Genomic DNA, 57,671 nt, shown 5'->3' with positions numbered 1-57,671 from the left:
TAATAAAGTAAGGCGCCTCGATAGACCGGGTCGATGGCAAATTTCTTCTCACATGCGTCAGCCAGGCCTTCAATGTATTTTATGTATTCTTTGATCCTACCAATTTTCTGTCTAATACGTTCCATTTCAGATTCCCATAGCCAAACGACGTTGATGGCGGAAGTCAATGCCATTGTGAATAGCTTTTAACTCATAAGCAGCTCTCTGCTCTGGTTCAGAATCGTATAACAGGATGCCATCGCGGGCAATGGATTCTGATAATATCAGATTTTGGAGATCATTTAGAATAACGATATCGATGTCATTTCGTTTTAAAGCCCGAGAACATTCTGCATACAGAGTCAGCTTGAAGTCATAATTCGCTGCATCAGGATGGACATAAAACGCCAGATCCACATCGCTATTTTTCGAATATGTATTGGTGACTAACGATCCAAAGCAATAACAGAAGAGGATCTGATCACGATATCTGGCAAAGATCGGCTGGAGCGCTTTTTTTATTTTGGAAACGGTAGAATTCATTGTTAAACCCAATGTTCGCTTGCTTCGCCCGCTTAAGCGATTTTGAATCATTTCATCAGCTTCTGGACAACTGACATCACATGTTCAGGGCAAGTTTCTTTGGATATTGTGATTTTCGCCTTTCTGCCCAGATGTTGATGAAGAAAGAAGCGATTCATTTCCCAATTGTTCTGTCAAAATAATATAAGAAAAATATTTTAAAAATCAAGTGTTATATTTTAAACGCAATGCCACAAAGATCCTGGCTATTTGGGATCTGCGATTTGGCGCATCATGTTTATTGCTTTGCGCCTGGCTGTTGGTTTCTGCCTTGTCATGATTGGAGACGCTTTCCTGGGCTTCAGTTGCCGCTCGCCAGCCACTGATTACTGATTACTGATTACTGATTACTGTTTACTGCTGACTGACGACTGACGACTAAGTGCTGTTGCGTTTTCTCAATTATCAGTGCTGCTATAAACATGTTGTTCTCAACGGCACTGAGCTCTGGATGAGTGAAAATCGGCAACAATCATGGAGTGACAATGATGCAGATATGATATGGCCGCGAACAAAAAGGCCTTGGAAAAAATTTAAGTTCCCTCACTTTTTCGATGGATAGAAGTGATGATGAATAGATTGTTGCTCCTAACGTAAGACTTATGATTATTGATCAAGAGATTCAATAGCATCCACTTGGATTCCAAGCTTGTTATCTTTGATACGCTTTATTTTATTGCAATTGCTTTTTTGGCACTGATGCTGGTTATGAAGCCCCACGCCCAGTGAGAACTGCTGGGATTGTCTTGAACAAAATTTTGAAATCGAGCCAGAGCGACCATTGGTCGATGTATTGCAGATCCATCCTGACCCAATCATCGAAGTCTTTGATCTGATTGCGGCCGCTGCATTGCCACAGGCACGTGATCCCAGGCTTGACGGAAAGTTTGCGCCGGTGCCAGCTTTTGAACTCAGGGACTTCGGTGACCAAGGGTGGACGTGGGCCAACAAGGCTCATATCACCTTTCAGGACACTGAAAAGCTGCGGAAGTTCATCCAGACTGAACTTTCTGAGAATGCGCCCAATTTTTGTGACGCGGGGGTCGTTTTTCATTTTGAAAACGACTCCATTCATCTCGTTCTGAGCTAACAATTGCTTTTTTATTTCGTCGGCATTGACCACCATGGTGCGAAATTTATAGCTGGTAAATCGGCGTTTGTTCAGTCCAACGACATTCCAACGGTAAAAAACTGGTCCAGGAGAGGTAAACTTAATGGCAAGGGCGATGATCAAAAACAATGGGGAGAGAATAATCAACCCGACGCCAGCAATCAACACATCGATCACGCGCTTTACGAATAGCTCCCATTCCTTTCGAGGGGTTGTGGTATAGGTAATTATGGGTAGACCGTGAACGGTCTCCACTTCAGTATGGGCTTTAATGCCGTTGTAGAAATCGGAGATGATCCGCGCCTGAACTCCTTCGGTTTCACAAAGCTGGAGCAGATCCTTGGACGCTTCAAGCTTTCCGAGCGGTAGAGCGAAAATCACCTCTTCGATGAAGTAATTATGAAGCACTTCAGGTAGATCGGATAATCTTCCGATAATTTTAGAGCCAAGGAACTCGCTGCCCACTTCGTGGCCATTGGCATCCAAAAATCCGACGATGTCCAGCCCCCAATCGCTATATTTCTGAATATAATCCACCAATCGCTTGGAGCTATCGCCATCGCTGATGATCAATACCTTGCGCCTGTTAATACCCTTCTTTCGGTAGTGCTCCAGTACCAAGAGCAGGACATACTTTTCGATCAACAGGAAAATGATATTGACAAAACCAAAAAGATAGATGAAGCTTCGAGCGATATGGTCGATATGAAAACTGTAAAGCAAAAGAATCAGCAAACCGATCCCCCAACCCACGGTTTTGAGCACGCGCTGTAGCTCATTAAGAAAAGATGTGTAGCGGAGGGTTAAGGTACTTTGCTGGAATTGAAGAACGATGGTCCAAACCACGAGGATTGGGATCAAGAGCGGGAGATATTGACGGAATTGGATCTCTGCTCCGAAGGAATAAATGCGGATCAAGATAGATCGCAATGGGAAGGTGAGCAGAAATGAGACAATGGTCGTCATTAAATCGCCGAACAATATCACTCCCGGTGTCAAGCGAAGATGTCTTCTCAACATACGTTGCAGCCCCGAGTTGTTTAATCAAATGTTGATGTGATGGCGAAATTATGAGAAATTTAACATGTTCTAAGAACAAAGATCTGGCTCTATTAAGCAGCCGATTTAGAAGATGTAGGTTTGGTTCTGATTCAACTCCTCTTTCAATTAAATTAGAAACGAATAACTGAGCATAACTTGGGGTAAAAAACGTTCATAATCATCAGCGAATATCATCGAGAAAACTGCTGCAAATATCAGGCAGAGAACATGAGATGCTTCGCTTATTTAAATTTTAAGTGATGCTGCAACAGAAAGTGGTAAAATTTCGAAGCGGTAATATAGTCCATTGGAGTGTTGTTATTAGGATCAAGGCCCAAATTTTGATTTTCTGGCCATTGAAGATTTAACTAAATTTTTTGGGCATTCCCGAAAGCATCGAATCTATTACTCCTTTTTAGATTCATGAGACTGATTCCATCGCTTGGGGCGATTGAAGCAATTTGGAAAATCAGGTCCAATAATATTCGCCGTGCTGGCGATAGTACTCGATGGTGCGTTTCAAACCCTCTCTGAGCAACACTGTGGGTTTCCAACCGAGGTCGTTGGCGATTTTTTTATAATCGGTATAAAAATCGCCGATGTCAATCTTTTTCCGTTCATCTGGGAACGGGACGAGCTCGTACTTGCCGCCGCCGTTAATTTCGATCATTAATTCGACCAGCTTTTTTAGCGAGATCGGCTCAGCGCCGCCGATGTTATAGATTTTGCCATTGGCGTTATTGGAACAAGCAGCGCGGAGCAGCGCATCCACCACATCATCAACAAAAACCAAGTCGCGTTTCTGTTCCCCAGTCCCAAAGATCTTGATTCTTTCCCCACGGACGATCTGACGGATGAACCAGCCAATGAAGCCTTGGCGGTCATGTTTCATGAGCTGTCGGGGGCCATACACATTCGTCAATCTCAGAACTGAGCAGTGAAGACCGTAAACTTTACTATAAAGGGTATGGTATCGTTCGCCCGCTAATTTATTAATTCCATTGACATCTGGTGGATCGAGCGGGTGATTTTCGTCCACTGGAAGGTATTTGGCACGGCCGTAGATCTGCCGAGTGCTGGCAAAAACAATTCGGATCTCAGGGTTAAAATGACGGCAGGCTTCGAGAATCGAGAGCTGGCTTTTAGCATTGATTTCCAGATCGGCGAACGGATCTCTCATGCTGTCGATATGGCTCACCTGACCAGCCAGATTAAACAGATAATCCTGACCTTTGATAAGATATTGCATGCCATAACGATCGCGAACGTCTGAGAAATTGATGGCGACTTTATCAAGAATACCCTCTAAATTATGGAGATTGCCGCCATAATCTGGGATCATGGAATCAATGATGGTCACTTTCGCCTGGCATTTGACTAAATAATGGGCAAGATTACTGCCGATGAACCCAGCGCCACCAGTGATTAGAACTCTCTTATTCTTAAATTGGTCAAAGAAATTCATTGCTCAACCATTAGATCTTGAATCGCTATTTGGAAAGCGAAGGCTTTCTCATCAAAAATTAGCTAAAATAAACACTCGATCGAGGTTCATTCAATTACTCTTACATCACGCAGATCGATATCGACGGAAATCGCTTGCATGATGCTATCAATGCGAATGACAAGGCGCTGACGGTTTTTTATTTCCGCTAAAATTCCAGTGCTGCCCCGAAGCGGTCCTTGAATGATCTCAATTCTCTGACCTGGTGTTAAATAATCAACTCTTTCAATAGGGATGTGGTTTTCCATGATCCCTCTGATAGCATTGATCTGACTTTCAGGGATTGTAGCGGGAATGCCATTGAACGACACGAGTCGAACGGCGCCATCGGTCTGCAAAGCTTGCAATCGGTCCTTCAATGCGATTTTTACGAATACATAGCAGCTAAAAAGAGGCTCTTCGACCTTTTTATAGCGATCGCTCCATTTGCGATGAAACGTTTGGAGTGGGAGAAAACTGGTAATTCCCTTTTGTACCAATTGAGAATGAACTTTTTTTTCATGTCTCGCCCGCGTTGAAAGCGCGTACCAATTGGGAATTACGTTTAGTTCCCCATAAATCGATTGTATTGGTTCAATCATACGATATTTTCTGCTCTTAGTCTAGGCAAAGCTCCGCCGTGTCAGTCCCATTTCGATGAAACTCACCACGGCACAAAGATAATAAACAACAACACCATTAATATACTCTAAGTCCACTGAATTTTAGCGTATCAGCGGAATATTCATTTTATTTAATCCGCGCAAATTTACTGGCAAAAAATTCTCTTTGAATCTAATTAGTTTCTGTTGCAAAAATGGAAATCAAATGAAACGATGTCATTCCTGCGCATGCAGGAATCTCTTTAAAGCCATTATTTGGGTCAATTGTAGATGGAGATGCCTGCCTGCGCAGGCATGACAATTTATCCTGTTTTGATAATTTTGCAACAAGAACTAATTAGCCGATCGCTCTTCTGTGGATTAAAATTTCTCATACTCAGCAACGGCTTTCACAAATGAGGGGGTCTCATCTGCATAAATTGTGCCAAAAGTTGCTAAATACATGACAACATGAATTTATTAAATGCATTAGATATGCACAATACGGCATGGATGTCACAATTTTGCCATCACCGCAAGGAATATTTTCTGAATTTTAAAATAAAATATAAATCAGATGATGATTACTTTCGAATCTGCTATGCCCTGTCTCTCCTTCAAAGGGAGAATATGAAAACTTTCTCCTCAAAAAGGAGATGAAAAAGCATATTAAACTGAAATCTGACTAAGGCAAATATGGATTATTGATTAAATTCCCGCAATGTAAGCGAAATCTCAATATCCTTAGGCGAGCACTGGATTGAACATATCAACTGGTTCGTAATGTCATCAGATCGAATGATCAATTATCGTTCATGCTGTGAACGCATTGCGGGCAAGCTTCATATTTCGCTTTTACTTAAAGCACTCATTCACCCCCAAACAACGAGTCTATAATATATAATTTCTAATCTAATAGTCAATCATTATGGCTAGATTGTAACAATGTGCTTCTTATTAATTTTAAAGCATTTGCATGTGCAATAATTTTAATTTTATTTATAGTTTTTTTTCACATTAAAAGGTAAATGAGAATTGCATTTCCTATTGTGATATACATCAATTTTTATTATAATTATTTCTATATATCGTTTTTATTCTATAATATTAAAAGCTTTGTATTTAACAATTTATTGCTCAAAGACAGAACATTAACATTTTGCTATTTGAGAAAAATCGCATGAACAAATACCGCGACGAATCACAAAGTTTATCAAGACAGACTGAGTGAAATATGCCAATTTTGTTTGGTCCAAAGCCTTTTCGAAAAATATTGCATTTTATCCTTCTGAAAATTAATAAACTTAACGAAAAACGGCCAAGACCATGATGCACCAAAAAAAAATAGAAATTCAAACGCTCGCTTTAACTTTTGCATGTTGATTTTCAAAAGCAAAAAGTGGCCGTTCGATATTTTAGGCTTGTCTTGTCGAGCTAATTGTTCATGTCACGTGATTCGCAATTTGTTCAGATGATTCGATAAAGGAAATCTGCAGAACTATGATTAAATCACCGCATCCCATAACGCCCTAAGCCCTAATCATCGTTTATGGTCGGAAGGCGGGAAGGTATTTTTGTATTGGGTGATAAATTTGATTTTTAGAAATTTTCCCCTGTATTATTCAGCCCGTGATTTCACACGTTGGCGAGTGATTTTGCCGCCAAATTTTTCAATTTTAGTTGAGTTATCCCCAAAAGTTGCCTTAGCAGCGTTTCTGATCCGCTTCGTTAAGTCCCAAACATCCTTCAGGCTTTCGTTACGGACTTTCACGGCTTTGCTGCGCTCTTGCTTAAGTTTCTCGGCCAATTCGACCTTTTCCGCAGCAAATTTGATTTTCTGTTCGAATGCTTCAATTGTTAGATTCGGCACATTTAGCTGATCGATTAATTCTTTCCATCCTTTCAGCGCAAGTTCTGCTTGTCTTAGCGTATTCCTTGGAAAACTTTCTAATGTCTCTTTCATTGTTTCGTTCCTTTTTGTATCTAATTCAAGTCGGTTAATTGTTGAGAAGATGATCAAATATCAATCGAATTATCCCTAATAAACTCAATTGAAAATGGCAAAATCGAATTTAGCCACAAGATAGACTAAACGGATCTAGACATCATTATTGACTTGCGAATTACCAAATTAGAAGATCTTTGCATTCGAATTCAAGATACGAATATTTCAAACAATTAAATTTAGCAGAGCAATATTAGAATGAACAATAAGCACCGCTAATTGAACGAATCAAAAATTGAAAATTATGATTGCTCATGATTCATAAAATTATTTTGTGAAAATTTTAGCAAGCTCAAAAATATCTGAATAAGCAACGATAGCCCAAATAATTCAGACTCTATATTTATTTGAAAAGAAAAAACTGGTTTTTTCGTTTTAGCTCCGGCTTTTTGAACGCCGGTGGTGCTTAATTCCGTCTTTGCCGTAATAATAATAGTGATAATAGTAATAATAATATGAGCCGTAGACGCCATCCACGCTGACCACATTGAGCAATGCACCCAAGATCCGATTGGGAATACTCCGTAGGATTTCGAAGCTTCGCTGGACTGCGTTTCGGTCGGTTTGGCCGGCTTTGACGACCAAGATAACTCCATCCACTTCGGAGCTGATCACGGCCGCATCTGTGACGGCCATAATCGGCGGGCTATCGAATAATACGACATCGAATCGTTTTTTCAATTCGCTGATGCATTGCTTCATAGAAACGGAGCCCAATAATTCTGACGGATTTGGAGGCAGAGTCCCGCTGGGAATGACAAATAAATTATCAATTTCTGTTTTAAAAATTACCTCATCGAGATCGGCTTTGCCAATTAAATAATTCGAGATGCCCTTGGAGCGATTGATATTAAAAATGGAATGCAAGATGGGCCGACGAAGATCGGTATCGACCAGCAATGTTTTTGTTCCCATTTGCGCAATGGTGATGGCGAGATTAGCTACCGTTGTTGACTTTCCCTCCTGGGGGCCAGGACTGGTAATGACGATCGTTTTCAGAGGGCTGTCGGCGCGAGCGTATTGAATGCTCGTCCTTAAGCTTCGATACGCCTCCGAGATCGGCGACTTTGGGGCAAAATGAGTAATTAAACGACTAACCATTGCCTTGGCTTCTCCGGCGTTGGCATGGTCCGAGAGGCGGTGTTTACCATTATTTCCGAGCTTTGAATTTGTATCTTCGATTCTGATTACTGGAATTGCTCCCAAAATCGGGATACCGAGTCGTTCGATATCGGCAGCGGATCGGACCGAATTGTCAAAATACTCTAAAATAAAGGTCATTGCAATCCCCAATCCCAAACCCATCACGATGCCCAGAAGGATATTCATCTGCTTTTTCGGCTTGATAGGGACGTAATCTGGTTTGGCGGGATCGATGATGCGGACGTTGCCAAGCTGCCCCACCTCGGTGATGCGCGTCTCTTCGTACTTTTCTTTCATCATCAAAGTGATTTTTTCATCCAGCCGGGCGGCCCGTTCTAATCGTGCGAGTTTCAGGCTACGTTCTGGAATTTTCTCCAATTCTTGATTATACTCCGCCACAATTTTTTTCAAAGCTTCTACCTTTGGCAATAATGCCTGGATGGTAGCCTCAACTTCAATTTTCCTCTGAAATAGCTCTTCTGATAATGTAATGGGGTCTCCGGTTTCAGCAGCGGCTAGTTGGGTTATTCCAGCTCGCAATTTCTCTTCCAGTAGCTTAGCTTGTTCATTGAACTTTAAAATATTTGGATCGTTGGGATCATAAACGCCGTGGTTGATAACTGATGCAATATAACGCGTTTTTTGGGTCTCCAACTCAACCATTTTTTGGTTCAACTCATTCAAGAATGGCGCGGTTAAAATGTTTTGCATGTTCAAATTCTTCTTGCTTGCGCCCAATTGCTCGTCAATATAACTCAGCCGCTCCCGATTGGAATTCAACTCAACTTCAGCTTCCCGATACAGTTTTTCGACCTCAGCCAGCTTGGTGACCAACTCATCAACTTCTCGGGGCAGAGCCACAAATTTTTCCCGTTCTTTGTATTCTTTCAGCGCTTGTTCGGACTCACGCAATTGTTCCTGAAAAACGCTGAGTTGTTCGCCTAAAAAATCTTTTACCTTTCTGACTTCCTCTTGACTGGCCAATTGATTTTGTTCTTTATAGACCTGGGCTATCGTGTTGGCAATATATGCAGCTTCGGTTGGCGATGGTGCTGTGACGCTGATCCGAATCATGTCGGTATTTCGAATCGGCTCCACGCTCATATTGCTCTGCAGTTGTCTGATGATTTCATGGAGCTTCTGTTCATATTCCCGTGGCAATAGCGGTTGTGGTGATGCCTCGTCTTGCGAAGATCGAGCATTATTTGATCCTTCGTCGAAGAGTTGCTGAAACGCCTTTTTTACGCTAAAGCCCGAGAGGCGATTCTCAGGATCGTAACCCAAAATGTACAAGCGATCAGCTTCTTCGCTGCTCATTAGTCGCTTGATGACGCTCTCCGCTAGGGTACTGCTATTCAAAATTTCTACCTGATTGTTGATCTTCTTCTCTTTCTCCATGAAGTCAACAACATTAAACAGCGCCTGCTGAACGCCACTATTGTCCTTTATCATCACCTTAACAGTGGAACGGTAAATTGGGGTCATGGTGAAGGTGTAGTAGGTCACAAAGCCCACTACGGTGAGGAAGGATATCAAAATGATCCATCTACCGCGATAGAGGATTCTCAAATAGTCTTGAAAAGTCACTTGACGATCTTGCTGCTGATCCATTGATGCATACTCCTCGATTATGTTCGCCCCCCAAATCTCGAACGTCCAAAAATAAAGATATTTTCCACATTAGTCAAGTGATTTCATGAAATTTAATAAATTTTAATAACAGCCTCCTTCATAAAATTAAAACCAAGTCAATTTTTAAATGGAAAGTTATTTTCTTGCAGTTTATCTCATATCAATGATTTCAACCGAATCGGGAATGGCATAATGAAACAGCTTGTCTAATAGGGGCTTATTGAGATCCACATTGAGTAAACGATATGTGTTGAGATTATCGTTAATATCGGTTTGCTCAATTTTGATCGGTACTGAGATCTTGGTATTGATCCAAATTTTCATCGTTTTGATGAAAATGTCATCTGATTTCGCCTTTAACTCGACCACAGCGCAGTCTTGTTGATCGATAATTTCATTGGCGACAAATCGTGGGCTGTAGTTTTCAGAATATTTCAGGAACAGATCCTTTGGCAATCGAATTTCGTCGGAGGAATTTTCAATCCTATCGATGATCACCTGATTGTTGTATAACGAATGGGTCCAGACCGTTTTGCCGTCTGATACAATGATCTGGTCTTGCGTTTCAATGCGGAACTTATCTTTGCCTTTCAGCCAAAGTCGTCCTTTCTGTTGCTGCACATTATCCGCTAATTTCCAATAGGATGTCTGTTCAAAGTCAGCCTGAAAACTGGTCAGTGCATCGTACTTCGCCTTGACTTTATTGATGATTTCTACTGCTCTTGGATCTTGAGCCAATGTGTTCGCTGTTTGAAGACAAAAAAGGTTTATGACAAGCATCATTCCTGTTAAAATCAGAATCGGTTTCATAATTTCCTCGTGTATTAGATGATATTTTGAATTACCATTTTAATAAAGCTAAAATCTTTTTTGAATGTTCTGAATTACGCCATCGCATCGGGCATTTCTTGCACTGTTTTGGCCGCTAGTTTCAGCAAGCCATGGTTGATATTCGAGGCGAGTTGTATTAATAAATTCCCATCTCTTTCAATTGTTCTTCATCGGCCAATACCTCACGGGCCTTGCTACCGTCGAATGGACCGACAAAGCCAGCCTCTTCTAATTGATCGATCAGGCGGGCAGCTCGGGCGTAACCGATTTTCAGACGCCGCTGGAGCAATGAAACGGATCCCTGTTGGTGGCGCACTACGAGTTTCAACGCTTCATTGAACAACTCATCGCGTTCGTCCCGAAATCGTCGGTTATAGTTTGCTGTCGCTTCATCTTCCCCAGTGGGCAGCAAAAATTTTGGCTCTTGAGGAGGCTGTTGATGGATGTGCTCGACAATTCGTTTTACTTCCTCGTGTGAAATATAGGCGCCATGGATGCGAATGGGCTCAGGGCTTCCTGGCGGCAAAAATAGCATATCCCCCCGGCCTAACAATTTTTCCGCTCCATTCATATCGAGAATGGTGCGGGAGTCGGTCTTTGAAGCAACCTGAAACGCGATCCGCGCTGGAAAGTTAGCCTTGATCACACCAGTGATCACATCGACCGAAGGCCGCTGGGTAGCGACGATCAAATGGATGCCAACCGCACGAGACATCTGGGTGAGCCGCGCAATCGGTTCTTCGACCTCACGAGCGGCGACCAACATCAGATCCGCGAGTTCATCGATGATCAAGACCACGTATTCCAAGGGCCGCTGATGAATGGACTCAGCGCGTTGCTCCGGGCTCAAGGCTTTGATCCAATTGTTATAATCCTCGATGTTGCGCACCCCGGCTTTGGCTAATAACTCATAGCGTCGCTCCATCTCCATTTCCAGGCTACGCAAAACCGCGACAGCATTATTGGGATTCGTCACCACTTCTTCTTCGAGATCTGGCCGATAGGCGAGATGATGATTTTTCAGCGCCGCATAAACGCTCAATTCCAATCGTTTTGGATCGATCAGGACCAATTGCACCTGAGAGGGATGAGCCTTAAACAGGATGCTGGCGATAATGGTATTGAGGCAGACGCTTTTCCCAGACCCAGTAGCGCCAGCGATCAATAGATGCGGCATCCGGGCCAGATCATCTACATATATCTCCCCAGCGATCGTTTTGCCCAGCGCCATGGTCAACGGCGATTCCGCCGAGCGAAATTGCGGAGAATCGATGACTGACTTGATATAAACAGTGGATGGCTTTCGGTTGGGGATTTCGACCCCGATGGCCGCCTTGCCAGGAATTGGGGCAACCACGCGGATCCTTTTGGCCCGCATCACCAGCGCCAGATCATCAGCCAAGCTGGTGAAGCGATTGATCTTCACGCCCAATCCTGGCTCCAATTCGAACCGCGTAATGACTGGACCAGGGTTGATCTCGACAACTTTGCCTTGAATTCCAAAGTCTGCGAGTTTTTCTTCGAGTGTTTTGGCGCTGTTCATTAATTCGTCCCAGGTAACCTCGTCATCCTGGCCGACAGGTTCATCCAATATTTGCGCCGATGGGAAGTAGTATTTTCTAGGAGGTTGTGGCTTTGGCCGCGGCTCCGCTGCGATCCTCTCTGAAGCGGCTGGTTCTCCTAATTGCTGTTGTTCACTGATCGGGCCAGCCGGTGCAGCAAATTTTGCTTCTGGCTCGGCTTCGAGAGCTGGTTCTGGCTCTTCTGGTTCAAATATCGCAGGGGTTGGCTCTTTAGGTTTGCGGCCAAGCTCCAGAATATCTCGGATATCGGGTATAGGTTTCTTGGGTTTAAACTTGCGCGGATCGTAACGTCCAGTGACCTTCGCAATAAACTTTGTCAATCGAGGGACTAATCGGGATTTGATCTTTTCAAATTTTATGTCAAACACATATAAAATTGTGATCGCAACAATGGTTGGGAATAGGATCGCGCTGCCAATCGTCCCGAACAGGCCATGGAACGCCTCGCTCATCATTTCGCCAAGCTGACCCCACCAGTGGAGATGTTCATTGCGAAAGGCGAGTCCGATCGTCTCATCGACCTCGAGATTGGCTCTGATCATTCCGTAAAATGCCAATGTCATCGAGATATAAATGCTAAACAACAGGGCGTAGATCGTAATTTTCTTGATCGGCTTAATCTTCTTACCGATCATTTGATGAATGCCCCAAAGCATGATCAATATCGGGAATACGATACTTGCTCGACCGATGGTCCGGATGATCAATAGCCGAGATATTTCATCGCCGACGACACCCATCAAGTTTTTGATCTCACTTTTAGCACGGAAGCTATCCTCCACTGAAAAGAACATTAGGCTGAGGAAAGTAAAAGCTCCCAATGAAGTGAGCAAAATTCCAACAATCTTTTGCTTTTTTTTGATATCCATCTTTAAAGCCCGATCGCTAACAACATCACTCCTCGTCCGATAAAATAAGCTCGCCGTTTCTCATTTTTGGGACAATTGGAATGGCATCCACTGCGAGAGAAGCCAATAGATCGTTCCTTTGTCCCAACTCCATCAATCTCCTACCATGAGAGGCGTGATGGATCATTTGAGAAAGGTCATTGGCGTAATACTTATATAATATCAGCGCTGCCCGCGCACCATCATTGAGTTCGAGTTGTTCTTGATCGACGGAATGTTGTTGAATTTTTCGAATGATCATGCCCGCGCAAACTGCATCCTCAAGGCCGAATTGTGCATTTTTTCCGGCACAGAGCATGGCAACATCGAGTCGGTTTTCTAAAATATATTCGCTGATCCGTGAGCTATTTAAAAAGCCAGCCACCACTATGCTCCGAGCCGTTCGCGCAACATCAAACAATTGCGCACCATTGGAACTGGTAAAGATGATCCGTTTCCCTTTGATTTGATCACTGCGGTATTCCAATGGTGAATTAGAAAGATCAAACCCGGGGATTGGCAGCTCATTCCGTTCACCAGCCAGCAATGTCGAACCCGGGGGATAGCGTTGCAACAATTGTCTGGCAGTAGCCACCTCGGCTACCGGGATGATCGAGCGACTCCCGTTAGCCAGGGCCGTAATCATGCTACTACTGGCGCGCCAGACATCAATAATAAGAGCCAAACGATCCTTCAATCTCTCAGCTTGAATCTCTGAGCGACTGAGAAACACATCGATCTTCAAACAGAATCCCTTTGTTATCTATCTATTACCACAACAGCTTATAGTCACGATTTATAGATTAATCTAATGGCAGTTTCATCAAGATCATCCAAATGAAACTTTTGCGCAATTTTCTCTTCTTCCAATCGCATAGGTTTGGAACTGATTCCATCACTTTAAGCGATGGAATCAGTTCCAAATCGGATGGTCGAACCACCTGAAAAGTTCACAATCCAATCGCTGCGAATGTTCGAAGCTTCGCAACGATGATCTAATAGGGCCGTTTATAGAACGGCGTTTTCACCACTTTAGCTGGGAATTGTTTCCCGCGAATATCGATTTGTAAAGGCGAATCAATGGCGGCGTGAGCGACGGCCACATAACCCAGGCCAATTGGCTTTTGCAACATCGGAGAGAACATGCCGCTGGTGACGGTCCCGATGTTTTCTGAATTCGCATAAATCGGATAGCCATGGCGCGGGATAGCTCGGCCGTCCATTTCAAACCCGATGAGCTTCCGTTTTAAGCCATCATTTTTCGCTTTCAGAATGGCATCGCGGCCGATAAAATCTCCTTTATCCAATTTTGTGATCCATCCTAGGCCTGCCTCCAGCGGGTTGGTGGTCTGATCGATGTCATTGCCATAAAGGCAATACTTCATCTCCAAACGCAACGTGTCCCTGGCGCCCAAGCCGATCGGCTCGATATCAAATTCCTTGCCAGCTTGCATCACAGCTTCCCAAACGCGCTCAGAATGCTCCGCGGCGAACATGAGTTCGAAGCCATCCTCGCCCGTGTAGCCAGTGCGAGCAATCATCATCTTTACTCCAGCCAGCTCACCTTCTGTGAACCAATAGGTCTTAACTTCGGCCAGATTGACTCGAGTCAATTTCTGGAGGGTGGCGGCAGCTTTTGGGCCTTGGACGGCTAAAAGGGAATAGTCATCACTGCGATTCTTCATGATCACGCCATCGATGAGATGCTTGAGCAGCCAGGCAAAATCTTTTTCAATATTGGCAGCATTCACTACCATGATATATTTTTCAGGAAAACGATAGATCAAGAGATCATCCACAATCCCGCCATCATCATAGCACATAGCAGAATACTGAGCCTGATAGAGGTTTAAGCTTTTTACATCATTAATAGTCATCAATTGCAAGAAATCCGTGGCTCGTGGGCCGACAAACTCAAATTCTCCCATGTGAGAAACGTCGAACATCCCGACAGCATGTCGCACTCGGAGGTGCTCCTCGGTGATCCCTTTGTATTGAATCGGCATGTAGAACCCAGCGAACTCGACGATTTTCGCCCCCAGTCTTTGATGGATTTCGTATAGCGCAGTCTTTTTGATCATTGGTGTTATTTCCCTTTCCTCGTCTTTAAATCAGATATAAAATAATCTGGAATCTCGCGCATGTGGTTTAAACCAGCTTATGCTTTGATGGATTTCACTGCTTGTTCAATTCGATCGAGTGCTTTTTCGATATTGGGAATGGAATTGGCATAAGAGAGTCTGAGGTACCCGTTGCCGTATTTGCCAAATGCGGTTCCAGACAAAACCGCGACGCCAAATTTTTCCAATAATAGATCTGCAAATTTTTTCCCATCGATCCCCAATTGTTTGATATTTGGGAACACATAGAAGGCACCATGGGGCCGTAAGCAACTCAAGCCGGGAATAGCGTTCAGACCGTCAACGATGACATCTCGACGTTTTTTGAATTCTGCTACCATTTGATAAACTGCATCCTGGGGACCGCGAATTGCTTCAATGCCGGCATATTGCGAGAAAGTGGCGGTGCAGGAGTTGCTGTTGATCTGCAATTGGACGACTTTGTCCGCCAAATCTTTGGGCATGGCCCCGTATCCCAATCGCCAGCCAGTCATAGCATAGGTCTTTGAAAATCCATCCAGAATAATGGTCCGCTCTTGCATCCCGGGAAGAGAAGCGATGCTATGATGCACGCCTTCATAGATTATGTTCATATAAACTTCATCGGATAGCACGTAGATATCTTTTTCTTGAGCCACCTGGGCTACTGCTTTTAGATCGCTTTCGGTCAAAATGCCGCCAGTCGGATTTTGCGGCGTGTTCAAAATAATCAGCTTGGTTCGATCTGAGATCAGGGACATGAACTCGTCGATATCGAACCGAAATTCTTTCTCCTCTCGAAGTGGATAAGGAACTGATTTTGCTCCGACGAAGTCGATGATCGATTCATAAATCGGGAAACCGGGATTGGGATACATCACCTCATCTCCTTCATCAACCAGGGCAAGAATCGTAAAAAACATGATCGGCTTTGCCCCTGGAGTGACCACTACTTGATCGGGCTGGATTTTAATGTTCCGACGTTTTCCAATGTCTTCGGCCAGCACCTCGCGGAGTTCTGAGATCCCTGCTGCGGGGCTATAATGGGTTTTGCCTTCATTCAGCGCTTTGATCGCAGCATCAATGATATTGCGCGGAGTATCAAAATCTGGCTCCCCAATCTCGAGATGAATGACTTGCTGACCTCGGGCCTCCAGTGCCTTTGCCTTTGCTAGCACCTCAAAAGCAGTTTCGGTTCCTAATCGAGACATCCTTTCGGCTAACTTCATCATATCAGATCCCTTTCCACATTGAGATAGTAAATTTACCGTCCTGATTACGATTTATATGAAATTAGTTTTGCTTTTCTGTGGCCATAAAATGGAGCGATTTTTTCATCGTGCCTCAAAAAAATAGCAAAATTATCGCTCATTGTCAAGCTTTTTTATTGCTTGATTGAACAAGACTTGAGAACTATTCAAACCATAAAGTAATCCCCCAACAGAGTGGGGGATTTACTTGATTGCCATTTAAAAATCCTTTTACCAGACGCGACGGATATCATTGATGATCACGAACAACATGAGGGCGATAATCAAGGCCATTCCGATTTGCTGAATAACCAATTTTGCTTTCGGTGAAATTGGCCGACGGATGATCGCCTCAATCGTCAGGAAGAGCAGATGACCGCCGTCGAGCACTGGGATGGGGAGCAAATTGAGCAGGCCGAGGTTCAAACTCAGAAATGCGATAAAAGCGATGTAATTCGACTCGCCCTCACGCGCGCTATCCTTAGCCATTTTGGCTATCATGATAGGTCCAGCAAAGGCCTCTTTAAAATCCTGCTTACCAGTAATGATCATTTTGAGCGATCTACCGATGAGTCGAGTGATCTGCCAGGAATAACTGCCCCCATACGCAATGGCCTGCACGAGATTGATGTCTTTCTCTTGAACAGCCAGACTGATGCCGATCAAGCCGATCTCGCGATCCTGAAGCTTCTGTCGCTTTGGGACGATCGTTGCTCGCAATGTATCGGTCTGACGAAGCCAGACGAATTGCAAGGGCTTTTCGGGACTGCTATGAATCACCTCGGTCATTTCCTCCCAGGTTCGAATCGGCTGTTCATCAATGAAAATAATCCGATCGCCGACCTGAAGCCCAGCCGCCTTGCCAGGAAATCCTTCCTGCAAATCACCAACAATGGCTGGCACTGTTTGAGGGAGGCTGTCTAAATAATTCGCTGCAAAAACTGTCGTATGATAAGCTCCCTCCCGCTCGAAGGCAATTCGTATCGTATCCAGCCCTTTGGATTTCGCCTCAAGCTCAGCCCAGGTCAAAACCGGTTGATCGTTCATTTTTACGATCACATCTCCACTCTGTAAGCCTGTTACCGCTGCAACCTGGGGTGATTTGATATGACCGACGGCCAGACCAACTGGCTCTTTAATCCCCGAAAAGTAAGCGATGCTGCCAAAAATCAAAATGGCAAGGCCGATATTCATCACAGGGCCAGCCAGGATCACCATGAATCGCTGATAGATGGGTTTTGACATAAACTCCCACGGTTCGCCCTTGATGGCGTCCTTATCCATACTCTCATCGATCATGCCAGCCAATTTCACATAACCACCTAATGGGATCCACGAGATGCAATAATCCGTATCGCCGATCTTTTTTCCAATCATTCGAGGGGGAAAGCCTAATGAAAACCGGTCCACCCGAATTCCCACCAGCTTAGCCAAAATAAAATGTCCGAATTCATGCACAAATACCAAAATCCCAAGGCCAATCACCAATCTCAAAATTGCTTCCATTGAATTCACTCCAAACAATCGATAAAAATTTGCACTCCTATCATTCTCATCTCCCCATGCAACGCAGAACTGATTTTTCTCTTTGTTCTGCGAAGATCGACATGAAGTTTTGAATGATTCATTCTTCTGCCCCTGTTAGAAGAAGGGCATAGATTCACTGTCTCAATTTCAATTTGATCTGATCGTTTTGCTTTTTCCAGCTTTAATTCCGATAAGGCAGATCTGGAATCAAAATGACACCACCAGGACCTGCTGCTGTTGAACAATTTCATCCACAAAATTTCTTGCCCAGATATCTGAGGCCAATAAATCTTCCAATCCAGGATTTTCGATCACCTTGTGTTGATCAAGGGCTTGCTCTACCAGATTTGGGATCTGAGTGAATTTGATTTGTTTCTCAATAAAGGCTTGACGGGCACGATCGTTGGCGGCGTTCAATACGGCAGGTGCAGTGCCTCCAAGCTTCAACGCTTCATAAGCCAGTTTTAGCGCTGGAAATCGCTGCAGATCAGGCGGTTCAAAGCTCAACTGTCTGATGCGATCGAAGGAGACTCGCTGACACTCCAGCGGTTTGCGCTCTGGATAAGTTAGGGCATATTGGATCGCTTGCCGGATATCAGGAATTGCCATCTGCGCTTTGATCGCGCCATCGACGAATTCCACCATGGAATGAATGATGGATTCAGGGTGAATAACCACCTCGATTCGGTCGCCAGGCACGCCAAACAGCCAATGGGTTTCAATGACCTCAAATCCTTTGTTCATTAGCGTTGCGGCATCGATGCTAATATTTCTTCCCATGAACCAATTGGGGTGCTGCACTGCCTGCTCCACAGTGACTTGCGCTAATTGTTCTGGGGAGTATTTTTGAAACGGTCCGCCAGAAGCCGTAAGAATCACCCGATGGATCTGCGATGGGTTTTCACCCTGCAGGCATTGGAAAATCGCGCTGTGCTCGCTATCGATCGGCAATATTCTCACGCCATAGATATCTGCTAGGGACATGATGATGCCCCCGGCCATGACCAAAAGCTCTTTATTGGCCAATGCGATTTCGGTTCGGCCCTTGATGGCAGCCAGGGTGGCGTGCAATCCGCTGATGCCTACCAGCCCATTGACCAGCACATCGACATCGTAGCGATGGACCAGCTCTAATAGCCCTTCTTCCCCGGTCATGATCTCGATCCCTAGCGCGGCGATCTGATCGAGGACAGCAAGCGGGAAATTGTCCCCAGTGATGCACACTGCAACAGGTCGAAATTCCTGGCACTGCTGATATAGCAAATCCACCCGATGATGGGTGGAAAGGCCAATGATCTTGAAATCTTGTGGATGAGCTCTAATGACCTCCAGGCAATTTCTGCCGATCGAGCCGGTAGCGCCCAGCAGGGTAATGCGTTTCATGCCAAGTCAATGAAGTTTTATTAGATTCTAGCCCCAACCGCGAACCGTCGTGCTGGGGCAGTTGCAATATTAGCGAAAACTCAAGCCCAGCCCGGCATTGAATCCCTGAAAGCCGCCAAAATTGTAATCGGCATGAATGAATAGAAACGGAATTGGCTTGATCTTTAGGCCCACATTGCCGCGAACATTGCCCCGATTATATTCTTTATTAACTTCGCCGATCGGATTGCCCAATTGGAGCTTCACCTTGAGGGTGGTATAATCGTACCCGATACCGCCATAGAAATCGATCAGCGGGAAGCCTTTGCTGATGACCAGGGCCGCACTGATATCATTGACACTGGCAAAATCGAATTTCTCAGGAACCTGGAGATAATGGTACGAGGCAACGATGGCAATCCTGGGAAGCAGAATATTTTGTAATAAACCGTATTTGACCCCCAGTCCGATCAGCGTGATATTTCCTTCGTCCTCGCCCTCGCCAAGGGGGTAGGTGAAAAAGCGTCCCATCGCCTCAAGATCCCCTGGCAGCCCGATGCTCACCTGAAGCAACGGCAAAGGCATGAGGTCGACATTGCGGAAAATCCCACCCTGGGCAGGCTTGAAATCCTGACTCTGAGGAAATGGCAGAGTTGGTTTCTGGTCTTCTGTGATCAGCATCGTCACTACGCGTACGCCGACGTCAAAACCTCCCAATCCATGGACCTTGGCGGAATGGTAGAGGCCGCCACCGGTATAAAAAGCGAACAGATCCAGCAATGGCGCGATTGCCTCATCCAGGTTGGAAATCGCCTGTGCCCGTGCTTGCTCAGGATCACTGACCGTGCTGGGAGGTCGAACCATATTTTCCAAGTTCAAATCCTGACTCACAGCAACACCAACGCTAACGATGAGCCCTACGATCATCAGCAGAATCGAGATGAATCGGGTTTTCATAGGCTTATCCTCCTAAGTTCTGATATTTTTTGGCGAGCTTCTGGGCCTCAGCATATTCTTGAGGCGTTAATTGTCCCTCGAAGAAGTGAATATCGAAACATTGTTGAAAGCCAGTTTTCAGTGCCCAAACAATTCGATCGTAATTAACTGGGGCAGATAAAATTTGACTGATCGAAATCGTTTTTTCCGCTAATGCCTGACGAAAGCGTTCAGCCCGAGCCCCTTTTAGCCCTTTGATATAGTCTGCCACTCGCAAATGATAAGTCCCAACCAGGATTGAACCATGTTGCAGGATCGAATTTTCATAGCGACGCTGAGCGCTGCCGACCAGCTTTTTTCCCTCGTATGCGATTTCAAACTTGGCCGATCTCGAGAAACACGGAATGGAGTCCTTCGCGCGACTCTTCTTTTCAGCGGTCGCATGTTCCACCAATTCCGCTTTGACCCCAAGCAACTGCAGTCCCTGCAATATTCCTTTATTAATGCGATTATAAGTGATCAAAATCTCTTTCGAATAGAAATCGGAATTTTTAGGCACAATAATACTGTACGTGATCTCTTCAGCGTGCAAAACCGCCCTTCCGCCCGTCGGTCGCCGCACCACATCGATATGGTCCTGTCGGCATTTCTCTAAATCCAAATCCTCAGGATTTTGATTATAGCCCAAAGATATCGCATACGGTCGCCATTGATAGACTCGGAAAATCGACCAGTTATCCTTCGGCACCGTTCGAGTGGCCAGGACTTCATCAATGGCCATGTTCAAAAAGCCGTTTTTGGCCCCAGTATTGAGAAATCGCCAATTGTTCATCGGTTATTTAATGATACCACGTTCGCTGGTTCGGATAAAGTTAATGACGTCTTGCACCTCTGGAATCAGTTCAACAGTTGCCTCGATCTGGGCCAAGGCCTGGGATACGTTCAGGTTGGATCGATAAAGCAATTTATAGGCCTGACGAAGTTTCATCATGGTTTCAGGGGAGAAACCTCGGCGCGATAGCCCCACCCGATTGATCCCCTCATAGGTCAGCGGCTCATCTGCGGCCAAGATATACGGAGGCACATCTTTTGGCACTCGCAGCCCTCCACCAACAAAGGCATGTTTGCCAATTCTGACGAACTGGTGGATGGGCGTCATTCCCCCGACTGAAGCATAGTCCTCGATAATGACATGCCCCGCCATATTCACTGCATTGGCCAAGATGACGTGATTGCCAATAATGCAGTCGTGGGCAACGTGGACGTACGCCATTAACAGCGTATTTGAGCCGACCACAGTTTTCATCCGATGGGAACTACCCCGATTCAACGTACAAAATTCCCTGATCGTCGTGCTCTCGCCGATCTCGAGGGTGGTCTTTTCGCCAGCGTATTTTAAATCTTGAGGGTCTGTGCCCAACACTGCTCCATGGAATACCTTGCAACGTTTTCCCATCCGCGTGCCGGCGTGGATGAGCACGTGCGAGCCAATCTGACAGCCATCACCAATAATCACATCGTCCTGAATAATAGAATAAGGTCCAACTGTTACATCTTCGCCCAGTTGCGCATTCGGATCAACAATCGCCGTAGGATGGATATTCGTCACAATCTTTCTCCTGGATTTTTCACCTTGTTTTCGACTTTCCTAATTATCGTGGAACCACGGCAGCAGAGAGTTCTGCCTCGCAGACCAGATCGTCTCCGACAAAAGCTTTTCCGACCATTTTGCAAATCGATCGGCGATAGCGAACCATATCCAATTCAAATCGGAGTTGATCGCCTGGCAGAACTGGCTTGCGAAATTTGACATTATCGATTCCAGTGAAAAACACCAACTTGTCCGAGGGATCTGCCTCTGCATCCAACAACAAGATACCGCCGACCTGGGCCATGGCTTCGATGATCAACACCCCCGGCATAATCGGTCGATCTGGAAAATGGCCGATGAAAAACGGCTCATTGGCAGTGACATTTTTGATCCCGACCACATGCTGCTTGGGAACCAAATCGATGATCTTATCAACCAATAGAAACGGATAGCGATGCGGCAGGATCTTCTGTATGGCATTGATATCCAGGACCACACCTTTGCCAGCCGCCCGCTTTTGATATTTGGAAGTAATTTTCTTCTTTTCAAATTCCTTGCGAAGCACCTTCACCAATTCCACATTGGCTGCATGACCCGACCGCGCCGCCACAATATGCCCGATCAACGGCGCACCTAATAAGGCTAAATCACCGATCAGATCTAGCGCCTTGTGTCGCACGGGTTCGTTGTAGAAGCGTAACTCCTTGCCGCCAAGAATGCCGTTGGATCCCAAGACGACTGAATTGGGAATATTGAACAGCCGTTTCAGCCGATCGAACTCACTTTGATCAATTTCGCGATCGATAATTACAATGGCATTATCCACATTCCCACCCTTAATTAGCCCTTGCTCCTTGAGCATCTCCACCTCATGGAGAAAGCAGAACGTCCGTGCTGGAGCAAATTCGGTGACAAATTCTTCTTCCAATGAATAGAGTGAGGTATATTGCGTGCCCAACGCTGGGTTCTGATAATCGACCATGAAAGTGATGCGGAACTGATCCGACGGGACGACAATGATGTCAACCTTGCGCTCCTCATTATGATAAGCGATCGTATTTTCGATGATGATATAATCCTTTGGCGAGTTTTGCGTCTCAAACCCGGCTTTGAGGAGAATTTCCACGAATGGGAGCGCACTGCCATCGATGACTGGCGGTTCATTGTTCGTCAGCTCCACCAGAATATTGTCGATCTCTAAACCGGCGATGGCAGCCAAAACGTGTTCCACAGTATGAATCACGGCACAGTTCTGACCGATGGTCGTGCCCCGCGAGATATCCACGACGTGTTCGATGTCGGCCAAAATTTCCGGGCAATCGGGAATGTCCGTCCGTTTGAACCGAATGCCGTAATTTTCAGGTGCTGGCAGAAAAGTTAGCGTGGAGCTATTACCCGTATGCAGCCCCACGCCAGAGATAGAAACTGGTTGCTTAATAGTCCGTTGATTCTTTAACATCCCACCTCCATAAGAATAAACCTTAAGCGAGTCTCCAAAATCATCATGGTGGTTGCCAAGTCGCATTTTTCTCAGTATTGATTATGCGTTAGAAGGTTCGATCTTGTGGCGCCAAGGGTTTTGATCGCAGTTTAGAACCTTCATTTATTGAGTAAAGATTCTAGCCTGGCTTCCAGCTCGGAAACTCGTTTTAACAAATCTGGCAGTCGCCGCAGCGCAGCTTCCTCACGTTTGGCTTGCATCATAGGCCTTGCGGGGTAGCCGAAATAGGTCGAATTCTGGGGCAAACTTTTCGAGACCCCAGATTGTGCACCGATGACGGTGTTATCCCCGATCTCAATGTGGCCGACAAAGCCCACTTGGCCACCGATCATGACGTTTTTTCCAATTTTGGTACTGCCAGAGATCCCAGTTTGCGCTGCGATGACCGTGTTCTCGCCGATCTCAACATTATGGGCAACCTGAATCAAATTATCCAGTTTTGCCCCTCGATGGATGACTGTCGCGCCCAGCGTCGCGCGGTCAATCGCACAATTTGCGCCGATCTCCACATCGTCCTCGATGATCACCGTTCCCACCTGAGGGATCTTGAAATATTGCTGCCCTTCGCGCGCAAATCCGAAACCATCGGAACCGATCACCGTCCCGCTATGGATGATCACGTTGCTGCCGATCTTCACCCGTTCGCGCACCGTAACGTTCGCGTAAATCAGCGTATGATGGCCGATCTCCACTTCGGGGCCGAGCACCACACCAGGATGAATGACCACTTCATCCCCGATCTTACAATCTCTATCAATTACCACACGAGGCCCAATTCTGACATTTTTTCCAAGCTGAGCCGTGGCATCTACTATTGCCGTCGGATGAACCCCCTCCGCCACGGTGACGAGGGGAGGGTGAAAGACTTGCAGCACTTTCAAAAACGCGAAATAGGGGTTCTTTGTGCGAATCACCGGCCGATCGGTTGCTGGAAAATCATGACTCACCAGAATTGCGGCTGCTTGGGTCGTTTCTACGTATTTCGCATACTTTGGATTGGATAGAAAAGTAATTTCACCAGGACTGGCCGTTTCGATTTTTGCCACACCGCGAATAATGATCGAACCATCCCCCTCCAGTTCTCCTTGAACGAGCGAGGCAATTTCGGCTAATGAAAGTTCCATAACAGATACTCAATTGAGATTGTTCGCCAAGAGGGGATTATCGATTATCTTTTCCTTTAGTTGGCTCGGTTTTCACAGATTGCCCTTTGTTCAACTCTGCCAGCACGCGATCGGTCAAATCAGGCTGATCACTGCCGAAATATAAGATCGCACCATTATTGGTGTCGAAAATGTAATCGAATTTCTCTTCATCACCAATTTTTTTAATCACCGCATTGATCTTATCCAATACTGGTTGGATGAGTTCCGCCTGTTTTCGGACCACTTCTCCAGATTGCGGGTCGAATTTTTCGCGCTGAAACTTCTGCAATTGCATACTTAACGCTTCCAGTTCCTGCTGCTTCTCTTTTTTCTTGGTCTCACTCAACAGCAAACTCTGAGCATCAAATTGCTCTCGCATCTGTTGCAGTTTTTGGAGCATCTCCTGACCTTCATTCTCCCATTGACGAATGACTTCATCTAATTTCTTCTGAGCGTCTTGCCATTCTTTCAATTCAGCAATCACTTTCTGAGAATGAACGATCCCAATCTTCATCTTCTGGCTAAAACCTGGTGTCACCATGAGCGCCATGAGACCTAATGCTAACATCATTTTGGTTAGATTTCTGAGTAACATCTTATCCTCCATAACTGTTCAAAAATGGTTAATTGATTCTGATCTATCATTTGACATTTTTCGTTCTTTTTATCCCGCTGCCCCTTGATCACTCTCAATGGCTGGTTCACTGAAACAGCGATGATCAATTTCATTTGTTAAAAGCTTCTTCCAAACACAAAATGTGGCTTCCATTTCCCATATCGCCGGCCATTGACATCATAATTGTCGAAGCCATAAGCATAATCAAAACCGATGATCCCGATCATGGGCATAAACAGCCGAGCCCCGATGCCTACCGAACGCCTCAAATCGAATGGGTCAGTATCCGAAATATTGACCCAGCTATTTCCCGCTTCGGCAAAGATCAATCCGAACATGGTAGGATTGGGGATGATCGGGAAGCGTAGTTCCGTAGTATATTTGAGCATCACTTTACCGCCAGGGGAAGTGGCATAGCCAGCCAACGGATCATCATAGCCGCGCAAAGGCGTCGATCGAGTCATGCCTTCACCACCTAAAAAGAAATATTCGAGATACGGGATCTTCGAGGTTTTGGTCCAGCCATCCAGATAGCCAGCCATTGCATGATTATATAGCACCAACTTCCAGATCGCTGGGGTGAACCAGCTTGCAGCAAAAGTATATTTATGGTACCCGACATTTCCCCCTAGAAAGCCGCCGGCGAACTCAGCCGAAAATGAGACCTCAGATCCATCAGTCGGGAATTCCGGCCGGTTGAGGCTATTGCGGCTGATAATTTGCGTGATGCTGCTGGACGTCAATGGCCACTCCTGCCCCACGATATTGTTGGGGTTTGCCGCGATTACGTAAGGCGAAAAATCGCCCAGCTCGGTGCGATCGATCCGATAGATAATATCTCCTCGGAAATAATTGTCTGGCCAACGAAGCCGTCGGCCCAATCGGATCTGCCCCCCGCTGCTGCGTTGGCTGTATCCAATGTACTGAGCATCCCGTTTGGTGTCGTAGATCGTAAATCCAGCCAGCGTTGGAGTATCCATCAACCAGGGCTCGGTGAAACCGATCTGAAACGAACGATAATAACGGCCAAAGTTCCAATCAAAGCTGAGCTGTTGACCGTTACCAAACAAGTTATTCATCGCCACCCCAATGTTGCCAATGATTTTATCGCGCTCGCTCCAGCCCGCGGACATATTGGCCAGGTCGGTAGATTTTTCTTCAACGGTGAACTTCAGATCGATCTGATCATCACTGACCGGCCAGTAATCGATTTTCACATCGGAGAAATAGTTCAAAACCCAGACATCCCGCTGGCTTCGTTCCAGGGCGGCCTTACTGAAAATATCGCCTGGATTAATGCGCAACTCACGGCGCACCACTTTTTCCTTGGTCTTAGTATTGCCAGCGATATGGATGAGGTTAATCTTCACCGGCTGCCCTTCGGTGATATTGAATTGAATATCGACCGTATCCCGGGCTACTGGTGTCTCGCGCGGATCGATGCGGGAGTAGATATACCCATTATCGTAATAGAGCGTCCCTAAGCGTTCCATTATCGCTTTCTGAATCTTCTCTCGACTGTAAGCATCCCCTTTTGCGAACCCCAGTTGCGATTGCAGCAGTTCGCTACCATAAATTTTATTACCAACGAAACTGATATCACCAATATAATACCGCTCTCCTTCACGAACCACGATATCGATGTACAGGTCCTTTCGATTTTCATCATAATAGACGGAATCGCTCAAGATTTCAGCATCCCGAAAACCGTGATTCTGATAATATTCGACCACTTTCATTAGGTCTTTTTCGTACTCCTTGCGATTGAAATCGGCGCCCCGCCACCAACGATCTTCCTTGGTCTTCTTCATTTGCTTGCGCAATTTGCTGCTGGAGATATTTTCATTTCCCGCGAAATTGATCTTCTTGATCTGGACCTTCTCCCCTTCTTTGATATTGAAGGTCAAGATCGTTTTGCCGTCCTTTTCAGCCTCATAGGTTTCAGCGGTAATTTCAGCCAGGAGATACCCTTTATCTGCATAGAGCTTCTTCAATTTTTTCCGCGCCTTATTGATTTGATAAGGCGAAACAACCTGCCCCCGATAGAACGACAATTCTTTATCAATATCCTCTTTTTTGAGCTTTTTATTGCCAACTAACTCATACTTTTCCAATCGCGGATATTCTTTCACTCGAATCGTTACGTAAATACCACCTGGCAGTTCTTTATCTTGGTAGATTTCGACATCTGAAAACAGGTTTAAGCTCCATAAGTTCTTTATGGCGGTTTGGATATCATCGGCTGTAATTTCTTTGCCCTGGGTCAAGCCCGAGTTAATTTGAATGATTGCTGGATCAGCGGTTTTCAGACCTTCGATGGTTACCCCTAATAATTTGACCGTAGAATATTGACCATCTACGATACAAGGGATCGCCATTAACAGCAAACCAATTGCAATTATCTGCTCGATCCGAACTCGGATGACATGTCGCAGATTCATTTTGTTACCTCCGAAAAAATGCAACAGGGAAAATACGAAAATTTTCTAACTTTGTAAAGAAAAAAATTGCATAGAGTAATTTTATGAGTTCCTAAAATGGGAACGAATGCCGGAGCATGATCCGTTTATCCTCTTTCTGCCACAGCAACAGGCTATTGTAGTCATATTGCATTTCCAAAAGAAGATTTGGATTAATGCGATACTCTAATCCAAGCGTGTGATGCAGTCCCAGGCCTTCCTGCTCGTAGCGATAATGCATTCCAGCTTCCAATTGACCAGTGTAGAGCAAAAAAAGTCGCTGTGCCAGATATTTGCCCAGAATCAACTTGGTGCTCCGGAGCAAAAACAATCTGGAATCGTAAAGCCAGTTCTGTTCATTATTGAGATTCATTTCGATCAGATTCCGCGTCAATCGCGAGCTGAAGCGGACGATGTCAAGACCGAGCGCTCGCTCCAACTGCCGTTCGAAGGGCCGAAATAATGGCCGAAAGATCAGGTTGTCCGCACTGATACCGATGATATCGGTGGCAACCTTCGGCATATTGGAGAGGGAATACCCCAACGAAGCCAAGAGTTCCCCTTCGGAGTGACCCAGATTCGGGTTATCAGCCGACAGTTGAAACACGACCTCGCCCAATCGGCCCCGCTTTAACGTCTGCCCGGTCTCTTTATCAACGGTTAATAATGTCAGATAGATATAATACGGATAGCCAGTCGAATCTGTGACTGTGGTCCGGCCTTCACCGTACACGATCGGCAACAAAGAACTTTTATCGAACTCTACTTCTCCTTTAGCCGATACATCCATATCGAACTCGGCGCCAGCTTTGACTACTTCGAAATCCAAGTCCAGATATTCAATATTCCCGCGCGACGATTCTACGCTTCCTGTCACCCCAAAGGTCCTATCTTTAATAACTCCCTTGAAATCCAACCCACCGACGCCAGCGTCGAGAATGAGGTCGACATAGACGCGATCGACGCCGCTGGGGATCTGGCGTTGATAATGCGCATCTTTGCCAACCAGGGCCCTCACATTCCAATTGATTTGGGTCAGTACCTCGACCACAGGATCGACCCGGCTGGTGTCTTCAGCTTCACTCACCAAAAATGGAAAGGTGAAATTGACATTATTCAGAATGATTTTGCCCTGCACCAAAGGTCGCTCCAACGGGCCAGCGATCAAAAACGGCTGATGATCTGTTTTACCACTGAGCACGAATTGACCAACCTCGCCTTTTTCCATCAACGCTGGAATATGCAGCGGAATCCCCTTAGCGGAAGTTTTGATGGCAAAAACACCAAAGCTCAAACCGAGCTCAGGAATGGTGAAGGGCGTCATCGATTCTTCGAAGCGTAGCGAATCCACTCGCATGTTTCGGATAGAAAACTCTCTGCCTTTAATTTTTCCGGTTATAGATTTAACATTTAAAAACCCGTCCTGTTCCAATTCCAGGTTAGCGACGATATTGTTGATCTCTGGAGCAACGTCGCCCAATCGCAGATATCCTTGCGTTAGATCGAGTTTCGCCCGCGAAATCGTGATATTGTTGGGACGACCACTAATGGTCAAGCTCCAGCGGCTGTCACTGGCTGTCTTTTTAAAGAACGACGTTAAATCTGGCAACAAGGCCAAAATATTCCCCCGCCCCTCAAGGTTAATATCCATCGGGATTGACCCAGGAAATGGAATATGACCATTCCCAGTAAGCTCAAATTCACCGACACGAGCAATATAGATTTTTTTAAACATTATTCCATTAAATGGCATTTTTTGCACTATGACAGAATCCGATGGTGCTAACTCGAACTGAGCCGTGTTAAACCCAAACGGACCAAGCTTACCATCTTTCACATCGATTGTCCCCCACCAGTTAGGACGATGTCCATCGCCTTTTAGTTTGATTTGAAAGCGTCCTTTTCCTCCAATGATCCCAGATTCATTGAATAAAATCGTAGTCATCGTGTTCAGGTCAATGTGGTCTGCAATGCAATCGAAATCCAATTGATTCGTTGCGAAGGAGTATTCTCCATGACTGTGGAAAATTTCTGTTCCGTCTCGGTGAATCACAAAATTCACCAATTTTAACACCCGATCGACCAGTTGAAATGCACAAATACCGTGGTAGGAACCGATCTCATTCACCCGAATCTCATTAAAATCGATTTTGCCACCCAGCTCGATATTGTCGACTTGACCAGCAATAGAGATATCGCCCTGAACCCGACCGCTATTAACCCGATACCCTTCGCGGCTAATCAATCTAGCAAATCTGCTCAGGGAAAAATCAAGGAAATGCAATTTGCCAGCGATCTGCTTTGGACCAGTTAAGTGGATCTGGATATTGGCCTCAAACAAATCATCAATCCCCAGAGAACGAATCTGCCATTTTTCCCGAGTTTTGAACGCATCCAACTGACCATGAAATCGCTCTCCATTGCTCTCCACATCAAAGTCAGCAAGAGCTTGCAATTGCCCAATGTTTGGGTTGATCCGACAATTCAACATGGCAACCCGATGCGAAATCTCTGGCCAGATGAAATTACCATTTATCTTCCAACCTGATCGTTCCTTTTGAATTTGCACACTGCTATTTTTATAATTTAGGATTTTCTGGACCCACCTCAATTCCGGCAGATGGTAAATCAAACGATGAACATCGTTCAACTGGATCTGGATATTGGGATGTTGACCATCAAAAGCAACCATCCCATCAACCCGACAAGGAAATTCAAGACATCGCAAGTCATATACTAAACTCTTTTGTGCCAACTTAAAATTGCCGCTGATATGAATTGGATCAGGTGATTCTTTAGCCAGTTGTAACTGGCTCATAAGCTTACCAGACAATTCTGAAAAGTCACCACTGGCTTGAATTGTAAACTTGCTGTGATTGTTGGACAAAGATGGGAAAAGGATCGGAAATGAACCATCTCCAGAGAGCGAGAGAGCTATCTTGGAAATCGAATCAGATAAAAAGAGTCGGCCGTGTCCATAAATGGTAAAACCATTCTGATAAAAAGTGAGCTCATCGAGCCCAAGTCCAGTACCGTCGAATATTAACCTAGCCCTGACGTCTTGGAACTTGAAATCATGAAGCATTATTTGCTGAGACCAGATTTGGCCTGTCACTACGGGGTTCGACAAATGATCAGTGATCTTTAGAACAAATTGTGATTTGCCACGTAGACGCACTTGGGAGCCTGGGCTCAGACGCCGCATATTTTCTTGCCAATCAAATTCGTCAGCACTCAAAGTGAAATCGAGGATTGGCGCAAAGATATTCTTCAACTGACCTTCAATGACCACTCTCGATCCGTTCAATCGGCACTCAGCTTGATCGATAACAAAATCGTTCTGCTTTAGATTGGCATGAAGCTGAATCTCATCAAAATAGAGCCCTCGTTTGGCGATATGGATCGCCCCATCGGTCAGCGAAACCGTCCCTAAAAGATGAAATGGATAGGGCCCGTTCACATTTTTTCGCAAAGCGAATGCAGCATTAAACCGACCTCTTGAGATATCAATGACATCAGGAACGATCAGGGGGATTCGATCTTTCCACTCGAAATTCGTGATGGTCGCATCGAGCCAATCCAAAGATTGCTGAGTGACATTGAACATTCCATTCAACAAGAGATTATAGTTATCAGAGCGAAACAGTTTGCCGACGAAACGAATGGAGATTGATCCACTATCGCTGCTGCTAAGCCATCCGTTGAGATCCTTTGCGAGCAATAGATTCTGATGAGTTAACGAATCGAGGTACCCAATTTTGCCGCGCGACAGGGTGATCCGCTTGAGAAAATCGATTGCTGTGATTTCGGTCCAAAAATTTCCTGTTTTAACGGAAGCCTCTGAAATATCTGCTGGCAATTGCGAACGATGCATCAATGGATTGCGCAGGAAAACAAGCTCTGGCTGAATTAACAGCACATCGTGAGGAATATGGTGTAGCCGAATTTTGTTTTTGATCAATTGTGTAAAATTAAACCCGATTCTGATGTCTTGAATTTTAATCAAGACATCGTCATTCTGAAAGGTCACACCTTTGAAATGTACGGCCCCCAGCGACATATCCAGTTTTTGGATTTGGATTCCAGCCCCGAGCACCGGCCGCAGCTGCTCTAATACGTAGCTTTTGATCCGCTCATTAATTTTAAACAAGTTCCAGCCATGGTAGATGACCAGCGCGGTGAAAGCCACCAAAAGAGAAATGACCAGAATCCATCGTCTTGCGCGCATAGGGATGTTCGATCGCTGATTCAGAGTAAATATGAAAAAGGCGATTCCTGATTTTTCGAATCGCCCGAAGAGGTAATAACCATTAATAATTGCACTGATTAAACTTTTCGAGTAAAATCAAAGTTCCTCAATGAGTCTTGCAAACTTTTGCCTGAAGTGACACGGCGGACACAGCTTTTTTGCTGATATTGCCTCTCGCGTCATGCAACAGTTTACCGTGAGCCCGAAGCAATCACAATTTCGCCTTGATTGTGATTTGACGAAAATTTGCTCATTTTCACTGGTTTTAAAATGCACCCAACTCACCTTAACGATGATCTCAATCCAAAAACGCCATTCTATTATGAGCTCGCGTACGCCAATTGCGGCTTAAATCCCATGCGAACTTGCTCGCTGATCATGCCAAACCGTCGTTCCCTTTGCTGATAGCATAGTATCGTCTGATAAAATTCTTTTTTCCTGAAATCGGGCCATAGTACATTTGTGATGTAGAGCTCTGAATATGCAATTTGCCAAAGCAGGAAATTGCTAATTCGTTGCTCGCCGCTGGTGCGGATGACTAGATCGGGATCGGGCAGATTTGCAGTAAACAAGTGATCACTGATGAGCTGCTCATTGATCTCGGCTGGCTTTATCTCGCCCCGGCTGACTTTTCGAGCAATTTGGCGCACAGCTCGGGTGATTTCATCCCGGCTGCTATAATTCAAAGCCAAATTTACAAGCAAGCCCGTGTTATCTTTGAGCTGATTGACTGCGTACTCGATCCCTTCACATACCACGCGCGGCAGCTCGTCCATGACTCCAATTACCTGAAGCCGAACGTTGTTCTTTTTCAATTCTGGAACTTCATTTCGGATCGTTTGAATCAATAAACGCCACAAGCCAGAGATCTCAGATTTAGGTCGACGCCAATTCTCACGGGAGAAAGTATAAAGCGTCAGGATTTCAATCCCCAATTCGCCACAAGCTTCGACCACAGCCCGGACTGAATTAATGCCTTCCTCATGTCCTTTTAGCCGAGTTAGATTTCTCGCCTTTGCCCAACGACCATTGCCATCCATAATGATGGCCACATGGACGGGAATATTTCCCAAATTCAAGATCGTTTGTTTGAGCTCATTCTCTTCATCCACCAACAATTTCATTTCTCCACCCATTTCCTAATACCTCTCACATCAAACAAAAAGGAGCGCCCAGAACAACAATCGCTCCTCCTCACTAAAGGCCAATTACATTTCACCTCTGTTTAACACAATTAAAAATTTAAGATAAAATCAGCTAAATGTCAAGTGTATTTTTTGACATGAAGCGCTAAAAATTGGGCGGCTTTCTACTGTATTGATAAAAAACCCCCCGCTGCATCTTCGTTGCAAGACCGTCGGCGGAGGGTCAATCCTCAATTTCGATACCACTCACCAATTAATTATAATTATGTTTGCCGCTTTTAGCTTTTGGATCGGTTTGTGCGCAATTTGTCAAGAGAACGATAGCTCGAAATCAGGCTATTTTTGCAATGCTTCGGATCGATCAAACGCTTCCTGTCCCTTTTCCACCATACCAACATTGGTGTAAGCAACTCCCAGGTTGTTCCACACAACAGGATCATCCGGTTTCAGCTCCACAGCTTTTTCCAAATAAGGGATGGCAGCTCTAAAGTACTCAGTCTCTTTTTCCTTTTTCGCTTTGATTACCGCAACTGGGATCTTTTCCAATTGGCGAGGATCCATCTCTCGTTCAGCTTTCAGCACATTTTGTGCCAGGCTTAAATAGGCATTTCCGATGTTCAAATTTGATTCAAAGTCATTCGGATTGATCTCCACAACCTTTTTGAAACATTCGATTGCCTTTTCGTAATCATCTTTAAGAAAATATAATCGGCCCAAGTTGAATAGCAAATCGGTATCATTAGGCCGTTTGCTCAATGCCTCCTCGTAGGCAGCAAAAGCCTGATCTGATTGGCCCATATAATCATAGGCCATGGCTTTCTGCGCAATTGCATCCACATTTAAGGAATCGATTTCCAAAATTTTGTTCATCATTTCGATCGTCTTATCGTATTGCTCCGCTCGAATGTACAATCGGCCTAAGTCTGCCATGGTTTCCGTATCTTTCGGATTGATCCGAATCACTTCTAAATAATTTTTAATCGCCTCTTGGAGATCTCCCTTCTGCAAATTGACGTATCCGAGATTTCGATATGCCTCAGGCCTCTCTGGGAAAATGACGATACAATCCTGGAAATTTTTGGCCGATTCTTCCAAATTTTCTGCCTTCACATTATTGACGCCCTTATTGAAAGACTCCCTCCAAAATCGATCTCGATCATTTTCCATTTTTTCGATGAATTTTGGATTGGCCTTGGGGCCTTGCATTAACTTCATCGCTGCTTCATAGTGCTCATTCATTTTTTGATACTCACCGCGACGGCCATATCCCTCCACCAAGTACACATGCGCTTCCAAATCGTTGGGATTAATTTGGACAGCCTGCTCCAATTGCTCCATCGCTTTATCCCAGTCGTTCTGCTGATTGATATAAATTAGCGCTGATTCCACTTCTTTCGAACGACAACCAAAGAGCATCAAGACCGACATTAAAACGGTGATTAAAGCAAAGATTCCATAAACGCGTTTCATTATGCTTCTCCTTTAAGCTGTTAACGATTTGAATTTTAAATTGGTGAAATATAAGTCAAATTTCTATCTTAGTCAAGGCTTTTTTTGTTTTTTTTAAGATCCCCATTCCTCAGCATTCAATTGTTATCCAATTGTTGGATCTTAAAGGCAATGAAAGGGCCTAGGCTTAACTCCCTCTGTTTGATTATCAGCTTTTAGGGAATTGGTAAATGTCCCCTGATTTTGTCAAATCCTCGAAGCTTATCGATCCTACAGCCGATAAGGCGGACGGATAATCCCTCGCTCACAAATAATGGCATTGATTAGATGACCAGGGGTCACATCGAACGCTGGGTTATAGATCCCCACTCCTTCCGGCGTCACGCGCTGGCCGAAAGGCTGAGAAAGTTCTGCGCCATCCCGTTGTTCGATGGGGATTTCGGCTCCAGATTTCAACGTAAGATCAAAAGTAGAAGTAGGTGCTACCACATAAAACGGGATGCCATGATGTTTTGCCAGCACCGCCAGGTTATAGGTACCGATCTTATTGGCGACGTCGCCATTGGCTGCAATCCGATCTGCTCCTACCAAAATTGCCTGAATCATGTGCTGCTGCATGATCCAGGCGGCCATGTTATCGCAGATCAGTGTGACATTGATGCCAGAGCGGCTCAGTTCCCACGCCGTCAGCCGCGCGCCTTGTAATAAGGGCCGCGTCTCATCCGCATAAACTTTGATCCGCTTGCCTTGTGCCACCGCTGTATAAATCACCCCGAGAGCCGTCCCGATCCCCCCAGTCGCCAATGCTCCAGCATTACAATGAGTGAGCACCGTATCTCCATCGGCCAGCAACGCTGCGCCATGCAAGCCGATCTGGCGACAGGTCTCCCGATCTTCCTCCAAGATTCGATTAGCCTCCTCAATTAGGCGCTCGATCAAGCGAGCAGGCAGATCGTCTCTATTTGATTCGATCGCTTTTCTCATCCGATTCAGCGCCCAAAACAAATTTACCGCCGTGGGCCGAGTCCCCGCCAAATCATCAATCACTCGATTGATCTGCTGATCGAACGCAGCACGATCCAGTAAGGCATATTCAATTGCTCCCAGACAAACACCAAATGCCCCAGCGATTCCGATCGCGGGAGCTCCTCGGATGCGCAATTGCTTTATCGCCTGAGCCAATTCTCGATAATCATAAATATCCAGATAGACTTCCTCGAGCGGCAATCGGGTTTGATCAATAATCCTGACACAGTTCTGCTTCCATTCGATGGTGCGGATCTCCATGAGGTTCCCTCAATGATTTCTGAAATGTTCCAAATAAGATTCCGTTGCAGATTGCCTATTTTCTTCGCGCTCAGAGCTGTCTTTCTATCTTTTTATTGGGATACAAGCTTTCAAGCCAGATTCTTCTGATATGTCCAGTCACAATACCATCACCTGGGCAATTGATGGAAAAAAGACCTTGAGCCGATTCCTGAATGCACAACGACAATACTTTTCTTTTTAAAAATGAATAAGGGACCAACCGAAAACCGATTGAAAAATTAGGTTAAATTATTCCCTGAGAACGCTGAATTCCCTGTTAATCTTCATCAACTAAATCCCAATTCCCTTTGCACAATCAAACATTTTGGGCTGGCGACTTTCAGCTCTCCGCACCCGATCTGATTTGGTCATGATCCAAAAATTCTTTCAGCACTTCGGCAACCCGAATCGAGCTGCCCACATTCTGCAGGACGATCTGTCGAGCGCGTTCGCCATACTTTTGGGCAATTTCTGGCTCGGTCATTAGCCGCGTGATTGTGGCTACGATCTCATCAGTGGATTTAACTAATATCGCTGCATTGTTTGCTAACAAATGGATGGCCTCAGCCGAGTTGTTCATTTTCGGTCCAAACAGGATCGGGATGCCGAACACCGCCGGTTCTAAAACGTTATGGATTTTGAAATGAAAGCTTCCGCCTACAAAAGCGATTTTTCCTAATGAATAAATCGTTGCCAACAGCCCCACTCGGTCCACAATCAAGCAATGATGATGGAACGATCGATCGTTCAATTGCGAGAGGCGTAACCCAGTCAGGTTCGCCGAGTGAAGCTGGCGCTCGATTTGTTCGAGCCTGGCTGGACCAGGTTCATGGGGCACCAAAATCAGGATTAAATCGCGAAACTGTTGCAGCAATATTTTGAAAGCAGGGATAATATAGCTTTCATCCGCTGGCCAGCTACTTCCAACCACCCAGATGGGACGAGTTTGTAAGGCTGGAAGGCGCGAAATCTGAGCAATCCGTTCCAATTGTTGAGAACGTTGAAACACTTGATCGTATTTGGTATCACCAGTGGTATTGATCTTTTGGGGGTCATCCAGCCAGCGACGCAGTTTTTTGGCTTCCAAATCGGATATGGCGAGAACCCGATCGAACATCGGGTAGATCCAACGATTAAATGGATGAGCGCACCAGCTCATTAGCCGCGATCGTTCGGGCTCCGAAGCATCGATGAGCACCACAGGAATTTTTTCGCGTTTCAATCGACACAAAAAATTAGGCCAAATATCGTGCCGAACGATCGCTGCCACTCGTGGCATCACCATTTCCACAAATTTTTTCATCCGAAAATAGCTGTCGATCGGAAGATAACATTTGACATCAATTGGTGGCTCAATGGCAACATGATCGAAGCCCGAGGGCGAAAAGAAACTGACTACGATTAGCACTTCGGGACAAAGCTGTTTTAGGTTGAGCAACACTGGTTTCACCTGGAGCCACTCGCCGAACGAAGAGACATGGATCAGAACTCTGGGGCGATGGGCAAACGAACTGAGATCGCGATTAAGTTGAACCAAAGCTGCCCTGCGGCCCTTCAGGCCTTTTCTAATTTTGGCATGAAACAAACTGACGATATGAGCTCCAATAAGAAGTAAGGGGATGATGAAGATATTATAGAAAACCAGCAATAATCCTTTCATTAAAACTCCAATTGGCCAGTAACTTTTGTTTCGTAGTGTTATTGGAATGCTTTTAATTGAGAGTAGTTTTTTCCGATGATAATGGTGACAGCCAATTCCCGTTGTGGGCTGATTTGAGGGAACATTCGATCCTTGCTAACGCCAATGATTTCGCCGATAATTTTGGCGTTTTTTAAATTATGATCCAGGCGATCGATCACTAATGTTTCGCTGATTTCCTGGTTTTCAAAATTGCCGAAATAAACGACATCGACATTCTTGCGCCGCAGATATTCGGTAAGTTGTTTGGCCAGGCCTGGTGTTCCGCAGCCGTTGAGCACCTCCACTTTAATCAAATTTGTGGATTTTTGGACTGGCAATTCTTCGAGGCGATTTGGAGTAATAGCCTGTTCTGCGCCTTCGCGCGCCCGCGAATGACATAAAAACGAGATCAAGAACAAAAAATTTGCCCCTACCAACAACAAAATCGTGATATTGAGCCGCAGATGGTCCAATGCCTCCTTGAATTCCTTCGTCTTTTTCTGCCGATCTTTGGCCTGCTTTTCTTTCTCGGTCTCTTTTCGTTTGCGCAGTTCGATCTTTTTTCCTCGCTTCACTACCATTGTCGCATTCCATCGCCTTAGAGACGGATCGACAAAAAAATAACCGAAAGAGATTTCGGTTATTTTTTCATGCGTCTGATATGATCTCCATCCAATTTAATTATTGTCATTTGACGGTTCTACCAGATCCCAATTGGAACGATACGGATTACGATACCAGCCACTACCATAACGATTGTAATAAGGCGTTTGGTTGATCTGGAATTTCATCTCGAATTTGTCACTCGGCTTGTATAGCAATTCTACCCCAGATAGGAACAGGCCGCTCTGAAAGGCTGGGTGATTTTTGCTCAGCGTATTGTAGGGATAACTTTGAATCCCCCATTGCAATCTGAACAGCAACGGATTGGCAATTTGGTATGTCAGCGTATTCAAATAGAGCCCTTGGGAGACGCCTTTTCCATCCATACTAAAAAACGACATCGAAAAACTATGGGACATATGGAGCTTACTAGGATCTAATAAACTCAATCCCATGAATGGATTTGATTGCGGACGAACCAACTCCTGGCTGATCGGGGTTGGTTTCTCCTGCCGCCGATATTGACTAAAAATCAGACCAGGCATTAGCATGAGCATCATGAAAATGATTCCAAATTTGGCTTTCATGCTCCACCTCCATTGAAAACGCTTCATACAAATGACAATCGAAAATAGCAAAATATTTTGAAAAAGTCAATGGGTTTTTTGATCGGTTCTCGATCGCATGCGATGAGCGATTTATCGGCCGATTCCATTATTGAGCGAATCTTTCTTGTCTTCATGCGTTAGGTTTAACTTCAGTGAATCATGATTCGTTCCGGCCGTCATCGATGTTCACGATGATATTGTCGATCAAACGCGGTTTGCCAATTTTCACTGCCAATGCGATCAAAACTTCCCCACTTAGGCGTTCAACCGGTTGAAGGTTGGTCGTATCCACCAATTCGATGTAATCGACGTGAGCATCTGGTTGTTGTTCGATTAGCTTTCTCATTGCTTGCTGGATAACAGTGGCGTTTCGCTCGCCATCAGCGATCATTTTTTGGGCAAGTTGCAAGGATCGATAGAGCACCACAGCCTGCTGGCGCTGATGGGGCAAAAGATACGTATTTCGAGAGCTCATTGCCAGCCCATCCGGCTCACGAACGATCGGCGCAACAATAATCTGCACATCGAAATTGAGGTCTTTGGTCATTCGCTGGATAACGATAGCTTGCTGAGCATCTTTTTGTCCAAATACTGCCACATGTGGCTTAACAATATTAAATAGCTTGGCGACGATGGTTGTTACCCCTCTAAAATGGGTGGGACGGGAAGCTCCACAAAGCACGGTGGTGATTTTCTCAACTGTGACATAGGTCAGATAAGGATCGGGATAGATATCTTTTTGATCTGGATAAAAAATAATATCGCAGCCGGCCGATTGTGCCAATGCCACATCGCGTTCGAAATCCCGAGGGTAATCCTCAAAATCCTCATTCGGGGCAAATTGGGTAGGATTCACAAAAATGCTCATCACCGTAACATCGGCATGTTTCTTCGCTTCATGCAGCAGGCTTAAATGCCCATCGTGCAGAAATCCCATGGTCGGGACAAAACCAATTCGCTTCCCAGAAGTTCTTAATGTTTCCGCTGTCGCTTGCATCTCAGAAATGCCAGTGATGATCTTCATGCTCGGCCTCCAGCTTTCACAGTTTGAGGTTAAGGGGATTAGCATTCTATAAAAAAATTGCCCTCAAACTGAAATGATTCATTTTGCGAGTCAAAATATTTCAAAAGTGTTGACGATCTATGCTATGTATTGGACGAAAAGATCTCTTCCGCCCACGCCCTTGATTTGGCATCGCCTTTAAAGTCTTCGTTTTGATCCGTTGATTATTGACTTTATTTTTTTGATCGTGGGAAAAACAATCTCTCCATCATTCATCGGCCAGTCAATAGCTTTCCTCGGCCGATGGAAAATTGCCCAATTTCACATCCTCAGCATACTGGGCACAGGCCTCACGGATCTGCCGTCCCAACTCCGCATATACTCGGACAAATTTGGGGCGAAATTTTTCGAACAAGCCCAGCATATCATGAGTAACCAGGATCTGACCATCACAGTAGGGTCCAGCACCAATGCCAATGGTCGGGACCTTGACTGCCTCGGTCACTTGTTTTGCGGCTAAAGCTGGAATTTTCTCCAAGACAATAGCAAAAACGCCCGCCTGCTCTAAGGCACGTGCATCAGCAATGAGCCGCTGAACCTCAGTTTCAGATCGCGCCTGAACCTTGTAACCGCCAAAACGATTGATCGATTGGGGCGTAAGTCCCAAATGTCCCATCACTGGAATGCCTGCGTTGACCACCCGAGATACCGTCTCAGCGATAGCCTCCCCACCTTCCATTTTCACTGCCTCTGCACCGCCCTCTTTAATGAAGCGACCCGCGTTTCGCAACGCTTCCTCTGCGCTCACTTGAAAGGAAAGAAATGGCATATCGCCCACCAGCAGCGCCCGTTTCACGCCGCGACTGGCCGCACGGGTATGGTAGATCATCTCATCCATGGTAATCGGTATGGTCGTCTCATGGCCACCAAACACCATGGCGCCAGAATCACCCACAAGAATGATGTCTATGCCCGCATCATCCAGAAAGAGCGCCATGAGATAATCGTAAGCCGTAAGCGCGGCAATTTTCTCGTGCTGTTTCATCCCCATGATAATGGGGACGGTCATTTTTTTAGCTTCCATCGATATTTCCCAGGTAATTTGTTCGTCTTCCACTGGCGATGCAATTTCGAGGCGATGCTTCGGCAGGAGCTCAATTGTATTTCAAACGCGAGTAAAAAATCGTCCATCCCCTTCGCCGCAAATTATGGCTTTTGGCACAATCTCGCTTTAAGACCCCTTCTGTTGAAGCATTCAATCCGCAAATAGCGCCTCTGAGAAAATTGCACTTCTCGCGCTCTTTTGCCATTGCTCGTGCAATTTAACTGAGCTTTTCTTCAAAATAGAACTTGATCGATTACTCCCCCTCCAATCACGATATCACCGTCGAATAACACCACCGACTGGCCTGGAGTAATCGCCTGATGATGATCCTTAAATACAACCTTTATCGAATTGCTCGAGATCGGAGACACCGTGGCGGGTCGACCTGGATCATTATAGCGAATTTGGGCGATGACATTTATTGAATCCTGCAATTGATCGAAGGCGATCCAGTTAACCTGACTGGCAATGAGGCCTGGCCTGTTCAATTCATGTTTTTCCCCAACCATAATTCGATTGCGCGCTGCATCTATTTCAGTCACGTAAATCGGTTTTCCGACCGCTATTCCCAGGCCTTTTCGTTGCCCAATGGTGTAATGGGGGTAGCCTTTATGTTGGCCCAAAACCGTCCCGTTCCGATCGATAATTACGCCTTCGCCGATCTCAGCAAATCGAGCTGGATTGCGCTGTCGCAAAAATCGAGGGTAGTCATTATCGGGGATAAAACAGATCTCCTGGCTTTCCTGCTTGTGTTTTGTCTTGAGATCCAGTCGCTCAGCAATGGCGCGGACTTGAGTTTTGCTCAGTTCCCCCAGCGGGAAAATGGTTTTGCTCAGTTGATTCTGGCTGAGTCCCCATAATGCGTAGGCCTGATCCTTTGATCGATCTACGCCGCGCAACAACAAGTATCGGCCACTGGTTGGATCAAATTGAACCCGCGCATAATGCCCCGTGGCGAAATACTCGCATCCAAGTTGAACCGCTTTTTGCAACAGCACTTGCCATTTGATTTTGCTATTACATAAAATGCAAGGGTTGGGGGTGCGACCTTTAAGATATTCAGACTCGAAGTTTTCAATGACCAGTTTTTCAAAATCATCCCGGGTATCGATTACATAATGGGGAATTTTTAGCGTCTGACACACCGCTCTTGCATCATACATCGTCTCTAAAGAACAGCAGCTTGTCTCGCTGTAAACATTTCCACCGACCCGATCAAAATCCCAAAGTTGCATGGTCAGGCCGATAACATCATATCCCTGATCCCGCAGGAGCGCCGCAGCCACAGAGCTATCTACCCCGCCGCTCATGGCAACTGCTACAGATCTGCCTTTGTCCATAGATGATTTAAAGCGCGTCACAAATATTTTCAACTCAATTTCGATTGATCGTTAACGAATAACTTATTGTTGCTCTGTCGAACTGATGTGGTAGCGAAAAATAAAAATCGCAACGATCAGCCAGAATACAAATCCAAACAAATCTTCACTCATCCATCCAAACTCATGTTGAAAAACAACAGGAGATCATTCCAATGCCGACATACTGCGCAGCCTTTGGACAATCTCAGGCAAAATCGAGGCCGCATATTCGACATCCTCTTCGCTATTATCTCTTCCGAGAGTAAATCGGATTGACGAGCGTGAGATCTCTGGTTTGATCCCCATCGCGGTTAAGACATGGGATGGATCGATGCTGCCAGAGGTACAAGCGGAGCCGCTGGATGCCGCCACACCCTTTAGATCGAGACTGAGCAACAATGCTTCACCCTCTATTCCCTGGAATGATAGATTCAGATGCCCAGCCAAGCGCTTTTCTGGATGACCATTCAAGATCACTCGCGGAATGGATTTATTGATCAACTCGTGAAATTTATCCCGGAGCCGACCGACATATTCATTATCCGATTGCATCCGATCTCGGCGCAGCTCAACCGCTTTTGCCAGGCCGATAATTCCAGGCACATTCTCCGTCCCAGGACGCCGATTGCGTTCATGCCCACCGCCGTGGCTGAGTGGCACCAATTTCACCCCTTTGCGCACGTATAGCACCCCAATGCCCTTAGGGCCATATATCTTATGCCCGGACATGGACATCAAATCAACTGGGAGCTTGGACAAATCAATTGGAATTTTTCCGAACGTCTGAACTGCATCAGTATGGAATAAAATGCCCCGCTCCTTGGCAAGAGCCCCGATTTGCTCGATGGGATTGATCGTACCCACCTCATTATTCGCATGCATGATAGAAATCAATATTGTGTCTTTTCGGATCGCCTCCGCTACCGCTTCAGGATGGATCATGCCATAGGAATCGGGGGCCACATAGCTCACCTCAAAGCCCTCCTTTTCCAAGAATTCGCAAGTATGGAGCACAGCATGATGCTCTACCTTTGAAGTGATGATATGGCGGCCTTTGTTTTTCAGCTCATATGCCACCCCTTTGATCGCCATATTATCCGATTCCGTGCCGCCACTGGTGAAATAAATATCGGCTGCTCGCACCCGACAAAAATCGGCCACAATCTCCCGCGCTTCTTCCAACGCCACTTTGGCCTCACGACCGAATGAATGGATGCTGGATGGATTCCCAAATTTCTCATTCAAAAACGGTAGCATCGCCTCCACCACGGCTGGATCTACTGGGGTTGTGGCACTATGATCGAAATACACTCTTCTCATTTTCGCCTCACGAAATTTAAGCAATCTTGTCCTTAGCTAGAACATGGCTCCTTGCGTATTGGGACCTCATTGCCGATTATATGGCGCTGAAACCTTGATAAGATCGTTAAGCGCTCTATCGCCATTCAATAGCGCCTCTATGCACCTAATCACAATTAGACCCATTACTCGCTGATGCCAACCACTCGTCCTTCAAGCGCACAAGATCCGATAAATTGAAATCGTCCAATAATTGTTGCAACTGCGACTCAACTTTCGACCAAAAGATATGGGAGATACAATCGGTCATCCGTTGACAATGGTCTCTATCGGCGCCTTGTGCACAGCCAGCCAATTGAAGCGGCCCTTCCAAAGCCCGAAGTACTGCACCAATGTTAAGCTTGGCCGGGGAATCGGACAGCATATATCCTCCTGCTGGACCTCTGATACTTCTAATGATTCCGTTTCGTTTCAGCCGCAACAATAATTGCTCTAAATATCGCATCGGAATGTCTTGCTGAACCGAAATCTGCTTAATCTTAACAGGGCCCTCTCCATAGTGCCGAGCTATCTCATACACCGCGCGCAGGCCATAATTTCCTCGAGTGGAAAGCTTCACAGCTCAACTCTCCTTGGATAGAATAATGGGCGCTAAATATAATATACTCGACTGAAATAGTCAAGTATAATTTTGCCCCAGCCAATTGAGTCAAGAAAGTGAGGTTTGTTTTTTTGAGGTTCGAAAAATCTTTTTAATTGAGAAAAATTCACTTGATCCTTTCTGTGCCGATCGCTAAATTCGCTGTACAAAAATTTATCCTCTTTCTGTTCGGGGAATTTTTTAACATGATTGAATTGGAAGCTACTAGCTTTTTCAGCATGAATGAAAAAACGAAGAATCTGGTTGCAGTTTCAGATGTTCAAATGAGAGCCTATTAGTCCTGGCTGGCTAGTTAATCGCATGATTGGGCTGGTTCAGCAGAAATCCACAGTGATATTAAACATGGTAAAACTGGAGTCCGATATGATCGATCTCGATATCCCCACTTTTGGCCGCTTAAAACTCTCCTATCTCGTCGCAGACTATAATGGAACAATGGCAAAGGACGGAATTTTGCTCCCTGGTGTCAGTGACCGTTTGCGGCAATTGGCAGCAACCATTGAGCTCCATGTGCTCACCGCGGATACATTCGGCATCGCCCGAGATCAGCTTCAGGGACTTCCGATAAAGCTGGAGATTTTATCTAAAAATAATGAAGCGAAGCAAAAAAAGCACTATCTCGAAAAACTTGGTGCTGATCATGTTGTGGCTTTTGGCAATGGCAATAATGATCGATTGATGCTCAAAACAGCCCGGCTCAGTATCGCTGTTATTGGACAAGAAGGGGCATCGTTCAACGCTATTCAAGCCGCAAATATTATTGTCTCCGATATCCTCGACGGGCTTGATTTGCTGCTCCACCCGTTGCGATGCCTTGCCACCCTACGACAATGAGATAGTTTTGCAGAAGGTGCTATCAAACAAATACTATCATGAGCTCGAGCCAAGCTGAAGCGAATTTGATGGGACTTGTGAGCTAAGCTGCAGGAGTTTTTTGATCCACCCTCAGCTTTTATCTCAAGCCAACCATCTGGAGATATGTATATCGAGTTCTGGAAAATGAATCTACATCCTTGACTCCTGCGAATCCCAACTGCTCTTTTGTTTTTTCGAATAAGGGAAGCACCGCCTAAATTCGCACACGAGACACCAAAAGTCAAGTTATTGATATTAGCTATAAGTCTACACGTTATGAGTGTACCTGAGAAAATTTTAGGCCGCATTTCGAATCAAATTTCAAATCATCATTCTACGTCGTAAACAACAACTTGCTCGATAGTGTTCGGCACTTTGAACACGGTCATGGGAAGAATCGCAATCCTGACGCCCTCATAATGCCGATAGCCCAGCCGGAGGGTGCGCGTCTTTTTATCGTATTGGCGAGAAACAATATCCTCTTCAAATAGCGACACACCGATCTCCAGATTGCCCCACCATCGTTTTCGGTTAATTCGGCCTTCGAGATGAATTGGATGCTTGCCCTGGTATTGCAATAGCACCTTTTTATTGGTGCCAGCCAGATCTTTCAAATAAATTTTCTCCATTGCTGGTTCCTCTTTGATGCTATTACTTTCAACAGGAAAATTGAGGGTAGTTCGAACCTTTTGTTTCATGGCCTCAAATTCATTTTGATCGAACAGCCGGGTTAAAAAAATGATGGTTCGATCCTTATCCAAAACCACATTTCGGGTAACTCCTCCCCGGGCAAAACGATTAAAAATCTCGCCATGCTCATCCAGAACGACCGGATAGCTGATGCCCATCTGTTCAACGAATTGTTGGACTGTATCGGGTCTCTCTTTATAATCCACGCCTAAGATCAATAACCCTTTGTCCCGAAATGGCTGCCAAAGCTCTTTTTCAATATGAGGGATTTCCTGGCGACAAACCGTACACCACGAAGCAAAAAAATTGAGCACAATGACCGAGGCTCGAAAATCGGATAATTTTTTCTCGCTCCCATCTAACATGTGAAGTCGAAGGTCTTCAATTTGATCGCCAATCTTTACAATATATCCCCGTTCATCCGGCTGAATTTGTTGTGCCATGCTGGTTCTAATTTCAAGCATCATCACGAATCCAGTGATGACCAATAGCGCTTGTCTCATGATGCCCTCCAATTAATTTCTGGTTTGTAATTTTAGCAAATAAATAGCTGAAAAGCAAGATATTTTTTGGGTCACCCAAAAGATTCTACTTGATTATCTCAAAATAATTTTTATCTTCAGTAGCAATTTAAACCCAAAACTGCATCCAAAGACGAGCAAATTAGGAGGGGTTGTCATGCAAGCTGTTATACTTGTTGCTGGCAAGAGTACGCGGACTTATCCGTTAACTCTCACTCGACCGAAGCCGTTATTACCGATTGCCGATCAAACCATCATTGAATTTTTGTTAGAGCAATTGCGAGGGATCGTATCGGAGGTCATTTTGGTAGTTGGATATCGCCAGGAGATGATTCGGGATACGTTGAAAGAGCAATGGAAGGATATTCGTATCCGCTATTGCGAACAACAGGAGCAACTGGGGACTGGTCATGCCGTTCTCATGGCAGAACCGCTGGTTCAGGATCGATTCCTTGTTATGAACGGCGATGATATTTATCACCGCAACGATATCGAGCAACTCTCTCGGTATCAATATGCTGCATTAGTGCGCTATGAGGAAGATCCCTCGCAATTTGGCGTTTATCAAGTGGACGAGAGAAATCGGGTCATCGATTTAATTGAAAAACCTGAGACTTTTGTGGGCAATCTGGCCAATATCGGATGCTATTGTTTCGATCGAACCATTTTTGAATATATAAAAAATACCCCGCTGAGCAAACGGGGAGAAATCGAAATCACCACCTCAATCCTCAATCTTGCCCGCGATCATGATTTCTACGTCCATCCCATTCAGGGTTTTTGGTTTGCCACTGGCTTTCCGTGGGACCTTCTCCATTCGCAGGCTTTTTTCATGAATCAATGGACCAGCAGCCAGATTAAAGGGATTATTGAACCCAATGTCCAGATCAATGGGCCGGTAATCGTCGAGGAAGGGGCACGAATCAAATCGGGCACCTATCTCGAAGGCCCAGTGATCATCAAGAGAAATTCCATCATCGGGCCAAATTCTTTCATCCGCGCTTGCACCTCTATTGGGGCGAATTGCGTCATTGGTCACAATGTGGAGATTAAGAACTCTATTATCATGGATCGAACATATATTTGTCATTTGAGCTATGTCGGCGATTCTATCGTTGGGGAAAATGTCAATTTGGGCGCTGGCTTTGTTTCTGCTAACGTTCGACATGATGGCAAAACAGTGCTTTCTCAAGTCAAAGGTAAATTAGTTGATACCAAATTGAAAAAGCTTGGCGCCATCATCGCCGATAATGTGAAGACCGGTGTGAACACGGTAGTATATCCTGGCAGAAAGATCTGGCCAGGCCTATGGACACAAATCGGGCAGATCGTCAAACATGATCTAATAGACGAAGAAAGGAGCTGAGATGAAAATTTACAGTGATACCGGCTATCTCATTGTGATGGATCCTGCTTATTTGAAAATGGCGGATCAACAGCAGATCAAGCGAATCGATTTTCTAGAAACGCCTGAACAAGCGGCTCAAAAATTAGAGCAGCTACTTTTCCCTGAGGGTTATGGCGGCCTCATTGGCCTAGTACCATTGTCACAGGGACCTGGCCGTTATGATGTAAATTTGACCATGGTCAAATTCTGGGATGTTGAAAGTCAAGGTCGAAAGATCATTTTTGGTGTGGACGAAGGCAGTTTCATCATATTCGACATCAAACATATTCAGCCGCTTGTCGAACACTTCGATGAATTCGCCTTCGATCGGTCTGATCGGGCAGCATATTTTCAACGGCTGCAACGTCAATTCGCTCAGCGAGATGATATCGTAATCTGGTCACGCTCTCCCCTCCCATTTGAGGAAGGCTGGCACGAGATCGACCTGGCTGCGTTTAAAAAAATTGATTGATTTTTTCAAATTATTTTTTAAATTCCCAATGCTTTTGAACAACGAGGGAGGAAAATTTGGATAAATTCAAGATAGGAGTGATCGGCGTAGGCCATCTGGGTCGGCTTCATGTCCAAAACTATCGACTGATCCCTGACATTGAACTTGTCGGTGTCTTCGACATCGATCATGACCGCGCAAGACAAGTAGCCACTGAATTTCAAACGATTGCCTATGAGAATTTAGAAGATCTATTAGATAACATTCAAGCAGCCAGCATTGTGGTAACGACCACAAGCCATTTTGAAATCGCCAGTGCTTGTCTGAAACGCGGCGTTCATTGTCTTGTTGAAAAGCCGCTCACCAGTTCTTTGGCTGAAGCCGATGAATTGATCGAATTAGCGCGCCAGGCGGGACTGATCCTTCAGGTGGGACATATCGAGCGGTTCAATCCCGCGATTCTAGCTTTGAAGGATTTCGAGTTGAAACCCATGTTCATTGAGAGCCATCGTCTGGCTTCCTTTAATCCGCGGGGCACCGATGTGGCCGTCGTACTGGATTTAATGATTCATGATATCGACATCATCCTTCATTTAGTGAAAAATCCTGTTACCAAAATTGATGCTAGCGGCGTTGCCGTGGTCACAGATGAAGTGGATATTGCCAATGCCAGACTTGGCTTTGAGAACGGCTGTGTTGCTAATATCACATCCAGCCGAATTTCACAGAAGAAAATGCGAAAAATGCGGTTGTTCCAACGTAATGCCTATATTGGTATCGACTTTCTTCAGAAGTTCTCTGAAATATATCAATTGGTGGACGCAACGGCGGCTCCGGCTCGTCCAGATCAATTTCCAATCGAATTTGGGCAGCTCAATCAAGCAGGATTGCCGAAAAAGATTATCTACGAACGCCGCCAGATCGAAGCAGCCAATGCCTTGAAGCTTGAACTGGAGTCTTTTATCCATTCAATACGCTCTGGCACCCGGCCAGAGGTGAGTGGGGAAGAAGGAAGAGAAGCTCTCCGCGTTGCTCTGGCAATCACCGATTTGATCAAATCCCAGATGCGGCAGCTAATCGGCTGATGGCGTTGTTCCTTAATTCGGTCAGTCATTTCTCCCTGCTTCTGACAATTGGCGATCTGCAGAACTACCACATCACATTTACGAATTGACGGACAATCGCCATGATTCATGTTCATCCTCTCTGCAGAGCCATTTTCACAGCAAGAGAGCAAAAATGGAATAATAGCTTATGCAAAAAAAGATCATGATCGTCGCTGGCGAAGCTTCGGGGGATTTACATGGTTCGGGTCTCGTTCGGGAGCTATATAAATTGCAACCAGGTTTGCGAGTTTTTGGTGTGGGCGGTGATCGGATGCGGCAGAACGGAACAGAACTCTTGTATCATATCAACGAAATGAGCGTTCTGGGATTTTGGGATGTACTGAAGCGGTTCGCCTTCTTTCAAAAAGTCTATCGGCACCTGGTCGAAATTATGGAGGCCGAGCACCCGAATCTGCTCATTCTTATTGATTATCCAGGTCTGAATTTAAAACTTGCTCAGGCAGCAAAAGTGAGGGGCGTTAAAGTATTTTATTACATCGCACCGCAGGTGTGGGCTTGGGGCTCTGGCAGGATCAAAAAGATGGTTTCTCTGATCGACAAGATCGCCGTAATTCTGCCATTCGAAGCCCAACTGTTTCAGGATGCCGGACTTGATGCACAATTCGTTGGACATCCTTTATTAGAGATCGTTGCCTCAAAGCTCGATCGTGATACTTTTTTCTCCATGCATCATCTCGATCGAAATCAGAAGCTCATCGGTCTCCTGCCTGGAAGTCGCGTACTGGAGGTGAAACGGCTCTTGCCGGAGATGCTTCGCAGCCTCGCTCAACTAAAAGAAGAGCATCCATCTATTCAAGCTGTCGTTAGCAAGGCGGATAGTGTACCGCTTAACGTTTATCAAGAAATATTGCACAACCATGCACCGATCCAATTGATTGAAAATTCAACTTATGACATCATGAAAAATAGCGATCTGTTATTAGTGGCCTCTGGGACAGCCACGCTTGAATCCGCGCTGTTCCGAACACCGATGATCATCGTCTACAAAGTGGATCCGATATCCTATCTTATCGGCAAACAGCTTATCAAAATTAACTCTATCGGACTTGTCAATGTTATTGCTGGGCGTCAGATAGTCCCTGAGTTCATTCAGGGGAGATTTCATCGAAACTATCTGGTGCCAGAGATGAAACGAATTTTGTTTCATCAGGATTATCGGAATCAGATGATCCAAAATTTAGCAATTTTAAGAGAAAAATTAGGTACGCCGGGTGCATCGACTCGATCGGCAAAACTCGCCATTGATACGATGAACTCTGAAAGTGGCTCATAATTTTATGCTTTTCCCATGACATTCAGCAAGAAAAAAATCGTTTTCTATTTAGCGACCAAGCTGGGATGGTTAATAATCCTATTGATCGGAAAGCTTTGCTCGATTCGGCTCATTAATCGGGCAAAAGTCATTGCTTTGCAAAGACAGCATGTTCCCATCTTATATGTGCTTTGGCATGGAAGGATTTTGATCCCGATTTTCGTGCACCGAAACGAAGGAATTACGCCGATGGTGAGCCTCCATAGCGACGGGGAAATCATTGCTCAGACCCTTCAAAGGCTTGGCTATCGCACAATTCGGGGCTCAAGCAGCAGAGGCGGGAATAAAGCTTTCCATGAGATGGTCGATATTCTTAGCAAGAATGGCGTGGGAGCAATCATTCCCGATGGTCCACGAGGCCCGCGACATCATTTGAAGCCCGGGACCCTTTATATTGCCCAACAAAGTCAGGCTTACCTTGTTCCAGTTACGTTTTCGGCCAATCGTAAAATTGTTTTCAATAGTTGGGATCGCTTTGTTTTACCATTGCCGTTTGCCAAATGCGTTATGCTCTATGGAGAACCGGTACGGGTCGGCAAAGATTTTCCCACTGACCAATTAGAACAAATTCGTGAGAAATTTGAACAAGAGATGATTTCCTTGGAAAGAACAGCGGATGAATATTTTTAAATATCGCGGCTGGCAACGCGGATTGCTTCCTCTATCATTGCTATATGGTTTGGTGATTTGGATTCGCAATCGCCTTTACGACAAAGAAATACTTCGGTCGATAAAGATAGAAAACTGTCAAATCATCAGTGTGGGTAATATTTCGGTCGGTGGAACAGGCAAAACACCAGTGATCAGTTTTTTAGCTAAATACCTGGCAAAAAGAGGATTCAAAGTCGCGGTTCTCAGCCGAGGATACGGACGAAAGAGTCAGGGGACCATTGTTGTTTCCGATGGGAAAAATTTAATGACTGATGTCAAGCAAGGCGGAGATGAGCCTTATTTACTGGCACGTCAGCTTCCTACAATCCCAGTAGTTGTTGAAGCGGATCGGGTTAAAGGTGCTGAATTTATCCAACAAAATTTTCACCCAGATTTCATTTTGCTTGACGACGGATTCCAGCATCGCCGGCTAAAACGGAACTTAGATATCGTCCTGATCGATGCCAGCGTGGGTTTTGGTTCTGGCTATCTGCTCCCGGCTGGCTTTTTGCGAGAGCCGATTAGCAGCCTGTCCCGCGCCGATCTAATCTGGCTATCCCGAGTTGATCAAGCCAAAAATTTAGAAAAGTTGATCCAGCAAATTCGTAACCATAGTCAGAGTCCAATTATCACAAGCATACATCAGCCGGCTGCGATCGTCAAAAGTTCAGCCGATCAACAATTTGAAGCAAGTGCGATACGTGAAAAACGAGTGCTTTTATTTTCTGGCATCGCAAACCCATTATCCTTCGAAAGGACAGTTCAGTCACTCGGTGGAGTGATCGTTCATCATAAATGTTATAAAGATCATTACCAATTTACCATATCCGATATTGATTCCATCATGCAACTATCGGAGCAACTCGACATCGATCTCATTCTCACTACGGAAAAAGATTTTGTTCGATTACTACCAATTTTAAACCCAAATCAGCAATTCTTCTATTTGACCATTGAGATCCGATTAACTGCCGAAGCACAAATGACTTTAGATAGGTCGCTGGCTTTTTTTGAAAGAAGCTGATAACTCAAAGCGATACAATGACACTTAGCAGATTTTCTAAAGCAAGTGGAAACGCGTTTAGCCTTCAATCACTATAATTTAAACCATATTTTCAGATCAGCGCCACCATCAAATAGCAAATTTGTTCAATTATTATATGTCTGAGATGACATCGAATATTGCTTCTATCGATAGGAAAGCTTAGAGCGATTATCAACAACCAGTATGCTAAAAGTCTTAAATTTCTTTTGAGCTCATTTTGGATGAGGCATTTTTAAATAGACAAGTCCTTTTCTGCCGAAGTCTTGCAAATAAGAACGCGCGAGTTATTCGATTGAAATGGCAATCTTTGTCAATCAGCCCAAAAGCATTTTATTTTCTTTTTATGATATAATTCATTTTTCTGAAGCCTTAGTGAAAATATGAATTTTTAATATGAAAAAAAAGCTTGAAAAATTGAATTATTTTTGTTATTATATGTCCAGAATGAATTGTAGGATTTGAATAGGAGCGAAAGGTGACAGAGACGACAGGAAGAATATATAACATCTTAGCCGTGGATGATGATAAAAGCATCAGCACGCTGGTAAAAAGCATCCTATCACTGGAAAAACAATACGAAGTTACCACGGTGATAAATGGCGAAGCATGTTTAAAATATATTAGAGAACAATTGCCAGATCTGATCCTCATGGATATTCAGATGCCAGGGATCGACGGGATCGAGACATTAAAGCGGGTTAAGGAATTTGATCCTCGAATTCCAGTAGTCATGATGTCAGGCCACGGGACGATCGAGCGCGCCGTCCGTTCGATGAAATTAGGGGCTTACGATTTTATTACCAAGCCGATCGATCGTGATCGATTGCTCATCACAGTCAAAAATGCGCTAATGACCAGCTCACTAAAACGTGAGGTCGACGAGCTGAAGAGTGAACTGAAACAGAAATATACTTTTAAAAATATTATTGGTCAAAGCGGCGTAATGCAGGAGGTTTTCAAGGCCGTTGAAAAGGTTGTTGATAGCAATGTGACTGTGCTAATTCAGGGGGAGAGTGGGACTGGAAAGGAATTGATTGCCCGAGCCATCCACTATCATAGCAAGACACGCGCGAATAAACCATTCGTCGCAGTGAATTGTACTGCATTACCAGAATCATTACTCGAAAGCGAGCTATTTGGTCATGAAAAAGGTTCTTTTACGGGAGCAGTAGGAAGAAGAATCGGAAAATTTGAACAAGCGAATACGGGCACGATTTTTTTGGATGAAGTTGGACTGATGTCGCCAACGACTCAAGCAAAGGTCCTGCGTGTTTTGCAAGAGCGAGAATTTGAACGGGTTGGCGGCACCGAGCTCATCAAGGTAGATGTCCGCGTTATTTCAGCAACTAATAAAGACTTAGAAGAAGCTATGAAAAAAGGAGAATTTCGAGAGGATCTATATTATCGAATTTCCGTCTTTCCAATCAAATTGCCCCCATTGCGCGAGCGAAAGGAGGATATTCCGCTTCTTGCTGCCCATTTCCTCAAAAAATATAATGAACAAGAAAATAAGCAAATTGAGGGGATTTCGCCAGATGCGCTAGAGTTGCTTATGGCCTATAATTGGCCTGGCAATGTTCGCGAGCTGGAGAATGCAATTGAGCGCGCTGTGGTGTTAGCCTCAGACAATGAGATTACGCCGAAGGATTTGCCCGCCGCCGTTCGATCTTTAGGCGAGAAAAAATTATACGAATCTGACAATACCTTATCCAGTTGGATTGAAAAACTAGAAGAAGAAGCGCTGCGACAAGCATTATTGGAAAATGAAGGGAACATTTCGAAAACTGCCAAAAAACTGGGGATTGGTCGGGCAACGATATATCGAAAGGCAAAAAAATATGGCTTGCCAATTGTAAAATAGTCATATTGATGAAACCTGAATACCTTAGAAGGGCTGAATGCAGATCCATTCAGCCATTTTTATTTATGATATATTGCGATTGTGTTACAGTGAAACATTTGTTTCAAGGATAGACATGCAGGACAATCTACTTCTATTTGATTGCAATGTAAATCTATTATTAATAATACCTATAAATTTTTAAATAGTTATAACTTCTTAATATTATGCGGTATAATCTTTGCAGTCAATGGACAATGACCATATTTTTTAATATGAACACCAAAAGTCTATTGATTGCATGGAATCTGGAAAACTAGCTCAATTAGTTCGTAAGATCTGTGATTGCAATTATTCTGCCAGTGAGCTCACAGAATTCATCGACATTTCTCAAAAAATAGCCGTCAGTTATCTCAAATACTTAGAGGTCATCGGGAAGAATATTCGTCCCAAAAAAGCAGAAGGATTGAACGAGCTTCACGATGTCGCGATCGATTGCATTGCCGGTTTATTTATGAGAAATGAAAAGGGGGAATTTATCCAATTACAACGCTATTTCATCCCCAAGATCCGGTCTAATGCTCCGTTTACCGAATTAGAAGCATCCAGCATGCTCCGAAGACTCATTGTTAAAAAAACCAAACAAGAACTATCTCGGATATTCAGAGAGCGTGATCCTGAAGGGGCGAAAATCATCCGAAATATCAAAGTTGCAATCCGAACATGCTCCGATCTTCGTTCTTTTCGAGAAATGGGACGGGAATTTATTTATCTTGTTCCTAAGTCGAATTCCGAAGACTCGCCTTTTCAAACTGATCCCGATCCCGAAAATCAGACTTCCATTTCTCCTATGGGACAGCGTTTGTTGAAATGCTCTATCCCAGAGAAGCTACTATACCAGGAGTTTCTCGAAAAATATATCCCTGGAGATTCGGTAGCAAATATGATCAAAAAAATGTTAAATATCGTAGAAAGTTTTCCTGATTATCAGCCATATTTAGCCATCGATGTGGTCGCGACGATCATTCGAGAAGTCACTTTTCAACATGTCCGTGAAAAATTATCAAACGACATTGATGAGCATTCTCCATTAAGCGATCTTCAATCGAAAGAAATTGAGCAGGTCAATGAAACTATCATAAATATCATTCATCAAAAAATCAATCAGCAATATCTCAGAAAGAAAAAAATCACTCCTGAGAAAGCTGAAATATATTGCAAGGCTATTGTGGATTTTGTTAATGAACTAACCCAAGGAAAGGAAACCGAGTCTAACTTTCGTTATCTGAAGAGATACCTTCCAGATCTAACTCAGCAGGAATATCGGGAAAAAGAACGATCGATATTTGAATACCTTGTTAAAATTACTAAAAAGTCGTTAAGAAAAAAATTAAAAGAGCTACTCTAATTTTACGTAAATTAGAACAATTGTCTGTATATAAAAATGTAGTAAATAAACAAGGTATTCAAAAGCGAGTAACATCATGCTGGTATGTGATTTGCAATTTAAGGCTGTACATCATTTTGTCATTTTACTATTATGAAACGCCCAAGGCAATCCCATGTTAGCGGATATTGCTCGCACTTTTTAATTTATTCGGTTTACTTATATCGATCATGAAAATTACAAATGAAAAAGGTTGTCCTGACGTTCAACTTCTCGAGGCCTATGTTTCGAACCAATTCCTGACTGGAACTGATCGAGAAAAAATAGCAAACCACCTCGAAATTTGCCCCAAATGCTGCGCGCTGGTTTCCGAATTAGCACAATATTATGCAATTCTAAATCACGAAAAGAAAAAACCCATATCAAATGTTGCTTTCAAATTGGTTCATGATCTCGAAAAAGATAAGGTCATTATAGCAGGAATTTTGCTTCAACCCAATAGTGCAGATGAAAATCAGGAGATATTGAAATATCAGGCGGAAATTGTGCTACTCACAAAAATGGATGCAACTGTCGATATAGAGGATCTCGATTGCATCCCGCTCGGCGAAAAAGAAATATATGTCAGGGCAATTCAATCCACTAAAACGAACGAAACCACGCTTTTTCTGTATGCAAAGGACGAAAAGCTTTTTAGCAATGTTGAATTAAAACTCGAATCTAGCGATATCAGTTTTGTGAGTGATGAAATCGGCAAAATCGAAATTGGAAAAATCGATATCGAAACTTTCGAAGACCAACATTTGCTGATTACAACAAAGCGATCGTAGTCAATTCTGATAAGATCATGAATCAATCCAAAAGATTGTTAGGATTGTTATATCATGTGAATCAGAAAATAAAGACGGCTTGTTTGTACTAAGATACTTTCTATATAATGCCTACAAAATCAGAGCTCTAAATCTACCATTGTTTCAGACCATTTTTTATTTTTGAATTGTTTCTCCAACCGCGCCCTTCAGTTTTCTCTCTAAGCTTAGTGGATTGAAATGCAATTTAGCCATCTTACTTTTTTATAATTTCATATTGTTGATCCTCGATGACAAGATCTTTTTTGGCTCAGGCTAATTGAAATCAAGCGGTGAGTGCTATTTCGAAGTTGAGCAAATTTAGTCGAGCTTTGTTGATCGATTCGGCGATTTTCATTTTGTTCACTCAAAAAAAGACCACGGAATAAAAACATCAATTGAGCTTATTTGGCTTTCTTGACGATTTTGTTCCGTGGTCACTATTTGGTTAACTTGCTCACAGTACTAGAAGAAAAGAATGATGATAAATATCAATTAACTGGCTGGCTTGATTTTTCTTCTTTCTGCTGATTAAATTTTGCCATTGTTTTTTGCGCCTTTTTGATTTGTTGCTCAGTGTAACTTAATAGTCCTTGGTTCTTCAGGATTTTTTTTGCAATTCTTTTTCTCATGTCTATTTCACCTCCTCAACCCTAAAATTCGCTATCCTCAAATTTCACTGATGGGTACTCTCTCAACTTTTGCTTGAAAATTTGTTTGATTTGAGACAGCCGGTGCTCGTCCTTAGCCTCAAATCGGAGCACTAGCACTGGTTGAGTATTTGATGCTCTTACCAACCCCCAGCCATCACCAAATAGCACTCTTGCACCATCGATATCAATCGTCTCATATTGGCTTTTAAAACTGCGAGCGAGGTCGGCAACGACATCGAATTTGGCATCGTCCGAGCATTCCACCCTGATTTCTGGGGTACTAACAAAATAGGGGATTTCGTCAATCATTTCAGACAACTTTTGTTTGGAATGGCTGAGTATCTGGAGCAATCTTCCGGAGGCATAAATTGCATCATCAAAGCCGAAATAATCGTCCGCAAAAAAGAGATGGCCGGACATCTCTCCGGCGAACGGGGCATGTTCTGCTTTCATCTTGGCCTTGAGCAGGGCATGACCGGTTTTCCACATCAAAGGTTGGCCGCCATAGCGACTGATATATTCAGGAAGCGCTTGGGAGCATTTTACATCGAAAACAATCTTCGCTCCGGGGTTTCGACGGAGTACATCACGGCTAAACAATGCGATCAATCGGTCGGCAAAAATCATTCTGCCTTTCTCATCGATGGCTCCGATGCGGTCCGCGTCCCCGTCATAACCGATTCCAAGATCCGCGCCCTCGGTGATAACTTGTTGTTGTAATGTTTTGACATATTTGGGTACCGTTGGATCGGGTAGATGGTTGGGGAAACGACCATCGGGTTCACAATAAAGACAAATCGCTTCACAACCGAGATCCCGCCAGATTTGGGGTGCCACAGGTCCAGCAGTTCCATTCCCCGCATCAATTACCACTTTTAACTTGCGACCTATTTTTATTTTGGATTTGATCGTCGCAATATAATCCGGCAAAAAATCTCTCTGTTCTACCTGACCGGAGCCAGTCAGGAAGTCATGCTGTTCGATGATCACTCTCAACTTTTGAATATCTTGACCATAAATCGAAGCGATGCCATCGGACATTTTGAGACCATTAAATTCAATCGGAT

At 44.7% G+C, this 57,671-nt stretch carries 46 protein-coding genes (2 of these 46 cut by a window edge); 10 read left to right on the top strand and 36 right to left on the bottom strand.

From position 1 onward, the window contains the following. The 33 genes from ONB37_11115 to ONB37_10955 form a co-directional block, all read right to left on the bottom strand. Nucleotides 1-125, bottom strand: the 5' end (the start) of a protein-coding gene (locus ONB37_11115) for a DUF86 domain-containing protein (protein MDZ7400704.1). Its footprint begins 286 nt before the window's first position; 125 of the gene's 411 nt are visible here — the first part of the coding sequence; it begins with the start codon at nt 123-125; its stop codon lies off the left edge, out of view. Nucleotide 126: 1 nt separating this feature from the next. Beyond that, nucleotides 127-522, bottom strand: coding sequence for a nucleotidyltransferase domain-containing protein (locus ONB37_11110; GenBank protein MDZ7400703.1), 396 nt, complete (start codon nt 520-522; stop codon nt 127-129). A gap of 745 nt (nt 523-1,267) precedes the next feature. Then, the gene (locus ONB37_11105; GenBank protein ID MDZ7400702.1) at nt 1,268-2,692 is read right to left on the bottom strand and encodes a sugar transferase; all 1,425 of its coding nucleotides are present in this window, start codon (nt 2,690-2,692) and stop codon (nt 1,268-1,270) included. A 490-nt stretch (nt 2,693-3,182) separates the two neighbouring features. After that, nucleotides 3,183-4,178, bottom strand: a complete 996-nt coding sequence (locus tag ONB37_11100) for an NAD-dependent epimerase/dehydratase family protein (GenBank protein ID MDZ7400701.1) — start codon at nt 4,176-4,178, stop codon at nt 3,183-3,185. A gap of 86 nt (nt 4,179-4,264) precedes the next feature. Continuing rightward, entirely contained in the window at nt 4,265-4,798 is a 534-nt protein-coding gene (locus tag ONB37_11095) for a UpxY family transcription antiterminator (protein MDZ7400700.1), read from the bottom strand. A 1,618-nt stretch (nt 4,799-6,416) separates the two neighbouring features. Beyond that, nucleotides 6,417-6,761 (bottom strand): hypothetical protein, encoded by a 345-nt coding sequence (locus tag ONB37_11090; GenBank protein MDZ7400699.1) that lies wholly within the window; start codon nt 6,759-6,761, stop codon nt 6,417-6,419. 417 nt (nt 6,762-7,178) lie between these two features. Continuing rightward, nucleotides 7,179-9,557: a polysaccharide biosynthesis tyrosine autokinase gene (locus ONB37_11085; protein ID MDZ7400698.1), complete on the bottom strand. Its 2,379-nt coding sequence runs from the start codon at nt 9,555-9,557 to the stop codon at nt 7,179-7,181. A 171-nt stretch (nt 9,558-9,728) separates the two neighbouring features. Continuing rightward, complete coding sequence (lolA, locus tag ONB37_11080; GenBank protein ID MDZ7400697.1) at nt 9,729-10,388, bottom strand: outer membrane lipoprotein chaperone LolA; 660 nt, start codon at nt 10,386-10,388, stop codon at nt 9,729-9,731. A gap of 157 nt (nt 10,389-10,545) precedes the next feature. Beyond that, complete coding sequence (locus ONB37_11075) at nt 10,546-12,861, bottom strand: DNA translocase FtsK (GenBank protein ID MDZ7400696.1); 2,316 nt, start codon at nt 12,859-12,861, stop codon at nt 10,546-10,548. A gap of 25 nt (nt 12,862-12,886) precedes the next feature. Next, the gene (locus tag ONB37_11070; protein ID MDZ7400695.1) at nt 12,887-13,624 is read right to left on the bottom strand and encodes a 2-phosphosulfolactate phosphatase; all 738 of its coding nucleotides are present in this window, start codon (nt 13,622-13,624) and stop codon (nt 12,887-12,889) included. A gap of 250 nt (nt 13,625-13,874) precedes the next feature. Then, a complete protein-coding gene (gcvT, locus tag ONB37_11065) occupies nt 13,875-14,960 on the bottom strand; it encodes a glycine cleavage system aminomethyltransferase GcvT (protein MDZ7400694.1) in 1,086 nt (361 codons plus the stop codon). 77 nt (nt 14,961-15,037) lie between these two features. Continuing rightward, entirely contained in the window at nt 15,038-16,207 is a 1,170-nt protein-coding gene (locus tag ONB37_11060) for a pyridoxal phosphate-dependent aminotransferase (protein ID MDZ7400693.1), read from the bottom strand. A gap of 252 nt (nt 16,208-16,459) precedes the next feature. Further along, on the bottom strand, nt 16,460-17,734 hold the full coding sequence (rseP, locus tag ONB37_11055; protein MDZ7400692.1) for an RIP metalloprotease RseP: 1,275 nt from the start codon (nt 17,732-17,734) through the stop codon (nt 16,460-16,462). Between the two features lie 228 nt (nt 17,735-17,962). Next, nucleotides 17,963-19,138: a 1-deoxy-D-xylulose-5-phosphate reductoisomerase gene (locus tag ONB37_11050; protein MDZ7400691.1), complete on the bottom strand. Its 1,176-nt coding sequence runs from the start codon at nt 19,136-19,138 to the stop codon at nt 17,963-17,965. A 69-nt stretch (nt 19,139-19,207) separates the two neighbouring features. After that, nucleotides 19,208-20,074 carry a hypothetical protein gene (locus tag ONB37_11045; GenBank protein ID MDZ7400690.1) on the bottom strand — a complete coding sequence of 289 codons (867 nt, stop codon included), beginning with the start codon at nt 20,072-20,074 and terminating at the stop codon, nt 19,208-19,210. A gap of 4 nt (nt 20,075-20,078) precedes the next feature. After that, entirely contained in the window at nt 20,079-20,885 is an 807-nt protein-coding gene (locus tag ONB37_11040; protein MDZ7400689.1) for a lipoate--protein ligase family protein, read from the bottom strand. A 3-nt stretch (nt 20,886-20,888) separates the two neighbouring features. Next, the gene (lpxA, locus tag ONB37_11035; protein MDZ7400688.1) at nt 20,889-21,665 is read right to left on the bottom strand and encodes an acyl-ACP--UDP-N-acetylglucosamine O-acyltransferase; all 777 of its coding nucleotides are present in this window, start codon (nt 21,663-21,665) and stop codon (nt 20,889-20,891) included. A 40-nt stretch (nt 21,666-21,705) separates the two neighbouring features. Then, complete coding sequence (locus ONB37_11030; GenBank protein ID MDZ7400687.1) at nt 21,706-23,103, bottom strand: bifunctional UDP-3-O-[3-hydroxymyristoyl] N-acetylglucosamine deacetylase/3-hydroxyacyl-ACP dehydratase; 1,398 nt, start codon at nt 23,101-23,103, stop codon at nt 21,706-21,708. Between the two features lie 140 nt (nt 23,104-23,243). Further along, nucleotides 23,244-24,269, bottom strand: a complete 1,026-nt coding sequence (gene lpxD / locus ONB37_11025) for a UDP-3-O-(3-hydroxymyristoyl)glucosamine N-acyltransferase (protein MDZ7400686.1) — start codon at nt 24,267-24,269, stop codon at nt 23,244-23,246. A gap of 37 nt (nt 24,270-24,306) precedes the next feature. Continuing rightward, nucleotides 24,307-24,885, bottom strand: coding sequence for an OmpH family outer membrane protein (locus ONB37_11020; protein ID MDZ7400685.1), 579 nt, complete (start codon nt 24,883-24,885; stop codon nt 24,307-24,309). 137 nt (nt 24,886-25,022) lie between these two features. Beyond that, complete coding sequence (gene bamA / locus ONB37_11015; protein ID MDZ7400684.1) at nt 25,023-27,347, bottom strand: outer membrane protein assembly factor BamA; 2,325 nt, start codon at nt 27,345-27,347, stop codon at nt 25,023-25,025. 91 nt (nt 27,348-27,438) lie between these two features. Beyond that, nucleotides 27,439-31,593 carry a translocation/assembly module TamB gene (locus tag ONB37_11010; GenBank protein ID MDZ7400683.1) on the bottom strand — a complete coding sequence of 1,385 codons (4,155 nt, stop codon included), beginning with the start codon at nt 31,591-31,593 and terminating at the stop codon, nt 27,439-27,441. Between the two features lie 341 nt (nt 31,594-31,934). Beyond that, the gene (locus tag ONB37_11005; protein ID MDZ7400682.1) at nt 31,935-32,738 is read right to left on the bottom strand and encodes an isoprenyl transferase; all 804 of its coding nucleotides are present in this window, start codon (nt 32,736-32,738) and stop codon (nt 31,935-31,937) included. 357 nt (nt 32,739-33,095) lie between these two features. Then, nucleotides 33,096-34,229 carry a tetratricopeptide repeat protein gene (locus ONB37_11000; protein ID MDZ7400681.1) on the bottom strand — a complete coding sequence of 378 codons (1,134 nt, stop codon included), beginning with the start codon at nt 34,227-34,229 and terminating at the stop codon, nt 33,096-33,098. Between the two features lie 249 nt (nt 34,230-34,478). Next, entirely contained in the window at nt 34,479-35,495 is a 1,017-nt protein-coding gene (gene mtnA, locus ONB37_10995) for an S-methyl-5-thioribose-1-phosphate isomerase (protein ID MDZ7400680.1), read from the bottom strand. A gap of 361 nt (nt 35,496-35,856) precedes the next feature. Further along, the gene (locus ONB37_10990; GenBank protein MDZ7400679.1) at nt 35,857-37,176 is read right to left on the bottom strand and encodes a hypothetical protein; all 1,320 of its coding nucleotides are present in this window, start codon (nt 37,174-37,176) and stop codon (nt 35,857-35,859) included. A gap of 38 nt (nt 37,177-37,214) precedes the next feature. Continuing rightward, nucleotides 37,215-37,778, bottom strand: a complete 564-nt coding sequence (locus ONB37_10985; GenBank protein MDZ7400678.1) for a LytR C-terminal domain-containing protein — start codon at nt 37,776-37,778, stop codon at nt 37,215-37,217. Between the two features lie 96 nt (nt 37,779-37,874). After that, nucleotides 37,875-38,387: a hypothetical protein gene (locus ONB37_10980; GenBank protein MDZ7400677.1), complete on the bottom strand. Its 513-nt coding sequence runs from the start codon at nt 38,385-38,387 to the stop codon at nt 37,875-37,877. Nucleotides 38,388-38,565: 178 nt separating this feature from the next. Then, nucleotides 38,566-39,432 carry a pantoate--beta-alanine ligase gene (gene panC / locus ONB37_10975; protein MDZ7400676.1) on the bottom strand — a complete coding sequence of 289 codons (867 nt, stop codon included), beginning with the start codon at nt 39,430-39,432 and terminating at the stop codon, nt 38,566-38,568. A 262-nt stretch (nt 39,433-39,694) separates the two neighbouring features. Next, nucleotides 39,695-40,495 (bottom strand): 3-methyl-2-oxobutanoate hydroxymethyltransferase, encoded by an 801-nt coding sequence (panB, locus tag ONB37_10970; protein MDZ7400675.1) that lies wholly within the window; start codon nt 40,493-40,495, stop codon nt 39,695-39,697. Between the two features lie 254 nt (nt 40,496-40,749). Further along, nucleotides 40,750-41,856: a tRNA 2-thiouridine(34) synthase MnmA gene (mnmA, locus tag ONB37_10965; protein MDZ7400674.1), complete on the bottom strand. Its 1,107-nt coding sequence runs from the start codon at nt 41,854-41,856 to the stop codon at nt 40,750-40,752. Between the two features lie 186 nt (nt 41,857-42,042). After that, nucleotides 42,043-43,197, bottom strand: a complete 1,155-nt coding sequence (gene nifS, locus ONB37_10960) for a cysteine desulfurase NifS (GenBank protein MDZ7400673.1) — start codon at nt 43,195-43,197, stop codon at nt 42,043-42,045. Nucleotides 43,198-43,342: 145 nt separating this feature from the next. Further along, nucleotides 43,343-43,795, bottom strand: a complete 453-nt coding sequence (locus ONB37_10955) for an Rrf2 family transcriptional regulator (protein ID MDZ7400672.1) — start codon at nt 43,793-43,795, stop codon at nt 43,343-43,345. 384 nt (nt 43,796-44,179) lie between these two features. Between ONB37_10955 and ONB37_10950 the strand changes: the two genes are divergently transcribed. Then, complete coding sequence (locus ONB37_10950; protein MDZ7400671.1) at nt 44,180-44,671, top strand: HAD hydrolase family protein; 492 nt, start codon at nt 44,180-44,182, stop codon at nt 44,669-44,671. Between the two features lie 350 nt (nt 44,672-45,021). On the opposite strand, the gene ONB37_10945 is transcribed toward ONB37_10950, so the two are convergent. Continuing rightward, nucleotides 45,022-45,885, bottom strand: a complete 864-nt coding sequence (locus tag ONB37_10945; GenBank protein ID MDZ7400670.1) for a TlpA family protein disulfide reductase — start codon at nt 45,883-45,885, stop codon at nt 45,022-45,024. A gap of 175 nt (nt 45,886-46,060) precedes the next feature. On the opposite strand from ONB37_10945, the gene ONB37_10940 reads away from it, so the two are divergent. The 9 genes from ONB37_10940 to ONB37_10900 all read left to right on the top strand — a co-directional run bounded on the left by ONB37_10940 (nt 46,061) and on the right by ONB37_10900 (nt 55,933). After that, the gene (locus ONB37_10940; protein ID MDZ7400669.1) at nt 46,061-47,269 is read left to right on the top strand and encodes a sugar phosphate nucleotidyltransferase; all 1,209 of its coding nucleotides are present in this window, start codon (nt 46,061-46,063) and stop codon (nt 47,267-47,269) included. Nucleotide 47,270: 1 nt separating this feature from the next. Beyond that, on the top strand, nt 47,271-47,762 hold the full coding sequence (locus tag ONB37_10935; protein ID MDZ7400668.1) for a hypothetical protein: 492 nt from the start codon (nt 47,271-47,273) through the stop codon (nt 47,760-47,762). Nucleotides 47,763-47,818: 56 nt separating this feature from the next. After that, the gene (locus ONB37_10930) at nt 47,819-48,826 is read left to right on the top strand and encodes a Gfo/Idh/MocA family oxidoreductase (GenBank protein ID MDZ7400667.1); all 1,008 of its coding nucleotides are present in this window, start codon (nt 47,819-47,821) and stop codon (nt 48,824-48,826) included. 169 nt (nt 48,827-48,995) lie between these two features. Further along, nucleotides 48,996-50,141 carry a lipid-A-disaccharide synthase gene (gene lpxB, locus ONB37_10925; protein ID MDZ7400666.1) on the top strand — a complete coding sequence of 382 codons (1,146 nt, stop codon included), beginning with the start codon at nt 48,996-48,998 and terminating at the stop codon, nt 50,139-50,141. Between the two features lie 186 nt (nt 50,142-50,327). After that, the gene (locus ONB37_10920; GenBank protein MDZ7400665.1) at nt 50,328-50,810 is read left to right on the top strand and encodes a lysophospholipid acyltransferase family protein; all 483 of its coding nucleotides are present in this window, start codon (nt 50,328-50,330) and stop codon (nt 50,808-50,810) included. Further along, nucleotides 50,797-51,855: a tetraacyldisaccharide 4'-kinase gene (gene lpxK / locus ONB37_10915; GenBank protein MDZ7400664.1), complete on the top strand. Its 1,059-nt coding sequence runs from the start codon at nt 50,797-50,799 to the stop codon at nt 51,853-51,855. The genes ONB37_10920 and lpxK overlap by 14 nt, the downstream gene beginning before the upstream one ends. Nucleotides 51,856-52,351: 496 nt before the next feature. After that, complete coding sequence (locus ONB37_10910; protein ID MDZ7400663.1) at nt 52,352-53,737, top strand: sigma-54 dependent transcriptional regulator; 1,386 nt, start codon at nt 52,352-52,354, stop codon at nt 53,735-53,737. Between the two features lie 922 nt (nt 53,738-54,659). Continuing rightward, nucleotides 54,660-55,124 (top strand): hypothetical protein, encoded by a 465-nt coding sequence (locus ONB37_10905; protein MDZ7400662.1) that lies wholly within the window; start codon nt 54,660-54,662, stop codon nt 55,122-55,124. Between the two features lie 209 nt (nt 55,125-55,333). Next, nucleotides 55,334-55,933, top strand: coding sequence for a zf-HC2 domain-containing protein (locus ONB37_10900; GenBank protein ID MDZ7400661.1), 600 nt, complete (start codon nt 55,334-55,336; stop codon nt 55,931-55,933). Nucleotides 55,934-56,442: 509 nt separating this feature from the next. Here the strand turns inward: ONB37_10900 and ONB37_10895 are convergent. Further along, nucleotides 56,443-56,583, bottom strand: a complete 141-nt coding sequence (locus ONB37_10895; protein MDZ7400660.1) for a hypothetical protein — start codon at nt 56,581-56,583, stop codon at nt 56,443-56,445. A gap of 21 nt (nt 56,584-56,604) precedes the next feature. Next, a protein-coding gene (locus ONB37_10890; protein MDZ7400659.1) for a phosphomannomutase/phosphoglucomutase crosses the window boundary here: on the bottom strand, nt 56,605-57,671 show its 3' portion. Its footprint extends 307 nt past the window's final position; the window shows 1,067 of its 1,374 coding nt (coding positions 308-1,374); its start codon lies off the right edge, out of view; it ends in the stop codon at nt 56,605-56,607.

It is taken from the genome of candidate division KSB1 bacterium (genome assembly GCA_034506395.1).
Lineage (GTDB): Bacteria > Zhuqueibacterota > Zhuqueibacteria > Thermofontimicrobiales > Thermofontimicrobiaceae > Thermofontimicrobium.
Note: the sequence above shows the minus strand (reverse complement) of the source record. Positions and strands in the feature narration are given on the sequence as shown.

What these genes read in the sequence shown, in the direction of transcription:
- ONB37_10940 (MDZ7400669.1), top strand. Translation starts at nt 46,061, where the DNA reads ATGCAAGCTGTTATACTTGTTGCTGGCAAGAGTACGCGGACTTATCCG.
- lpxD (MDZ7400686.1), bottom strand. Translation starts at nt 24,269, where the DNA reads ATGGAACTTTCATTAGCCGAAATTGCCTCGCTCGTTCAAGGAGAACTG.
- panB (MDZ7400675.1), bottom strand. Translation starts at nt 40,495, where the DNA reads ATGGAAGCTAAAAAAATGACCGTCCCCATTATCATGGGGATGAAACAG.
- ONB37_11040 (MDZ7400689.1), bottom strand. Translation starts at nt 20,885, where the DNA reads ATGAACAATTGGCGATTTCTCAATACTGGGGCCAAAAACGGCTTTTTG.
- ONB37_11085 (MDZ7400698.1), bottom strand. Translation starts at nt 9,557, where the DNA reads ATGGATCAGCAGCAAGATCGTCAAGTGACTTTTCAAGACTATTTGAGA.
- ONB37_11000 (MDZ7400681.1), bottom strand. Translation starts at nt 34,229, where the DNA reads ATGAAACGCGTTTATGGAATCTTTGCTTTAATCACCGTTTTAATGTCG.
- ONB37_11100 (MDZ7400701.1), bottom strand. Translation starts at nt 4,178, where the DNA reads ATGAATTTCTTTGACCAATTTAAGAATAAGAGAGTTCTAATCACTGGT.
- gcvT (MDZ7400694.1), bottom strand. Translation starts at nt 14,960, where the DNA reads ATGATCAAAAAGACTGCGCTATACGAAATCCATCAAAGACTGGGGGCG.
- ONB37_11010 (MDZ7400683.1), bottom strand. Translation starts at nt 31,593, where the DNA reads ATGCGCGCAAGACGATGGATTCTGGTCATTTCTCTTTTGGTGGCTTTC.
- ONB37_10985 (MDZ7400678.1), bottom strand. Translation starts at nt 37,778, where the DNA reads ATGGTAGTGAAGCGAGGAAAAAAGATCGAACTGCGCAAACGAAAAGAG.
- ONB37_11005 (MDZ7400682.1), bottom strand. Translation starts at nt 32,738, where the DNA reads ATGAAATTGTTGGTGGATGAAGAGAATGAGCTCAAACAAACGATCTTG.
- nifS (MDZ7400673.1), bottom strand. Translation starts at nt 43,197, where the DNA reads ATGAGAAGAGTGTATTTCGATCATAGTGCCACAACCCCAGTAGATCCA.
- mnmA (MDZ7400674.1), bottom strand. Translation starts at nt 41,856, where the DNA reads ATGGACAAAGGCAGATCTGTAGCAGTTGCCATGAGCGGCGGGGTAGAT.
- ONB37_10900 (MDZ7400661.1), top strand. Translation starts at nt 55,334, where the DNA reads ATGAAAATTACAAATGAAAAAGGTTGTCCTGACGTTCAACTTCTCGAG.
- ONB37_11045 (MDZ7400690.1), bottom strand. Translation starts at nt 20,074, where the DNA reads ATGAAAACCCGATTCATCTCGATTCTGCTGATGATCGTAGGGCTCATC.
- rseP (MDZ7400692.1), bottom strand. Translation starts at nt 17,734, where the DNA reads ATGGAAGCAATTTTGAGATTGGTGATTGGCCTTGGGATTTTGGTATTT.
- bamA (MDZ7400684.1), bottom strand. Translation starts at nt 27,347, where the DNA reads ATGAATCTGCGACATGTCATCCGAGTTCGGATCGAGCAGATAATTGCA.
- ONB37_11095 (MDZ7400700.1), bottom strand. Translation starts at nt 4,798, where the DNA reads ATGATTGAACCAATACAATCGATTTATGGGGAACTAAACGTAATTCCC.
- ONB37_11050 (MDZ7400691.1), bottom strand. Translation starts at nt 19,138, where the DNA reads ATGAAACGCATTACCCTGCTGGGCGCTACCGGCTCGATCGGCAGAAAT.
- ONB37_11075 (MDZ7400696.1), bottom strand. Translation starts at nt 12,861, where the DNA reads ATGGATATCAAAAAAAAGCAAAAGATTGTTGGAATTTTGCTCACTTCA.
- lpxK (MDZ7400664.1), top strand. Translation starts at nt 50,797, where the DNA reads ATGAATATTTTTAAATATCGCGGCTGGCAACGCGGATTGCTTCCTCTA.
- lpxB (MDZ7400666.1), top strand. Translation starts at nt 48,996, where the DNA reads ATGCAAAAAAAGATCATGATCGTCGCTGGCGAAGCTTCGGGGGATTTA.
- ONB37_10935 (MDZ7400668.1), top strand. Translation starts at nt 47,271, where the DNA reads ATGAAAATTTACAGTGATACCGGCTATCTCATTGTGATGGATCCTGCT.
- ONB37_11020 (MDZ7400685.1), bottom strand. Translation starts at nt 24,885, where the DNA reads ATGTTACTCAGAAATCTAACCAAAATGATGTTAGCATTAGGTCTCATG.
- ONB37_10990 (MDZ7400679.1), bottom strand. Translation starts at nt 37,176, where the DNA reads ATGAAAGGATTATTGCTGGTTTTCTATAATATCTTCATCATCCCCTTA.
- ONB37_11060 (MDZ7400693.1), bottom strand. Translation starts at nt 16,207, where the DNA reads ATGAAGTTAGCCGAAAGGATGTCTCGATTAGGAACCGAAACTGCTTTT.
- ONB37_10905 (MDZ7400662.1), top strand. Translation starts at nt 54,660, where the DNA reads ATGATCAAAAAAATGTTAAATATCGTAGAAAGTTTTCCTGATTATCAG.
- ONB37_11105 (MDZ7400702.1), bottom strand. Translation starts at nt 2,692, where the DNA reads ATGTTGAGAAGACATCTTCGCTTGACACCGGGAGTGATATTGTTCGGC.
- panC (MDZ7400676.1), bottom strand. Translation starts at nt 39,432, where the DNA reads ATGAAGATCATCACTGGCATTTCTGAGATGCAAGCGACAGCGGAAACA.
- ONB37_11090 (MDZ7400699.1), bottom strand. Translation starts at nt 6,761, where the DNA reads ATGAAAGAGACATTAGAAAGTTTTCCAAGGAATACGCTAAGACAAGCA.
- ONB37_11110 (MDZ7400703.1), bottom strand. Translation starts at nt 522, where the DNA reads ATGAATTCTACCGTTTCCAAAATAAAAAAAGCGCTCCAGCCGATCTTT.
- ONB37_11030 (MDZ7400687.1), bottom strand. Translation starts at nt 23,103, where the DNA reads ATGTTAAAGAATCAACGGACTATTAAGCAACCAGTTTCTATCTCTGGC.
- ONB37_10980 (MDZ7400677.1), bottom strand. Translation starts at nt 38,387, where the DNA reads ATGAAAGCCAAATTTGGAATCATTTTCATGATGCTCATGCTAATGCCT.
- ONB37_10950 (MDZ7400671.1), top strand. Translation starts at nt 44,180, where the DNA reads ATGGTAAAACTGGAGTCCGATATGATCGATCTCGATATCCCCACTTTT.
- lolA (MDZ7400697.1), bottom strand. Translation starts at nt 10,388, where the DNA reads ATGAAACCGATTCTGATTTTAACAGGAATGATGCTTGTCATAAACCTT.
- mtnA (MDZ7400680.1), bottom strand. Translation starts at nt 35,495, where the DNA reads ATGGAGATCCGCACCATCGAATGGAAGCAGAACTGTGTCAGGATTATT.
- ONB37_10895 (MDZ7400660.1), bottom strand. Translation starts at nt 56,583, where the DNA reads ATGAGAAAAAGAATTGCAAAAAAAATCCTGAAGAACCAAGGACTATTA.
- ONB37_10945 (MDZ7400670.1), bottom strand. Translation starts at nt 45,885, where the DNA reads ATGAGACAAGCGCTATTGGTCATCACTGGATTCGTGATGATGCTTGAA.